Below are 47,692 nucleotides of genomic sequence, written 5' to 3'. Positions count from 1 at the left end.
AGATAAGAATCAATTTTCATCATCAATTCGTTTTAAGATTCTGTACAGCTGTTGTCGACTTAAGCCATTATCGCGGGCTAATTGGGCCTTACTTTTGTAATTATTGCTCTGATAAGCGCGCTTGACATTCAAGTATACCAGTCTTCCTTCACGGTCCTTTGAATCAGGCATGAATTTAAACGGTCGGCCCTTATACACACCGCGTTTCTTGGCTTCAGCAATCCCTTGCCGTTGTCGTTCCCTAATTTTGCTTCTCTCATTTTCGGCAACGAAACTCATCAGATTAATCATCATATCCAACATAAATTTATCGACTAAATCGTTACCGCTGTTGGTCTGCGGTAGATCATCGCTAATCATTTTCACGCCTTTTCGCTTAAGTCGTTCCACAATGTCTCGAATGTCGTCATAATTTCGGCTCAAGCGATCTAGTGTCACCACTTCTACTACATCACCATCACGTACATAATCTAATAGCGCCTGTAGTCCCGGCCTTTCCATGTTCTTCCCACTAATTTTATCGGTAAAAATTTTATCAGCGGACACATCGATAGCCCTTTGCTTTTGTCTAGCTAAATTTTGGTCTTTGCTTGATACCCGTGCGTAAAATATTAATGCCACTTTTTATCACCCAATTTCCAATTAATTAAGTTACACTTAAATGTTACATTTACAACATAATTATATCACATAATTATGTTTGTCCGTTAGGGTACACTCATATGTTACATCATGACAATGCATTGATTGAAAATTTTCATTCGATGCTCAAACGAGAATGGGGATTTCACCAAAAATTTAGTTCATTAGCGCATGTGAAATTATCAATTAGCAAATATATTGAATGGTTCAATCATGAACGAATAAGCTATCGTGAGATAACACAGATGCAATTTAGTTAAAATTTTTTGTCCGGATTCTTGACATAGGAGCATTAAGTTTACTCACTATCTTATCCGATAATGTGTTTGTCGATTATTTTCCATCTTAATTAGCTTGATTTATCTTAATAATGATATTTCAATTTTCTGATGATGGAAAATGGTAAACTGATAAAAGCATTACATGTACTATGTCTCTTTAACATGATAAATATAGTTATAGCATCTTAAACAAATACATTTTACAAGATATTGTTTATGATTATATTTGATTAAAATATTGATTTTTATTTAACTCTAGTTTACCATAATATTGTTACATGAGAGGAAGTGAGTTGCTCCTATGTCAATAACTTGGACTAATTTTATGTAGTTTTGACCAAGCTAATTCTTTCATTGTTATACCATCTTACGTACCAATCAATACCTTCAATTGCCTCTTCTATGCTTTCAAACTTTGTTTGAAATACTAATTCACGTTTTAGCATTGAATGAAAGTTTTCAATGTAAGTATTGTCGTATGGATGACCTTTCAATGAATATGAATGCTTGATATTAAGTTTGTTTAATAACTTTTCAAATAAATCACTGGTATATTGACTTCCCATATCACTGTGTAAAAACATAGGTTTGCTAGTCTTTTTCACCGCTTTAAGCATAGTATTAGTTACTAACTCTGCAGTCATTTCATTACAAACCTGATGGGCAATAACCTTATGGTTATTAGGATTATAGACACTGGCTAAATAAACCCACTTGTGATTCGTTAGTGGAACATAGGTAATGTCAGCGCACCAAGCAGAACGCCAGTCCTGACGGACTAAGTTAGCACGCTGTTCATAATCATTATGGGTGGTTGGTTTGCGATATTTTTTGTTCATTACTGAATGAATTTTCATGGAATGCATTAGCTTCCAGACGGTTCTAGAGCTGACCTGTAATCCTTTATTTAAGAGGACTTGATGAATTCTGGGATACCCATAAACATAACGGCTTTGTTGCCAGGCAACTAAAATTTCTCGTTTTAAAATTAGATTATGATGATCACGTTTTGTTGGTTGATGATTAGTCCAATAATAATAGGTACTCTTAGGCATTTTAAAAGCTCTTAAAATGGTTGCTAAGCGGTGTCCATGTTCCAAACTATCTTTAATGAAGCCTAAGGCTTCATTAATTGTTAGCGCTTGCCAAGTAACACCGCGGCTCGTTTTAAAATTTCAAGTTCCTCTTGAGTCTCAGCTAACTTCTTTTCCATTTGAATATATTTTTCATATGAAATACTTTTACCATCAACATTAATCGTCTTGGCTTGCTTGATCCAACGATTGATTGTATTAGTAGAAATATTATAATCCTTAGCAAGTGAACTGATACTACGTCCTTGTTTTGCTAGTGCAATAATTGAATCTCTTAATTCTTTAGAATATGATTTTGGCATAATAAAAACTCCTTTAATAATAATTAAACCCGAAAGGGTACGACATAAAAATGGTCTATATTATTATCATAGGAGCATGCCAATATGGTGGGTTTATTTTTATTGCCTATGTATCTTCGGTTTGCTACTTTGAAAAATCGATTTTCTTGTATCACTTTCTGTATCGTTCGATGTATCGAGTATCGTAAGTTTTTACATGCGATACTACTTATTGGAACGCTTTAACCATGCGAATAAACCACTTTTTTTGATACCACCTCTTGTATCGACTGTATCACTTTTTGTATCGTTCGATGTATCGTGTGTATCGGATTCTGTATCGGGGTGATACTCAGAATCAATCATTATATTTTTCTTGAAAGTCCTAATACTTTCTAGTTCAAGTTGTTGTTGTTGATCGAACTGTTTATTTTGTTGGTCAATCGTACGCTGAAGACTTTCAACCTGTTTGTATAGCTGCTTAATTTCTCTATCTTGTCGACTTATTATGTTGTCTTTTAATTCAATTAGAGCAGTTTCAGTAGTATCAGATTTTGTATCGCTTTCTGTATCTTGCGATACACGATTTCCGGCAACATCTCGAAAATGGCTTAAAATTGCATTAGAAGACTTGTCATCAAAATATTGCACATTCTTATCAGTTCGCACGGGCTTGATATTATTCTTTTTTATGTATCTGTAGATTCTTAACTTGTTAATATCTAATTCTTCAGCAAGCTCAGGAACTGTCTTATCCATTGATTTAACCGCCTTTCTTATGAAACCCTACACAAGAACTATATTATAAATATATAAAAGTAACAATGCAGGATACCGCCCATTTAACAAAAAACTTTTTGATAATTCATTGTAGTATGTTATTCTTAACTTATAAATTGAATACGAAAACACGTAAAAAAGGCAATAAAAAAAGCCCTCAGCAATCTGCTAGGACTTGAGTTGCTTGTTAGTACTGCAAATACTAACTTACGTGATATCACGTTACTCTAACTAACTGATATCTTTGATGAAAAGAATTGGCGTTCTTTTCATTCAAAATTACAAGTTTATTCTATCATGGATACATAGTAATTACAAAAAAAGATATATACAATATATCACCCGATACATATGGGAGATAATTAATAACAATTAGTTAAGAGCCGTGAGATCACGTAAGATAAGTGATTCCATGGCTCTTTTTTAGTGTTAAAAGAATGACAATCTTTGTTATTGTATGTTGTATCACTCGATGTACTACTGATGTAAAATACGATAATTAAAATGAGGACGGTTACCTTTCTATTCGTCATAAAATGAACCCGTTGGCAGTGCGATACATTGTCCGCAGTTACAGACCATAGGCACGCCAAGCCTTGATCGTATGAAACGCCGATCTAAAAGAGTGGCAAAAGCTGACAAAGTCGGCTGGGAAGTCTAGGAAATGCTACATCATATCCATTATGCACGGTGGGTTTTAGGATTTTACCACGTTAAACTTTAAAATTCCGGCTTAGCAGGAATAAAATACGCGCTAAGGCATAATTGGAACAAGGGCTGGATGAGTTTAAACATGATGCTGTGAAGCTTTACTGAGCTATCAAATTTTGCGTTTATTGATAGTTGAGCAAAGCGATGTACAGACTTTTAAAGAGACATACTCTCTCGATAGTTATGGCCACCAACTAGGCTAACTATCGAGAGAGCTTCGCCGAGCTTGCGAGGCAAGCTCTTTCTTTATGGTCTTATTTTATTTAATTATTAGATTCTTTAATTTCCATGTTGCAAAATGCAATGTCTGGTGTTGCAAAATGCAATGCTAGTTATACTAATATATTTATATACATAATAATACAGTTAATACAGAGAACTAGGAAAGCGTATCAATACCAGTTCTATCTAAATCTAAATCACTATGCAATCTAGAAACAGTGTCGTTATTTTGATCCATTTTATTCAATTGGTCTGATAAACGATTATATTCGTTATTTAGGTTATTTTTAACGTTTTCAGATACTTTACCATTATTTACATACAAATAACTTTTAATTCGCTTAGAAAGCGATTTTTGAGCTTCTACTACATCTTTTAGATGTTTATCGGTATAAACTTTCGATTCCCTTACAGTAATTTCATGAGTTTTATTATATTTAACAATGCTAAGACTTACTAATAACACTAGAGTAAGCACGATTACTAAGATGATTGGAATAGGGTGAGTGTAATCTTCTTTATCGAGCCTATTTTGATCAGCAAATTTAATTTCAAAATCTTTTGGTAGTTTAGATTCTTTGTAGGCGTGAAAACCCATTAAAACACCTCCTAATGATTAAAAAGCCATACCAACGTAAATACGATTAAAACAGCTACTGCAATGGTTGGTAATGCTAATGCGATAAAAGTACTGATAATGGATTTAAAACGTGTGTAATAGGTCATTTTTTCCAATTTTTCAATCTTTTCGTCTATTTGATCTAATTTATCGAATAATTGTTTAGAACGTTGATTAAATAAGCGATATTCTTCGTTTGTATCTAGCAATAGCTTTTTGCGGATTTCAGAGTATTCAGTATCAGAACTTAATTGCTTGGCGTATTTTTCATAATAGCCATTAATATTTCTTTGATTCTCTGAATCAATCTCTTCTAATCTTTGCTTGATAAGGTCGTCCATTAGTTTTGTATCACTATAAATTTTGCTTTCCAGTTTATTTTTATAGCCACGGGTTACGTTTTCAATTTCTTTGCGAGCCTGTTGCTTTAATTCCATGATTTGCATGTCAACTGTGGGGACGTTTTTAACGTCTAAAACATTGCCATTAATTGCGTTTAAAAGTTCAGTTAAAATTTTTTTGTTATTAATGTCTTCCATTTCTAGGATTCCCCCCTAATTTTCTTGAAAATAATGTAATTGAGTGTTTAATGGATAAATATAATAAGCGATTAATTTTTAAAGGTGGTTAAGTATTTTTGAAAAGATGCGATTTGTATTGTGCATGGATAGAGTTTTGCGAAATCATAGCTGAAAATGAATTAGGAGTAACTAATCCAAATTTTTTGCACTACATGGAGTATAAGAAAAAATGTCTGGAATTTCCTGTAAACGTGAAAGTATCACCAGAAGTATATAAAAGAAAAGAATATATAACTGTAATAAAAAACATTGAAAGTTCTTTAAAAAGAGGAAAAGGTATATCAATGTATTTATCCAAAAGAGCTAAAAAATTAAAAAAAGATGGAATGTTTAATGACTTTGGAATAATTCATTTACATCTAAATAAAAAAATTGGGAATAAAGTAGTTGATATAGCTAAGGATAGCGGAACAACTTTACAAGTTTATTATAGTCAAGGAACAGTATATATTTTTAATTTTGGTAGGCATGGAAAGGGTGCATATACCAATCCAAAAGATCTTCAGAAATTATATGATAGATTTCCAGATGCACTAAGGAATAGACTACTTGAATCGAGTAAGATTGATGATGTTCAGAATATGAGTAGTGGGGATATATTTCATATAAGAAAACTAAATGGATTGGAAATGACTTATCTTAGGGGAAAGGATGGATCAACCTTAACAATAAGGCCCTACCTAATCACTTCTTTTACGAATGATAATGGACCTCTCGATTTAAGATTAAATACTTTTTTTAATAATTTAAAGCAAGATTGGGCAATGAAAGGTTATAAATCTGTTGATGTAGAAATAGATATTGAAAAAAAAGAATTTAGAATTATTGATAAAAAGAGCAATAAATTAATATTTAAACTCCATAATGATGTTTTTATAAACTATATGATTTATTAATTATCCTAAGCACTATGAGACTTATCTTCCTCCACGTTCTTGCTGTCTTCTGTATTCTTCCATTTCTCGTTCTTGTTCTCGTTTCTTTAGTTGATTAGCGTATCTTTCCGCACTTTCACGGCTACGCTGTTGCTCGTTATATATTTCGGTAAGTGGTCCTAATTTATCTTTAGCAAGCTTGGAAAGGCTACTCATGCTAGTGTTGTTAGTCTTTTTAGCTTGTTCGAAGTTCCCGATTTCAACGGCTTTACCAACTAATTTTTCTTTGTATTGATCGATACCTTTCTCATATTCGTTTAGCCTAGTTTGACGCTCATTTAAAGACTTTTCGACTTGTTTTAGGTTCTTTTCCCTTTGGGATATTTCTTGTTCACGCTTATCTAGTTGCTTTTGTCGGTCTTGCAATGATTTTTCCCATTTTTTAATTTTCTCAACGGTCATTTTTGCGTATTTTTGGACGATTTCCATTGCTGATTGGAATAAGTAGCTGGCAGATGTCATTTTATGCTCTTTAAATCCTTGCGCAGTCTGCACTTCATGGGGTTCTTGAACCTTTGCGGAAATAGGAACTTTGTGGGTTGGTTGGTGTCGTGCAATGAACTCGATAGCTCTATCCTTAGATTTAGACATTTCGGTTTCATGAAACTTTAGGATTTTGGCTTGGCGCTTATTTTCTTCGGTTTTATCGTCTAAACGCTCTTTGATTTTTTTGTAAGCGTCAAAGTCTTGGACATGCTCGTTGGTACGGGTTAGGGAGTAGTCTTTGCCTAACTTTTTGCTGACAGACGAAACTAATGCGTTATCTTCTTGTTCTCGAAACCAACTTAAAGCCTTTCGGGTGTCGGTAATACTTGATCCAGTTTGATATTGATATTCAGCTTTTAATGCTGCATTCAAACTCATACTAGGTTTGCCCTTAGCGGTTTTTCCAAGTGGTATCATTTGCATGTGAATGTGTGGCGTGGATTCATCAACATTGGTTGTATATCTTGCTACTTTGATGAATTGATGACGCTCATTAAAATGATCGGCATATTCTGCCATACCTTTACTTTCAGCTATTAATATATTTTTTACTTCATCGGGACTTTTTCCGTCCAAAAGCTCATCTTGATTTTGTTTATTTCCAAATGTAGCCACACCAGTTTTATCAAAACTGTTTGTTTTTTCTTTGGATTTTACAAACTCATTTACATTTTTAAACATCTTGCTAATGTGTCTACTTTTTTTCTGACTAGCATTATATTTTTCAAATTGATCCTGATAACGTTCTTTTTTAATTTGATTCAAATCATCAGAATTTAAAATTTCTTTTGTCTGATTAAATTGAGTTTTTTCATAGTCGATACTTTTGTTTGAATGGTTAATTTTTTTGTCATGTTCGACATGTTTTTTTACACCCGAAAATGATTGATTGGCGATATTCAAAGTAGCGGTTATTTTCATTTTTGCAGACCTCCCATACTAAACATAAATAAAATAATGCTTACTTGTTACGTAGGATTATAGCAGAATGTTGCGGTAAAATGATAGCCACTTATCAAATTCACCGCAAGCGGTGGAATTTACGTGGCTCTTGCAGAGAGCTAGTGGCACATAATTTATCCTCTGGGCTAAATTACGTGCCAGTAAAAATTTCAGTCTTTGGACTGAATTTTTACCAGTGCATTTTTTATTCTTATGAATAAAAAATCATATTCGCAATTTGAGAATTTCATTTCAAATTAGCTCATATTTTTTTATCTTCAGATAAAAAAATAGAACGAAATTCCTCAAGAAATTTCGTTCTAAGTTCAAAATCACATCTATCATTTTACTTTCCACTATCTTTAAAAATTGAATTTACATAGAAAACCGTTCTAACCGATATTCCAAATGCTTTTGCGGTCTCCTCAGCCGTGTGAGACTGCTTATATTCATAAATAGCTGGGTACTTGTCCTTATTCTTTCCTGTGAGACGCGTCCTACGTCCCTCTCGGTAATTAGGATTATGCTTTTTAGCATATTTTTTACCCTCTTGGGTTCGATTTACAATCATATCTCTTTCCATTTCAGCAACAGCTAATAAAACGGTTGTCGTAAACTTCCCAATTGATGAATTATCAATAAGCCCAAGATTTAAAATGTTGATCTTAATATTTTTATCTTGTAGTTCGTTAAGTACATTAAGTGCTTCTCTAGTATTTCTAGCTAATCTATCTAGTTTAGTAACTACTAAAGTATCGCCCGATTTTAAAGCGTCCAATAGTTTTTGAAATCCTACTCGGTCTGTACTAGTACCAGTGTATTTATCAGTGTAGATATTCTTTTTTAATACACCATTATCCCTAAGGCCTTGGACTTGATTATCTAGTGATTGACCTAAGGTGCTAACTCTTGCATATCCATATTGCATTAGGAAGTCTCCCTTTTTTGCATAAAATAGTTGCATAACATCAATACCACTATATCAATGTTATCTATATATGCAAGAAACTAATAAGTTATTTGCACATCATGTTTTTCTGGATCAATAATGGCATCTTTCATCGCGCACCAAACGCAGAATGATTTGATATTTAGGGCTATATTCATCAGAAAGGTCGCGAGCGTTAGCTCCGTCCTTAATCATAGGAGCAATATTCCAAAAATAATTTTAACTAGTATATTAAATTTTATTTTATAAAAACGAACCTTTTGTATTATAATCAAATGCAAAATGGCATTTATTAACAATTGTAATAAAAAAATAAACATATAGTCATCGATAATGATTGTTTAACATTTGTATAAATCTTTTAATATAGTAAAGTGTACTATGTAGTATTAAGTTATTTATGATCGTAATAAAGCATAAATGCACTGCACCCCAAAGTTTGTACAAAACTTTGGGGTGTTTTTTTGTGTCTAAATATAAAGTAGAAGATAAATTAAATGTAATTAACGCATACCTAAACGGTATGGGATCGCAAATGGTGGCTAGAAACTTTGGAGTTAAAAGTAGAAATACTGTTTTATGTTGGGTTAAGAGTTACAAAAAACATGGACTAAATGGTCTTAAAAAAAGAAAGAATATAATCGAATACTCTACCAAAGAGAAACAATATATATTAAACTGGATGAAAACGACTAAATCATCTTATCCAGAGGCAGCTTATCATTTTAATATTCCTTCTCCATCAACTATCTGGACTTGGGAAAAACGACTAGAGCAAAAAGGTATTGATGGTTTATTGTCCCGAAGGGAAAGAAAAGCCATGACAAAAAGGAAAACTAACAAAGCCGAATCAAACAATACTAATACCGATAAAGAAAAATTGAAGAAGATTGAAGAAGAAAATTTAATGTTGAGAATAGAGAATGACTTCTTAAAAAAATTGAGGGCCTTAGACGACGAAGAAGACCAGAAGTAATTATTAAAATAATCGACGAACTAAGGCTGAAATACCATACCACTAAAACATTAATACTAAAGGCATTAAGGATATCTAGAAGTACTTATTATTATATTAGATCAATCCAAAATAAGCCTGATAAGCACGCTGAAATCGCTAAAATTATCAAGGATATTAAAGATAAAAATAAATCCTACGGATATAGAAGAGTGTGTTTAGAATTAACTAATCGTGGATACCGTGTTAACCACAAACTAGTATTAAAGATAATGAAAAAGAATAATTTACTATCTTCATCATATTCAAGAAAAACACGTAAGTATAATTCCTATCGTGGTCAGGTTGGAAAACTTAAATCAAATCAATTAAATCGAAGATTTAATACTGACAGACCATATCAAAAGCTCTGTACTGATATCAGTGAATTCAGATATGGAAATTGTGATATTAATCATCGTATTTATCTTTCACCTATTATGGATTTATTTTCTGGTGAAATAATATCCTATAACATTAGCAGCCATCCAAATATGAACTGTGTTATGAAACCGTTGAAAGAAGTTATTCAATTAGTTAAGGATTTACCATACAGAACGACAATTCATAGTGATCAGGGAGCTCAGTATCAAAGTCATATCTGGCAAAAAGAGCTTAAGAAGAATAAGATATTTCAAAGTATGTCCCGTAAGGGGAATTGTATAGATAACTCACCTATGGAATCATTTTTCCATATTATGAAAGCTGAAATCATGGACTGTAATTATGACTTTAAAGAAGATTTAATGTCGTCAATGAAAATATGGATTGATTATTACAATAATCATCGTATTAAAACAAAACTAGGCGGAAAGTCACCGGTTCAATACCGGAAACTTTCCGCCTAGGAAAAACAATATAATAATGTACAACTTTTGGGGTGCACATCAAAATGACACTGAGTATAATTGAAATTGTTTATCATGTATTAATATAGGTGATAATCAATTAAAAAGGATATATTATTTTTATTTAGGAGGACTAATTAATGAAATATAATAAATTTCAGTTTCAAAAAACAAAAGATAGAAAAAAAATGAAAAAAGTAAAAAAAAGATGGGTAGTTATTTCATTATCTACTTTTGCTTTAATAGGTTTTTCCTCATTATCAATTTATAATAGCGAATATGTAAAAGCTGATAGTACTGCTGTTCAGAATGCTGAACCTAAGACAGATTTCAACAGTTCTACTAGTTCTAGCGCTTCTTCTAGTGCAGATAGTTCCAGTTCTACTAGTTCTAGCGCTTCTTCTAGTGCAGATAGTTCCAGTTCTACTAGTTCTAGCGCTTCTTCTAGTGCAGATAGTTCCAGTTCTACTAGTTCTAGCGCTTCCTCTAGTGCAGATAGTTCCAGTTCTACTAGTTCTAGCGCTTCCTCTAGTGCAGATAGTTCCAGTTCTACTAGTTCTAATTCTAGTAGTTCTGATAATTCAAGTTCAGACCTCTTATTATCTTTAGAAGATAGAATGGCGGCTGATAATCAAGAGTATAGTTATAAATCGTTGGTATCTCAGGGTGTTATTAAAACAAACAATATTTCATGGTCTAATAATGACGGATCACAGTTACCTACTGGATATATTGATCTATTACAGGGAAATAGTGACAAAGTGACTACACTATCCTTTACCATAAATTCTAATGACATATTAAAAGAGGGGGACACCATAAGGATTCCAGTTTCTACTAACTTAAATAATCAACCTGGGCCTTATAATTTTAATATCAATAATTTAAATCCAGTTATTTACGATAGCGAAACAAAGAGCGGAATTTCTAAGGGTGTTTATTATGACAGTGGTTCTCAATCAATAGTTGTCCCATTAAATGATAGTACTTACGACGCATCTAAAGGACATAATATTACACTAAGATTCCAAACGTCTGGTGGGCAAGTATTTCCAAAATCTGCTGGGAATGGTAGTGATTTGTCATTCAGTGAAACAGTCGGGGATCAAACTCATAACTATTCATGGGCTGCTAAACCAACTCAACCAAATTTCGTAGAGAATAATACCTTGGGAGTTATGAAGGATTATGTAACTAATATAAATGCTAATGGTGTCTCTGTTAGAACTAATTTATCTAACTCTGATGGAAATCCATTTACACTCGCGGTACCACTAAATAATGGTAACGACTATATTCAAACCATTGATGTAAAAGCATCTACTACTGAGAATGGCAACATTGTACCAGTTTACATTGAAGATGGTGGTGGATTTTGGAACTATGTTGCTGTTCCAAGTGGTTTTGGTCCTGCTACTGAATCACCTGGCTGGACTAGTGGTGCAGCTAATAATTGGGGAGGTATGTCCAACGCTAGTTCTAAAATTGCACAATGGATTAGTAAAGTAGATGGTACTCCACAAGCTAATCAATATTCAGTTACTAGGTTAGCTAATAATGAACTAAAAATAACTATTAATTACGGAAAGAGTCAGTCTGTAAAAATAACTAAATCACAATTTGAAACATTGATGAAATCGCAATATGCAACAGTGTCTGATAGTGTAATTCAAGCAATGGAAAATAAATATTGTGACAGTGATGGGAATATAACACTTCCTTATACTATATCTGCAAATAACAATATTATTAATCCTAATAATAATAAACAACAGGTAAGGTATGATGTTACTTTTTCTGATAATAAGGGGGTTTATGATACTAAAACACCTACTTATACTACAGGAATGTTACAAAATTCTGCCGATGGTCAAACTGCTGTAATTACTAGATATGTAGATGAACAAGGAAATCAAATTGCATCTGATAATTCTCAACTAGGTTATGCTAAAAATAATGATACTTTTTCTGCTGATAGTGTAGATATTGACCATTATACTCTAGATACAACTAAACTTCCTGAAGGAGCAACCGAATCTAGCGACGGTAAGTACAGTGTCAAAGGTGTATTCCCACAATCTGATACTACGTATACTTATGTATACAAAGCTTCTACTGATTCTGTTAATGTAAAATATGTTTTAGATAAGGATGGAAATGTTAATACTAATAATGATTGGACTCCGATAGATAATGGTAATGATGATGTAACCGTTACTGGTCTTTATGGACAAACTTTTTATACATCAGCAAAAGATTATTCTGACAAAAATTACTATCTAGTTCAAGTTATAAATGGTCCTACAGGAACATTCACAGATAATAATCCAGACGTTACCTATGTATATGCTAGTTATAGATCATTTAATGTTAAATATATTGATCAAGATGATAATAATAATGTCATTGAAGATGATAGCATCAATAACGGTAAATATAACCAAAAGTCAACTTATAGTACAAGTTCAGAAATTAAAAATTGGGAAAACAAAGGTTATCAACTTGTTTCAGATGGGTACCCTTCTGATTATACGTTTGGATCCGATAATAATGAAACTTTCAATGTTATTTTAAAACATGAAACTAAAACGGTAACTCCTGATAATCCTGGTAACGTAGATCCAACCACGTTATCTAAAACCGTTACGCGGACTATTCAATATGTTGATGCTGACACTAACAATACGGTTTCACCTACAGTTACTCAGAACGTCAAGTTCACTAGAACTGCTACAGTAGATAGTGTAACTGGTAAAGTCGTTTCTTATGGGGATTGGACTGCAGATAATAATAGTCAATGGGCTGCAGTAACTTCACCTGATCTAAGTAGTAAGGGTTATAAGACACCAAGTTCAGTAGCGGCTAAGGACGTAACGGTTGATACATCTAGTGATAATGAAGTGGTTAAGTATGCTCATGATACAACCACTAATACTGCTACTGATCCTGGGAATGTTGATCCAAGTGAGTTGTCCAAGACAGTTACTCGTACGATCAACTACGTTGATAGTTCAACTAATCAAACGTTGGCTCCTGAAGTAACACAAAATGTTCACTTCACACGAACAGCAACGGTAGATAAGGTGACAGGTAAGGTCATTAGTTATAGTAATTGGATAGCAGATAATAATAGTCAATGGGCAGCTGTAACAGCCCCAGATTTAAGTAGTAAGGGGTATAAGACACCAAGTTCAGTAGCGGCTAAGGACGTAACGGTTGATACATCTAGTGATAATGAAGTGGTTAAGTACTCTAAGACAATAAACAGTGGTGCTTCAAGCAGTGCTAGTTCTAGTGCTTCAAGCAGCGCTAGTTCCAGTGCTTCAAATAGCGCTAGTTCCAGTGCTTCAAGTAGCGCTAGTTCCAGTGCTTCAAGCAGTGCTGGCTCCAGTGCTTCAAGCAGTGCTAACTCCAGTGCTTCAAGTAGCGCTAGTTCCAGTGCTTCAAGCAGTGCTGGCTCCAGTGCTTCAAGTAGCGCTAGTTCCAGTGCTTCAAGCAGTGCTGGCTCCAGTGCTTCAAGCAGTGCTGGCTCCAGTGCTTCAAGTAGCGCTAGTTCCAGTGCTTCAAGCAGCGCTAGTTCCAGTGCTTCAAATAGCGCTAGTTCCAGTGCTTCAAGCAGTGCTAGTTCCAGTGCTTCAAGCAGTGCTAACTCCAGTGCTTCAAGTAGCGCTAGTTCCAGTGCTTCAAGCAGCGCTAGTTCCAGTGCTTCAAATAGCGCTAGTTCCAGTGCTTCAAGCAGTGCTAGTTCCAGTGCTTCAAGCAGTGCTAACTCCAGTGCTTCAAGTAGCGCTAGTTCCAGTGCTTCAAGCAGTGCTGGCTCCAGTGCTTCAAGTAGCGCTAGTTCCAGTGCTTCAAGCAAGCAGCTACCACAAACTGGAGAATCAAATGAAAGTATGTACACACTATTAGGTATGTTAATGATTATGATTAGTGGACTACTTTCATTATTAGAATTTAAGCATCATAAAAAGTAATGAATTTATTAATATAAACTCACTAATATAGAAGGTGGAGATAAATCCCGACGGGTCTTGTCCTCACCTTTTTAGTTTGTCCTAAAATGGTAATGAATCATAGTTTTGAAGTGCAATGAGAAAGTTAGACATTGCATTAAATTTTAATATTGAATACAGACCTAAGGTATTATGTCTGTATTCAATATGAGTCAAGCCTTTAATTTTACTTTAAATGGTTAAACCAATTAACATATTAGAGATAATCTGTCTTAAATCATTGATATTATTGATATTTTGTCGGTTTATACATTCTTTTTTGAGAAAATTAAACCAACTCTCAATTGGAGCATTGTCATGACAGTCTCACTTACGATAGAAGACATCGACTGAGTTAAATTAAGAATTTTTAACATGTATTGATAACTTTTATTTTAATAATGTCAACCTTGATTATAGTGAATAATACATCTAATCCCATTAGGAACAATACTACTAAATGAAGTCAGTCATAGTAATTAGATTTAGATACTTTAAGTTCTTTTAAAACTTCATAGCTGCAACAACCATTAATGAGCTGCGGTTTAATCGATTCAAATATTTATTTCCGTTGTTTGCTTTCTAATGCTGGGCAAAAATTATCTCGGCTGATTTTAAAATATCATTTTCCCGCTTTAAAGCTAGTAACTGTTTTTAAGATATTTGCATATATAGATAAACAAAAAAAATAAGACCCACAATGAGCCTTATACTTTTTAATGCTATAATTAACTAGATGAGATAAACTCATCCATCTATATTTAAAGGTTGTGATGCTTTTGTCCAAGTTTTTGGATCAACACCTTGTTGGTAGCTATTGCAGTAGCTAATTGTTCGGGTGCCAGTAACGACACCACCAACAAAGAACAATTCTGTTGTTACTAGTTATTACAAAGTTATTGTATCTCAATTTAAAATTAGATGCAATAAACCTGCTGCTCCTATGTCAATAACTTGGACTAATTTTATGTAGTTTTGACCAAGCTAATTCTTTCATTGTTATACCATCTTACGTACCAATCAATACCTTCAATTGCCTCTTCTATGCTTTCAAACTTTGTTTGAAATACTAATTCACGTTTTAGCATTGAATGAAAGTTTTCAATGTAAGTATTGTCGTATGGATGACCTTTCAATGAATATGAATGCTTGATATTAAGTTTGTTTAATAACTTTTCAAATAAATCACTGGTATATTGACTTCCCATATCACTGTGTAAAAACATAGGTTTGCTAGTCTTTTTCACCGCTTTAAGCATAGTATTAGTTACTAACTCTGCAGTCATTTCATTACAAACCTGATGGGCAATAACCTTATGGTTATTAGGATTATAGACACTGGCTAAATAAACCCACTTGTGATTCGTTAGTGGAACATAGGTAATGTCAGCGCACCAAGCAGAACGCCAGTCCTGACGGACTAAGTTAGCACGCTGTTCATAATCATTATGGGTGGTTGGTTTGCGATATTTTTTGTTCATTACTGAATGAATTTTCATGGAATGCATTAGCTTCCAGACGGTTCTAGAGCTGACCTGTAATCCTTTATTTAAGAGGACTTGATGAATTCTGGGATACCCATAAACATAACGGCTTTGTTGCCAGGCAACTAAAATTTCTCGTTTTAAAATTAGATTATGATGATCACGTTTTGTTGGTTGATGATTAGTCCAATAATAATAGGTACTCTTAGGCATTTTAAAAGCTCTTAAAATGGTTGCTAAGCGGTGTCCATGTTCCAAACTATCTTTAATGAAGCCTAAGGCTTCATTAATTGTTAGCGCTTGCCAAGTAACACCGCGGCTCGTTTTAAAATTTCAAGTTCCTCTTGAGTCTCAGCTAACTTCTTTTCCATTTGAATATATTTTTCATATGAAATACTTTTACCATCAACATTAATCGTCTTGGCTTGCTTGATCCAACGATTGATTGTATTAGTAGAAATATTATAATCCTTAGCAAGTGAACTGATACTACGTCCTTGTTTTGCTAGTGCAATAATTGAATCTCTTAATTCTTTAGAATATGATTTTGGCATAATAAAAACTCCTTTAATAATAATTAAACCCGAAAGGGTACGACATAAAAATGGTCTATATTATTATCATAGGAGCACTTTTTGATGTCCAGTTCATTAGGATTGATAACTCTTTCAGCTTCGCGATACCAGCGAAGAATAGTTTGATAGTTAGGTCCGTCCCTCATCATTTTGATAATTGATTCTTTAAATTCATTTGTATATTTTCTCGACATAAAAAAAGCTCCTATAATTAAATTATACCGGATTTAAAAATCTTGTTCGGAATTTAATCATAGGAGCATTACTTTTTAATAATTATCACTGATGCAACATTAGAAAGGTTTAAAATCGACATTCACTTTTTTATTATGTGGAATCATAAAGAAATGTAATCCACCAAATTTATCAAAAGAAGTTCCAAAATAATTTGGTTGATATTTTTTATGAATGTCCAAATTCATCAATGCTGTAGCATGTCCCCAGTAGGATGGTCCATCTTCGAATAATTGTAAAGCTACAGAATTATAAATAGCATGTTTTAAAGCCGCCATTGATACATCTCTATTCTTTAATTTTATTTCTGTTAAACCTAGTGCAGGATTATCTGTATAGTTTTCTTCTGCAACATCTTTAATATTAAATTTACTACCAACTACTCTTCGAAAACGAGAATCATGACCAACTTTGCTACCGGTATTATTCCAATTATCTTGGCTATAGACATCTGCAACATTTTGAGCAGCTTTAACAGCATTATAAGAGCTCAAGTATTGGATCCCACCTAATTTTTTAATAATTGGATTGATAAGCGATAATGTAAAATTATTTAGTTCTACATTTTGAGCTTGAGTCACATGATTTAAATTAACTATTCTACTTAAATCACGCTTGCTAGGAGTAAATGAGTTCATTGCTAATCCTTGTAGACCAATTCTTCCAATCTTAATTTGTAATTTTGTGTTTTTCCAACTGTTCTTTTGCGCAGCTTTCTTTAGTAAGGCTATACTATATCCTTTTGGTAAATTAATTCTATTTTGAGGATTATTGCGAGCACTATAATTAACTTTTGTTACAAAGTTAGCATCAGAACCAGGATCTTGAATTGAATTACCTTTAATTTTTCGAGCTTGAGTTGGGATAAAATAATTTAAACTATTATTGCCTAATTTACTAATTGATTTTTTAGTTGCTATTGTTGCATCATCTGTGGTTTGTTGCTTAAATTTTTTAATTTGACTATTGATACTTTTGTTTGAATCTGCAGAAACATAACTATTAATAGTTGTTCCGCTTATCATTAAACTAATTATAGAAATCAATGTCATTTTAGATATAGAATGCTTCATAATAAGTTATTCCTCCAATAAAATCCATACAATATTTTTATTCATAATTCATACTTACTAAGTATAGCATTAAATTTAATTACGTAAAAAGTATTTGTCTGATAAAACTTAGTTTTATCTTCTTGTTTTCTCCTATGTCAAGTAATGGCATAAATTTTCTTAAACATTCATTCTAATTTGATTTCAATTATGCTCCTATGATTAAATTCCGGACAAAATTTTTAAATCCGGTATAATTTAATCAAAGGAGCTTTTTTTATGTCGAGAAAATATACAAATGAATTTAAAGAATCAATTATCAAAATGATGAGGGACGGTGCTAACGCTCAAGCTCTTTTGGATGAATATGGACCTAACTATCAAACTATTCTTCGCTGGTATCGCGAAGTTGAAATACTAATCAATTCTTAACGAATGGGACATCAAAAATGTACAAAAACAATTAATGGTTTTAAAGCGGGAGAATGATATTTTAAAATCAGCTACGATAATTTTTGCTAAGCATTAGATCATCAACAACGGTCATCAATGCTAGAGGTTATTAATTTTCACCTTCGTAAAGGTTATCGCATTTCTGAAATCCTAAGGAGTTTAAAAATATCCAGCTCTACTTACTATGACTGGTTAAAATGGCAACCTAGTAAACAAGCTCAGCACCATGAGGTGCTGAGGAAGCAAGCAATTCAGGAAATAATTCACACAATCACAAGCGCAATATGTTGTTTCTCATTTATCAAATTAATAATTATAAGCACATCATCAGCGTGTTTTAGTTGGGTTAAACCGATGATGGTGAAAGGTTTAGTAGTGTTCTTCAATGCTGCTTGAGCATTACGGTTCCATTCATCAGTAGTCGAAACGATAATTCCTGAAGCATAGTAACTCTTACTTGTTTCAGCAACAAATGTGTTAATCGCATTTTTACCGACTTTACCTTTGTAAAATTTAGCTTACACCGCTGTTAATTTACCTTCAAAATCACAGGCCACAATATCAACACCCGTGTTTACTTTTGAAATACCTAATTCATCAGGTACTTAATTTAGCATCCATACATCTTTATATTTTCACTTATAAATCTCATTCTTTAAGTAAGTCACCACCATTTTTTCAGAAGCAGTGCCTCGATCACGTTGATTATTGATATTATCATTAATTTGGGTGATCAATTCGTTAAACGTATCCATTAGTAATACTCCTTAAATTAATAGTAACTTTATTATACATGTTAAATAATGAACCTGAACACAATGCTTTTATAATAGACATAAAAAAAGACCTGAATAAAATCAAGACTTCTTAATATAGATGAAGGAATAACCAAAAGAAACTAAATCAATTAAATTAATTTGACTCTATACAAACCTATGAACAGTTTCTACAGCCCATATTTATTTTTAACTCTGTCACGATTAGCAATATTAAACTCAAATTAGTAACTAATTTGAATTTCTTCGATTATAGCCCCTATCATAGGCGTCTTTAATATCTTTATCAGATAAATAATGATTTATAACTAATTCCTTAATAACATCGCTTACGGATTCATCATCTTCAATTGCTTTAGATTTTAATTTACTTTGAATTTCAGGTGGTAAGTAAATCGTATATTGTTTGTAATCCTTAGTTTTAAGATAATAATCTTTGATTGATGAAAATGATCTAAGTTTATGTTCTTTAGGTTCTTTGGACTCTTTTGGGTCTTTATTTTTGAATAACTGATCTAAATCTGAATCCATGCTCAAATTTTCATTGCCAAATGATTTACGTTTATTAGTCATATTTAGCCTCTTTTCATAGTTCGTTTATTTTTTTAGATAATTCATAATATGCCTTACCAGCTTTATTGTTCTTTCTATATTCATAAGTTGACATATTAGCAACAGAAGCATCAGCCACATCAACTGACCGGGGTATTTCAGCTAGAATATCTAAATTATCGTGTTCAATATTTTCAATTGCATCTTTAGCATGATTAGTAGGTGTAATCATTGTAACGGCATATCCGAGCGTCTTTAAATCAGGTTTAATTTGTGATTTAACATCTCTAATTGTTTTCTTAAGCAATTGCATTCCTAATAAAGATTGATACTCTGCTTGAACAGGAATCAGTACATAATCACTTGCAGATAAGGCATTAACCGTTAGCAACCCACGTGATGGTGGGCAGTCAATTAGGATAAAATCATAATCGTCTTTAATGGTACTAATATTCTTAGATAACACTAACTCCCGTAATGTTGTGTTAACTAAATTTAATTCAGCGTCAGATAATTGTAAAGTCGTTGGTGCAATATCCATATTTTCCTTTAAATTAATAATAATATCTTGAATGCTCTCTTTACCAATCATTACATCAGTCATATTATCCATATGTTCCGAAATTAACTTTCTCATATCATATTTTATGCTGGTTAAACTTGCTTGAGGATCTAAATCAATAATCAGAACTCGTTTATCAAATTGCTGAGATAAATTTTCCGCTACTTCAAAAGTTGTCGTTGTCTTACCAACGCCACCTTTTTGGTTTGCAAAAGAAATAATTTTAGCTGTCATACAGACACCTCCTATTTTTTATATTATTTGATATTACAATGCATTTAGACATTAAAATATTATAATATTTTAATATTACTATATTAACCCCATTTGAAAGGTATTAATAGATAGTGAAGCTTTAAGTACTTTAATATTATAATATCAAAGTACTTAAATATCAAAGCATTAAGATATTAAAATATTATAGTATCATTAGCTAATGCCTAATTTATCACGATTTTAAAAAATATAATATTTACAAACAGTGATTAATGATATATTATGTAAAAAGAAAGCCCAACGCAATTAAGCATCGGGCTTTCAGATAAAAAATATTCGAATTAGGAATGGTAACAGTTGATGAGATTGGCGTCCTGAAACTGCTACCAAATCGTTTTGTGTACCTTAATTATATAATTATATAGTACATAAATCAAGACACCCCTAATTCGAATAGAAAAGAATAGGGGTTTTTTATATGCAATTCATTATGACAGACGTAGAACTAATCAATAACAAGGAACTAACTAACGATGACGTGGTAGCGTACGCACTACTATGTGACCGGATGAAATCATCACGTACCAACAGACAATTCTTTGACGCCAAACTCGATGATTACTACGTGATTTATACCCTAGCTGAACTAGCTGAAAAATTAAAGGTATCTATACGCAAAACAGGGGCTATTTTACGCAAATTAGTTAAACTTGGCTACATTATCAAGAAAAAGCAATTTAGCCGTGCAGATAAGCTATTTTTGCCCAAATTTGAGCGTCCAGAAGCGCAAAATGTGCAGCACGTAGATGCAGAATCTGCAGGTCCTAAAGTGCAGAATTTGCCACCTAATCATAGTCACTTAAACCAGAGTGATAAATCAAAGATTTATACAAGTGACACAGAAGACGCCAGAGAAACGCCAATTGAAAAATGGAGAAATGCTGTAATTGGTTCGACAAAGTTACCGGGATTAGCAATCGATGCCATTCTTAAATATACCGATGGTGATTTAAAGCAAGCCTATAAGCTAGTTGGACTAATCCACAAGGCTAAGCATTTTGTTGTTAACAACAACGGAATTAAGAATAAATCATTTACTAAGTATGAACGCAATGAAAATATTCAAGTTAATTTAGGTGCTAGACTGATGCATGTGTTTTCATACGCGCGCAATAAGCGTAATGAACTGGCTTATATCATGTCTTGCTTGAAGACTTTCTTCTTAGAAGCCTTTGGCCTAGTTAAAGACGAACTTGAGAAACCAGAAGCAGAATCTAAACAACCGCACAAAGATTTACGCCCCCAATGGATGAAAGATCGCGAGAAATACGGTCACGATATTGTAGAGGAAGTGGATCCGGAAGAGAAAAAGCGTATCATTACTAAGATTGAAAAGCTAAGAGCGGAAGTACGTCAAGATCAAGCAGAATATCAGCGTAGGAATTGCTAATAGTGCATTATTAGCCTGTCATACGGAGGTTTGTAAAGAACATCACGATATGACTATAGCTAACATGCTGGTGATAAAAACAAAGCAAAATAAATAAAAAAAAGGCCCTGCATAGCAGGGCGTATTAAAAATTAGCTTAATCACTTATCTGGTTTAAAAATGTTAGAAAGTCTTTCTTAACAGCTCCAGATCCATTAGAGTCTAATAGATCCATATCGACCACATCAGCATTGGTGTCATGGGTTAAGAAACATACTACGTCAAGGGGCTCCCTAATGTGAAAGATGGGCAGTTTTTTACCTGTGTGTTTCTGCCAGTCCATCAGACCGGCATACAGCAAGCTGTCGGGGTCAATGATGCCGAGCAGTGGATCAGAGGCTAACTCGTCGTCAATGCGTGCTTGATAGAACCCATCGTCTTCGTCCGTTTCTTTAGGATTAAGTTTACGGATGAGGGTTTCAATGACTTCATCAATGCGTTCATCGCCTGGAATGATGGGATAGTGGGTACCAGATGGGTAATAGTACTCAAGTTCGTTAAAAATGCGGTTATCAATTAAGATATGAATCACTCTCCTTTTATATTAGTCAAAAACTAAATCCCACCCCACTTGGGTGGGATTTAGATGTGATTCATAACCGATGCATCACGGGGCACCTACCCCATATAGGGCTATTCTGTAACGGGGGCCTAACCCCTTGATGTTATGGGTTTAAGGGGCCCCATTGGTTATAGTTCATCCCTATACGTGTTGAAAAAAAGGCCCGCAACCATCATTGGTTACGGGCTCCTCTTTTAAAATCCTGCATGTATCATATCCAATACGCCTAACAGATCACGATTAGTCCATACACCTAAATCGGGGCAATCATTGGCGTAATATACTTCATGCTCATATCGGCGCCGATCTAAGATTACACTTTGGATGCTGTTATGGCAGTCAGTGAACGCATCTTGGTCGGCCTCTGGCATAGGCTGCGTCTAAGGCTTCATATAACGCGTCTAAGCGCTGTCCGCTGTCGTGTAGATCAAGCCGCTCACACAGGGCCCGCCACGTTTGATCGTGTCCGAAGTTTTGATCCAATAATTTAATATCACATCCATCTGATGCGCATGTTTTTAGATACTCTTCTAGTTTCATGCTTCCACCGCCCTTGCTACGTTGTCTTCAAGGGCGTTGCTGATGAAAGAGTTGCTAAGATACGAATAGTAGATGTTTAGTTCAGTCCCATTGTTTAGCACCTCATCGATGAGCCAATCTTTGACGTAATAGATATGACCGTGATAGTCACTACTTGCTTTGGCTAAAATTGGCGCTATCTGTGTTAAAATCAGTTGTTCTAGCGGGGTGGTGGCATCCGATCTAAGTTCACTGATTAGTTCATCGGGGGTTTGACCGGTGCAGACCACGTCACGAACCTTGAACTGCTCATTCAAAGATTCATCTAAGCACTCGTTAAGTTCAGGGTAGGCGCTTAAATCAAATGGATCGCTGGGTAGTTTATCGGCGTCTTTCTTGAGTTTCTTGATAAATACTTTTAAATTTTTTGAATAATTCATAATATCACGTCTCCTTTTATTTTTATCATTACAATCAAAAAAGCCCATGCCTTTTGGCATGGGGGAGAAGTTATTAGCATGTGTCTTTTGTCTACATCCCCACTTATGGTGGTGATGGCGATTAAGGTTTTGTTATCAGTTTTATATTCACTTGTTTTAACAGCATTTTTACTAAGAGGTAAATTATAAGTGCGCATTAGCTCTCATCATTATGTATGATATAATTTAAAATGGTTAGTAAGAAGTTTTGAGGGCGGTGGCTCGCAATTTTCTTAGGAGGTGGTGCTGTGCATCATAAAAAATCTTCGAAAGGATTGCGTACCAGTTACGATGAGTGTTTATCAAGCACTTATGTTGATGTTTACGTTCGGCATGTTTTTACTTGCATTGCTGGAATACATCAATAAAAAAAAGTAACAAAAAACCGCCCCGAACTTTTGACATGGTTTGAGTGGGCGGATTAATTTCTGTTAAATTCCAATGAGTCACTGCCTTTGAAGCAGCTTGCTGATCAAGACGTCCTGACGGCTATCAGGGCGTCTTTTTTATTTATGACTTTATTATAGCTGTAAACCAGATAAGAATCAATTTTCATCATCAATTCGTTTTAAGATTCTGTACAGCTGTTGTCGACTTAAGCCATTATCGCGGGCTAATTGGGCCTTACTTTTGTAATTATTGCTCTGATAAGCGCGCTTGACATTCAAGTATACCAGTCTTCCTTCACGGTCCTTTGAATCAGGCATGAATTTAAACGGTCGGCCCTTATACACACCGCGTTTCTTGGCTTCAGCAATCCCTTGCCGTTGTCGTTCCCTAATTTTGCTTCTCTCATTTTCGGCAACGAAACTCATCAGATTAATCATCATATCCAACATAAATTTATCGACTAAATCGTTACCGCTGTTGGTCTGCGGTAGATCATCGCTAATCATTTTCACGCCTTTTCGCTTAAGTCGTTCCACAATGTCTCGAATGTCGTCATAATTTCGGCTCAAGCGATCTAGTGTCACCACTTCTACTACATCACCATCACGTACATAATCTAATAGCGCCTGTAGTCCCGGCCTTTCCATGTTCTTCCCACTAATTTTATCGGTAAAAATTTTATCAGCGGACACATCGATAGCCCTTTGCTTTTGTCTAGCTAAATTTTGGTCTTTGCTTGATACCCGTGCGTAAAATATTAATGCCACTTTTTATCACCCAATTTCCAATTAATTAAGTTACACTTAAATGTTACATTTACAACATAATTATATCACATAATTATGTTTGTCCGTTAGGGTACACTCATATGTTACATCATGACAATGCATTGATTGAAAATTTTCATTCGATGCTCAAACGAGAATGGGGATTTCACCAAAAATTTAGTTCATTAGCGCATGTGAAATTATCAATTAGCAAATATATTGAATGGTTCAATCATGAACGAATAAGCTATCGTGAGATAACACAGATGCAATTTAGTTAAAATTTTTTGTCCGGATTCTTGACATAGGAGCATTAAGTTTACTCACTATCTTATCCGATAATGTGTTTGTCGATTATTTTCCATCTTAATTAGCTTGATTTATCTTAATAATGATATTTCAATTTTCTGATGATGGAAAATGGTAAACTGATAAAAGCATTACATGTACTATGTCTCTTTAACATGATAAATATAGTTATAGCATCTTAAACAAATACATTTTACAAGATATTGTTTATGATTATATTTGATTAAAATATTGATTTTTATTTAACTCTAGTTTACCATAATATTGTTACATGAGAGGAAGTGAGTTGCTCCTATGTCAATAACTTGGACTAATTTTATGTAGTTTTGACCAAGCTAATTCTTTCATTGTTATACCATCTTACGTACCAATCAATACCTTCAATTGCCTCTTCTATGCTTTCAAACTTTGTTTGAAATACTAATTCACGTTTTAGCATTGAATGAAAGTTTTCAATGTAAGTATTGTCGTATGGATGACCTTTCAATGAATATGAATGCTTGATATTAAGTTTGTTTAATAACTTTTCAAATAAATCACTGGTATATTGACTTCCCATATCACTGTGTAAAAACATAGGTTTGCTAGTCTTTTTCACCGCTTTAAGCATAGTATTAGTTACTAACTCTGCAGTCATTTCATTACAAACCTGATGGGCAATAACCTTATGGTTATTAGGATTATAGACACTGGCTAAATAAACCCACTTGTGATTCGTTAGTGGAACATAGGTAATGTCAGCGCACCAAGCAGAACGCCAGTCCTGACGGACTAAGTTAGCACGCTGTTCATAATCATTATGGGTGGTTGGTTTGCGATATTTTTTGTTCATTACTGAATGAATTTTCATGGAATGCATTAGCTTCCAGACGGTTCTAGAGCTGACCTGTAATCCTTTATTTAAGAGGACTTGATGAATTCTGGGATACCCATAAACATAACGGCTTTGTTGCCAGGCAACTAAAATTTCTCGTTTTAAAATTAGATTATGATGATCACGTTTTGTTGGTTGATGATTAGTCCAATAATAATAGGTACTCTTAGGCATTTTAAAAGCTCTTAAAATGGTTGCTAAGCGGTGTCCATGTTCCAAACTATCTTTAATGAAGCCTAAGGCTTCATTAATTGTTAGCGCTTGCCAAGTAACACCGCGGCTCGTTTTAAAATTTCAAGTTCCTCTTGAGTCTCAGCTAACTTCTTTTCCATTTGAATATATTTTTCATATGAAATACTTTTACCATCAACATTAATCGTCTTGGCTTGCTTGATCCAACGATTGATTGTATTAGTAGAAATATTATAATCCTTAGCAAGTGAACTGATACTACGTCCTTGTTTTGCTAGTGCAATAATTGAATCTCTTAATTCTTTAGAATATGATTTTGGCATAATAAAAACTCCTTTAATAATAATTAAACCCGAAAGGGTACGACATAAAAATGGTCTATATTATTATCATAGGAGCATGCCAATATGGTGGGTTTATTTTTATTGCCTATGTATCTTCGGTTTGCTACTTTGAAAAATCGATTTTCTTGTATCACTTTCTGTATCGTTCGATGTATCGAGTATCGTAAGTTTTTACATGCGATACTACTTATTGGAACGCTTTAACCATGCGAATAAACCACTTTTTTTGATACCACCTCTTGTATCGACTGTATCACTTTTTGTATCGTTCGATGTATCGTGTGTATCGGATTCTGTATCGGGGTGATACTCAGAATCAATCATTATATTTTTCTTGAAAGTCCTAATACTTTCTAGTTCAAGTTGTTGTTGTTGATCGAACTGTTTATTTTGTTGGTCAATCGTACGCTGAAGACTTTCAACCTGTTTGTATAGCTGCTTAATTTCTCTATCTTGTCGACTTATTATGTTGTCTTTTAATTCAATTAGAGCAGTTTCAGTAGTATCAGATTTTGTATCGCTTTCTGTATCTTGCGATACACGATTTCCGGCAACATCTCGAAAATGGCTTAAAATTGCATTAGAAGACTTGTCATCAAAATATTGCACATTCTTATCAGTTCGCACGGGCTTGATATTATTCTTTTTTATGTATCTGTAGATTCTTAACTTGTTAATATCTAATTCTTCAGCAAGCTCAGGAACTGTCTTATCCATTGATTTAACCGCCTTTCTTATGAAACCCTACACAAGAACTATATTATAAATATATAAAAGTAACAATGCAGGATACCGCCCATTTAACAAAAAACTTTTTGATAATTCATTGTAGTATGTTATTCTTAACTTATAAATTGAATACGAAAACACGTAAAAAAGGCAATAAAAAAAGCCCTCAGCAATCTGCTAGGACTTGAGTTGCTTGTTAGTACTGCAAATACTAACTTACGTGATATCACGTTACTCTAACTAACTGATATCTTTGATGAAAAGAATTGGCGTTCTTTTCATTCAAAATTACAAGTTTATTCTATCATGGATACATAGTAATTACAAAAAAAGATATATACAATATATCACCCGATACATATGGGAGATAATTAATAACAATTAGTTAAGAGCCGTGAGATCACGTAAGATAAGTGATTCCATGGCTCTTTTTTAGTGTTAAAAGAATGACAATCTTTGTTATTGTATGTTGTATCACTCGATGTACTACTGATGTAAAATACGATAATTAAAATGAGGACGGTTACCTTTCTATTCGTCATAAAATGAACCCGTTGGCAGTGCGATACATTGTCCGCAGTTACAGACCATAGGCACGCCAAGCCTTGATCGTATGAAACGCCGATCTAAAAGAGTGGCAAAAGCTGACAAAGTCGGCTGGGAAGTCTAGGAAATGCTACATCATATCCATTATGCACGGTGGGTTTTAGGATTTTACCACGTTAAACTTTAAAATTCCGGCTTAGCAGGAATAAAATACGCGCTAAGGCATAATTGGAACAAGGGCTGGATGAGTTTAAACATGATGCTGTGAAGCTTTACTGAGCTATCAAATTTTGCGTTTATTGATAGTTGAGCAAAGCGATGTACAGACTTTTAAAGAGACATACTCTCTCGATAGTTATGGCCACCAACTAGGCTAACTATCGAGAGAGCTTCGCCGAGCTTGCGAGGCAAGCTCTTTCTTTATGGTCTTATTTTATTTAATTATTAGATTCTTTAATTTCCATGTTGCAAAATGCAATGTCTGGTGTTGCAAAATGCAATGCTAGTTATACTAATATATTTATATACATAATAATACAGTTAATACAGAGAACTAGGAAAGCGTATCAATACCAGTTCTATCTAAATCTAAATCACTATGCAATCTAGAAACAGTGTCGTTATTTTGATCCATTTTATTCAATTGGTCTGATAAACGATTATATTCGTTATTTAGGTTATTTTTAACGTTTTCAGATACTTTACCATTATTTACATACAAATAACTTTTAATTCGCTTAGAAAGCGATTTTTGAGCTTCTACTACATCTTTTAGATGTTTATCGGTATAAACTTTCGATTCCCTTACAGTAATTTCATGAGTTTTATTATATTTAACAATGCTAAGACTTACTAATAACACTAGAGTAAGCACGATTACTAAGATGATTGGAATAGGGTGAGTGTAATCTTCTTTATCGAGCCTATTTTGATCAGCAAATTTAATTTCAAAATCTTTTGGTAGTTTAGATTCTTTGTAGGCGTGAAAACCCATTAAAACACCTCCTAATGATTAAAAAGCCATACCAACGTAAATACGATTAAAACAGCTACTGCAATGGTTGGTAATGCTAATGCGATAAAAGTACTGATAATGGATTTAAAACGTGTGTAATAGGTCATTTTTTCCAATTTTTCAATCTTTTCGTCTATTTGATCTAATTTATCGAATAATTGTTTAGAACGTTGATTAAATAAGCGATATTCTTCGTTTGTATCTAGCAATAGCTTTTTGCGGATTTCAGAGTATTCAGTATCAGAACTTAATTGCTTGGCGTATTTTTCATAATAGCCATTAATATTTCTTTGATTCTCTGAATCAATCTCTTCTAATCTTTGCTTGATAAGGTCGTCCATTAGTTTTGTATCACTATAAATTTTGCTTTCCAGTTTATTTTTATAGCCACGGGTTACGTTTTCAATTTCTTTGCGAGCCTGTTGCTTTAATTCCATGATTTGCATGTCAACTGTGGGGACGTTTTTAACGTCTAAAACATTGCCATTAATTGCGTTTAAAAGTTCAGTTAAAATTTTTTTGTTATTAATGTCTTCCATTTCTAGGATTCCCCCCTAATTTTCTTGAAAATAATGTAATTGAGTGTTTAATGGATAAATATAATAAGCGATTAATTTTTAAAGGTGGTTAAGTATTTTTGAAAAGATGCGATTTGTATTGTGCATGGATAGAGTTTTGCGAAATCATAGCTGAAAATGAATTAGGAGTAACTAATCCAAATTTTTTGCACTACATGGAGTATAAGAAAAAATGTCTGGAATTTCCTGTAAACGTGAAAGTATCACCAGAAGTATATAAAAGAAAAGAATATATAACTGTAATAAAAAACATTGAAAGTTCTTTAAAAAGAGGAAAAGGTATATCAATGTATTTATCCAAAAGAGCTAAAAAATTAAAAAAAGATGGAATGTTTAATGACTTTGGAATAATTCATTTACATCTAAATAAAAAAATTGGGAATAAAGTAGTTGATATAGCTAAGGATAGCGGAACAACTTTACAAGTTTATTATAGTCAAGGAACAGTATATATTTTTAATTTTGGTAGGCATGGAAAGGGTGCATATACCAATCCAAAAGATCTTCAGAAATTATATGATAGATTTCCAGATGCACTAAGGAATAGACTACTTGAATCGAGTAAGATTGATGATGTTCAGAATATGAGTAGTGGGGATATATTTCATATAAGAAAACTAAATGGATTGGAAATGACTTATCTTAGGGGAAAGGATGGATCAACCTTAACAATAAGGCCCTACCTAATCACTTCTTTTACGAATGATAATGGACCTCTCGATTTAAGATTAAATACTTTTTTTAATAATTTAAAGCAAGATTGGGCAATGAAAGGTTATAAATCTGTTGATGTAGAAATAGATATTGAAAAAAAAGAATTTAGAATTATTGATAAAAAGAGCAATAAATTAATATTTAAACTCCATAATGATGTTTTTATAAACTATATGATTTATTAATTATCCTAAGCACTATGAGACTTATCTTCCTCCACGTTCTTGCTGTCTTCTGTATTCTTCCATTTCTCGTTCTTGTTCTCGTTTCTTTAGTTGATTAGCGTATCTTTCCGCACTTTCACGGCTACGCTGTTGCTCGTTATATATTTCGGTAAGTGGTCCTAATTTATCTTTAGCAAGCTTGGAAAGGCTACTCATGCTAGTGTTGTTAGTCTTTTTAGCTTGTTCGAAGTTCCCGATTTCAACGGCTTTACCAACTAATTTTTCTTTGTATTGATCGATACCTTTCTCATATTCGTTTAGCCTAGTTTGACGCTCATTTAAAGACTTTTCGACTTGTTTTAGGTTCTTTTCCCTTTGGGATATTTCTTGTTCACGCTTATCTAGTTGCTTTTGTCGGTCTTGCAATGATTTTTCCCATTTTTTAATTTTCTCAACGGTCATTTTTGCGTATTTTTGGACGATTTCCATTGCTGATTGGAATAAGTAGCTGGCAGATGTCATTTTATGCTCTTTAAATCCTTGCGCAGTCTGCACTTCATGGGGTTCTTGAACCTTTGCGGAAATAGGAACTTTGTGGGTTGGTTGGTGTCGTGCAATGAACTCGATAGCTCTATCCTTAGATTTAGACATTTCGGTTTCATGAAACTTTAGGATTTTGGCTTGGCGCTTATTTTCTTCGGTTTTATCGTCTAAACGCTCTTTGATTTTTTTGTAAGCGTCAAAGTCTTGGACATGCTCGTTGGTACGGGTTAGGGAGTAGTCTTTGCCTAACTTTTTGCTGACAGACGAAACTAATGCGTTATCTTCTTGTTCTCGAAACCAACTTAAAGCCTTTCGGGTGTCGGTAATACTTGATCCAGTTTGATATTGATATTCAGCTTTTAATGCTGCATTCAAACTCATACTAGGTTTGCCCTTAGCGGTTTTTCCAAGTGGTATCATTTGCATGTGAATGTGTGGCGTGGATTCATCAACATTGGTTGTATATCTTGCTACTTTGATGAATTGATGACGCTCATTAAAATGATCGGCATATTCTGCCATACCTTTACTTTCAGCTATTAATATATTTTTTACTTCATCGGGACTTTTTCCGTCCAAAAGCTCATCTTGATTTTGTTTATTTCCAAATGTAGCCACACCAGTTTTATCAAAACTGTTTGTTTTTTCTTTGGATTTTACAAACTCATTTACATTTTTAAACATCTTGCTAATGTGTCTACTTTTTTTCTGACTAGCATTATATTTTTCAAATTGATCCTGATAACGTTCTTTTTTAATTTGATTCAAATCATCAGAATTTAAAATTTCTTTTGTCTGATTAAATTGAGTTTTTTCATAGTCGATACTTTTGTTTGAATGGTTAATTTTTTTGTCATGTTCGACATGTTTTTTTACACCCGAAAATGATTGATTGGCGATATTCAAAGTAGCGGTTATTTTCATTTTTGCAGACCTCCCATACTAAACATAAATAAAATAATGCTTACTTGTTACGTAGGATTATAGCAGAATGTTGCGGTAAAATGATAGCCACTTATCAAATTCACCGCAAGCGGTGGAATTTACGTGGCTCTTGCAGAGAGCTAGTGGCACATAATTTATCCTCTGGGCTAAATTACGTGCCAGTAAAAATTTCAGTCTTTGGACTGAATTTTTACCAGTGCATTTTTTATTCTTATGAATAAAAAATCATATTCGCAATTTGAGAATTTCATTTCAAATTAGCTCATATTTTTTTATCTTCAGATAAAAAAATAGAACGAAATTCCTCAAGAAATTTCGTTCTAAGTTCAAAATCACATCTATCATTTTACTTTCCACTATCTTTAAAAATTGAATTTACATAGAAAACCGTTCTAACCGATATTCCAAATGCTTTTGCGGTCTCCTCAGCCGTGTGAGACTGCTTATATTCATAAATAGCTGGGTACTTGTCCTTATTCTTTCCTGTGAGACGCGTCCTACGTCCCTCTCGGTAATTAGGATTATGCTTTTTAGCATATTTTTTACCCTCTTGGGTTCGATTTACAATCATATCTCTTTCCATTTCAGCAACAGCTAATAAAACGGTTGTCGTAAACTTCCCAATTGATGAATTATCAATAAGCCCAAGATTTAAAATGTTGATCTTAATATTTTTATCTTGTAGTTCGTTAAGTACATTAAGTGCTTCTCTAGTATTTCTAGCTAATCTATCTAGTTTAGTAACTACTAAAGTATCGCCCGATTTTAAAGCGTCCAATAGTTTTTGAAATCCTACTCGGTCTGTACTAGTACCAGTGTATTTATCAGTGTAGATATTCTTTTTTAATACACCATTATCCCTAAGGCCTTGGACTTGATTATCTAGTGATTGACCTAAGGTGCTAACTCTTGCATATCCATATTGCATTAGGAAGTCTCCCTTTTTTGCATAAAATAGTTGCATAACATCAATACCACTATATCAATGTTATCTATATATGCAAGAAACTAATAAGTTATTTGCACATCATGTTTTTCTGGATCAATAATGGCATCTTTCATCGCGCACCAAACGCAGAATGATTTGATATTTAGGGCTATATTCATCAGAAAGGTCGCGAGCGTTAGCTCCGTCCTTAATCATAGGAGCAATATTCCAAAAATAATTTTAACTAGTATATTAAATTTTATTTTATAAAAACGAACCTTTTGTATTATAATCAAATGCAAAATGGCATTTATTAACAATTGTAATAAAAAAATAAACATATAGTCATCGATAATGATTGTTTAACATTTGTATAAATCTTTTAATATAGTAAAGTGTACTATGTAGTATTAAGTTATTTATGATCGTAATAAAGCATAAATGCACTGCACCCCAAAGTTTGTACAAAACTTTGGGGTGTTTTTTTGTGTCTAAATATAAAGTAGAAGATAAATTAAATGTAATTAACGCATACCTAAACGGTATGGGATCGCAAATGGTGGCTAGAAACTTTGGAGTTAAAAGTAGAAATACTGTTTTATGTTGGGTTAAGAGTTACAAAAAACATGGACTAAATGGTCTTAAAAAAAGAAAGAATATAATCGAATACTCTACCAAAGAGAAACAATATATATTAAACTGGATGAAAACGACTAAATCATCTTATCCAGAGGCAGCTTATCATTTTAATATTCCTTCTCCATCAACTATCTGGACTTGGGAAAAACGACTAGAGCAAAAAGGTATTGATGGTTTATTGTCCCGAAGGGAAAGAAAAGCCATGACAAAAAGGAAAACTAACAAAGCCGAATCAAACAATACTAATACCGATAAAGAAAAATTGAAGAAGATTGAAGAAGAAAATTTAATGTTGAGAATAGAGAATGACTTCTTAAAAAAATTGAGGGCCTTAGACGACGAAGAAGACCAGAAGTAATTATTAAAATAATCGACGAACTAAGGCTGAAATACCATACCACTAAAACATTAATACTAAAGGCATTAAGGATATCTAGAAGTACTTATTATTATATTAGATCAATCCAAAATAAGCCTGATAAGCACGCTGAAATCGCTAAAATTATCAAGGATATTAAAGATAAAAATAAATCCTACGGATATAGAAGAGTGTGTTTAGAATTAACTAATCGTGGATACCGTGTTAACCACAAACTAGTATTAAAGATAATGAAAAAGAATAATTTACTATCTTCATCATATTCAAGAAAAACACGTAAGTATAATTCCTATCGTGGTCAGGTTGGAAAACTTAAATCAAATCAATTAAATCGAAGATTTAATACTGACAGACCATATCAAAAGCTCTGTACTGATATCAGTGAATTCAGATATGGAAATTGTGATATTAATCATCGTATTTATCTTTCACCTATTATGGATTTATTTTCTGGTGAAATAATATCCTATAACATTAGCAGCCATCCAAATATGAACTGTGTTATGAAACCGTTGAAAGAAGTTATTCAATTAGTTAAGGATTTACCATACAGAACGACAATTCATAGTGATCAGGGAGCTCAGTATCAAAGTCATATCTGGCAAAAAGAGCTTAAGAAGAATAAGATATTTCAAAGTATGTCCCGTAAGGGGAATTGTATAGATAACTCACCTATGGAATCATTTTTCCATATTATGAAAGCTGAAATCATGGACTGTAATTATGACTTTAAAGAAGATTTAATGTCGTCAATGAAAATATGGATTGATTATTACAATAATCATCGTATTAAAACAAAACTAGGCGGAAAGTCACCGGTTCAATACCGGAAACTTTCCGCCTAGGAAAAACAATATAATAATGTACAACTTTTGGGGTGCACATCAAAATGACACTGAGTATAATTGAAATTGTTTATCATGTATTAATATAGGTGATAATCAATTAAAAAGGATATATTATTTTTATTTAGGAGGACTAATTAATGAAATATAATAAATTTCAGTTTCAAAAAACAAAAGATAGAAAAAAAATGAAAAAAGTAAAAAAAAGATGGGTAGTTATTTCATTATCTACTTTTGCTTTAATAGGTTTTTCCTCATTATCAATTTATAATAGCGAATATGTAAAAGCTGATAGTACTGCTGTTCAGAATGCTGAACCTAAGACAGATTTCAACAGTTCTACTAGTTCTAGCGCTTCTTCTAGTGCAGATAGTTCCAGTTCTACTAGTTCTAGCGCTTCTTCTAGTGCAGATAGTTCCAGTTCTACTAGTTCTAGCGCTTCTTCTAGTGCAGATAGTTCCAGTTCTACTAGTTCTAGCGCTTCCTCTAGTGCAGATAGTTCCAGTTCTACTAGTTCTAGCGCTTCCTCTAGTGCAGATAGTTCCAGTTCTACTAGTTCTAATTCTAGTAGTTCTGATAATTCAAGTTCAGACCTCTTATTATCTTTAGAAGATAGAATGGCGGCTGATAATCAAGAGTATAGTTATAAATCGTTGGTATCTCAGGGTGTTATTAAAACAAACAATATTTCATGGTCTAATAATGACGGATCACAGTTACCTACTGGATATATTGATCTATTACAGGGAAATAGTGACAAAGTGACTACACTATCCTTTACCATAAATTCTAATGACATATTAAAAGAGGGGGACACCATAAGGATTCCAGTTTCTACTAACTTAAATAATCAACCTGGGCCTTATAATTTTAATATCAATAATTTAAATCCAGTTATTTACGATAGCGAAACAAAGAGCGGAATTTCTAAGGGTGTTTATTATGACAGTGGTTCTCAATCAATAGTTGTCCCATTAAATGATAGTACTTACGACGCATCTAAAGGACATAATATTACACTAAGATTCCAAACGTCTGGTGGGCAAGTATTTCCAAAATCTGCTGGGAATGGTAGTGATTTGTCATTCAGTGAAACAGTCGGGGATCAAACTCATAACTATTCATGGGCTGCTAAACCAACTCAACCAAATTTCGTAGAGAATAATACCTTGGGAGTTATGAAGGATTATGTAACTAATATAAATGCTAATGGTGTCTCTGTTAGAACTAATTTATCTAACTCTGATGGAAATCCATTTACACTCGCGGTACCACTAAATAATGGTAACGACTATATTCAAACCATTGATGTAAAAGCATCTACTACTGAGAATGGCAACATTGTACCAGTTTACATTGAAGATGGTGGTGGATTTTGGAACTATGTTGCTGTTCCAAGTGGTTTTGGTCCTGCTACTGAATCACCTGGCTGGACTAGTGGTGCAGCTAATAATTGGGGAGGTATGTCCAACGCTAGTTCTAAAATTGCACAATGGATTAGTAAAGTAGATGGTACTCCACAAGCTAATCAATATTCAGTTACTAGGTTAGCTAATAATGAACTAAAAATAACTATTAATTACGGAAAGAGTCAGTCTGTAAAAATAACTAAATCACAATTTGAAACATTGATGAAATCGCAATATGCAACAGTGTCTGATAGTGTAATTCAAGCAATGGAAAATAAATATTGTGACAGTGATGGGAATATAACACTTCCTTATACTATATCTGCAAATAACAATATTATTAATCCTAATAATAATAAACAACAGGTAAGGTATGATGTTACTTTTTCTGATAATAAGGGGGTTTATGATACTAAAACACCTACTTATACTACAGGAATGTTACAAAATTCTGCCGATGGTCAAACTGCTGTAATTACTAGATATGTAGATGAACAAGGAAATCAAATTGCATCTGATAATTCTCAACTAGGTTATGCTAAAAATAATGATACTTTTTCTGCTGATAGTGTAGATATTGACCATTATACTCTAGATACAACTAAACTTCCTGAAGGAGCAACCGAATCTAGCGACGGTAAGTACAGTGTCAAAGGTGTATTCCCACAATCTGATACTACGTATACTTATGTATACAAAGCTTCTACTGATTCTGTTAATGTAAAATATGTTTTAGATAAGGATGGAAATGTTAATACTAATAATGATTGGACTCCGATAGATAATGGTAATGATGATGTAACCGTTACTGGTCTTTATGGACAAACTTTTTATACATCAGCAAAAGATTATTCTGACAAAAATTACTATCTAGTTCAAGTTATAAATGGTCCTACAGGAACATTCACAGATAATAATCCAGACGTTACCTATGTATATGCTAGTTATAGATCATTTAATGTTAAATATATTGATCAAGATGATAATAATAATGTCATTGAAGATGATAGCATCAATAACGGTAAATATAACCAAAAGTCAACTTATAGTACAAGTTCAGAAATTAAAAATTGGGAAAACAAAGGTTATCAACTTGTTTCAGATGGGTACCCTTCTGATTATACGTTTGGATCCGATAATAATGAAACTTTCAATGTTATTTTAAAACATGAAACTAAAACGGTAACTCCTGATAATCCTGGTAACGTAGATCCAACCACGTTATCTAAAACCGTTACGCGGACTATTCAATATGTTGATGCTGACACTAACAATACGGTTTCACCTACAGTTACTCAGAACGTCAAGTTCACTAGAACTGCTACAGTAGATAGTGTAACTGGTAAAGTCGTTTCTTATGGGGATTGGACTGCAGATAATAATAGTCAATGGGCTGCAGTAACTTCACCTGATCTAAGTAGTAAGGGTTATAAGACACCAAGTTCAGTAGCGGCTAAGGACGTAACGGTTGATACATCTAGTGATAATGAAGTGGTTAAGTATGCTCATGATACAACCACTAATACTGCTACTGATCCTGGGAATGTTGATCCAAGTGAGTTGTCCAAGACAGTTACTCGTACGATCAACTACGTTGATAGTTCAACTAATCAAACGTTGGCTCCTGAAGTAACACAAAATGTTCACTTCACACGAACAGCAACGGTAGATAAGGTGACAGGTAAGGTCATTAGTTATAGTAATTGGATAGCAGATAATAATAGTCAATGGGCAGCTGTAACAGCCCCAGATTTAAGTAGTAAGGGGTATAAGACACCAAGTTCAGTAGCGGCTAAGGACGTAACGGTTGATACATCTAGTGATAATGAAGTGGTTAAGTACTCTAAGACAATAAACAGTGGTGCTTCAAGCAGTGCTAGTTCTAGTGCTTCAAGCAGCGCTAGTTCCAGTGCTTCAAATAGCGCTAGTTCCAGTGCTTCAAGTAGCGCTAGTTCCAGTGCTTCAAGCAGTGCTGGCTCCAGTGCTTCAAGCAGTGCTAACTCCAGTGCTTCAAGTAGCGCTAGTTCCAGTGCTTCAAGCAGTGCTGGCTCCAGTGCTTCAAGTAGCGCTAGTTCCAGTGCTTCAAGCAGTGCTGGCTCCAGTGCTTCAAGCAGTGCTGGCTCCAGTGCTTCAAGTAGCGCTAGTTCCAGTGCTTCAAGCAGCGCTAGTTCCAGTGCTTCAAATAGCGCTAGTTCCAGTGCTTCAAGCAGTGCTAGTTCCAGTGCTTCAAGCAGTGCTAACTCCAGTGCTTCAAGTAGCGCTAGTTCCAGTGCTTCAAGCAGCGCTAGTTCCAGTGCTTCAAATAGCGCTAGTTCCAGTGCTTCAAGCAGTGCTAGTTCCAGTGCTTCAAGCAGTGCTAACTCCAGTGCTTCAAGTAGCGCTAGTTCCAGTGCTTCAAGCAGTGCTGGCTCCAGTGCTTCAAGTAGCGCTAGTTCCAGTGCTTCAAGCAAGCAGCTACCACAAACTGGAGAATCAAATGAAAGTATGTACACACTATTAGGTATGTTAATGATTATGATTAGTGGACTACTTTCATTATTAGAATTTAAGCATCATAAAAAGTAATGAATTTATTAATATAAACTCACTAATATAGAAGGTGGAGATAAATCCCGACGGGTCTTGTCCTCACCTTTTTAGTTTGTCCTAAAATGGTAATGAATCATAGTTTTGAAGTGCAATGAGAAAGTTAGACATTGCATTAAATTTTAATATTGAATACAGACCTAAGGTATTATGTCTGTATTCAATATGAGTCAAGCCTTTAATTTTACTTTAAATGGTTAAACCAATTAACATATTAGAGATAATCTGTCTTAAATCATTGATATTATTGATATTTTGTCGGTTTATACATTCTTTTTTGAGAAAATTAAACCAACTCTCAATTGGAGCATTGTCATGACAGTCTCACTTACGATAGAAGACATCGACTGAGTTAAATTAAGAATTTTTAACATGTATTGATAACTTTTATTTTAATAATGTCAACCTTGATTATAGTGAATAATACATCTAATCCCATTAGGAACAATACTACTAAATGAAGTCAGTCATAGTAATTAGATTTAGATACTTTAAGTTCTTTTAAAACTTCATAGCTGCAACAACCATTAATGAGCTGCGGTTTAATCGATTCAAATATTTATTTCCGTTGTTTGCTTTCTAATGCTGGGCAAAAATTATCTCGGCTGATTTTAAAATATCATTTTCCCGCTTTAAAGCTAGTAACTGTTTTTAAGATATTTGCATATATAGATAAACAAAAAAAATAAGACCCACAATGAGCCTTATACTTTTTAATGCTATAATTAACTAGATGAGATAAACTCATCCATCTATATTTAAAGGTTGTGATGCTTTTGTCCAAGTTTTTGGATCAACACCTTGTTGGTAGCTATTGCAGTAGCTAATTGTTCGGGTGCCAGTAACGACACCACCAACAAAGAACAATTCTGTTGTTACTAGTTATTACAAAGTTATTGTATCTCAATTTAAAATTAGATGCAATAAACCTGCTGCTCCTATGTCAATAACTTGGACTAATTTTATGTAGTTTTGACCAAGCTAATTCTTTCATTGTTATACCATCTTACGTACCAATCAATACCTTCAATTGCCTCTTCTATGCTTTCAAACTTTGTTTGAAATACTAATTCACGTTTTAGCATTGAATGAAAGTTTTCAATGTAAGTATTGTCGTATGGATGACCTTTCAATGAATATGAATGCTTGATATTAAGTTTGTTTAATAACTTTTCAAATAAATCACTGGTATATTGACTTCCCATATCACTGTGTAAAAACATAGGTTTGCTAGTCTTTTTCACCGCTTTAAGCATAGTATTAGTTACTAACTCTGCAGTCATTTCATTACAAACCTGATGGGCAATAACCTTATGGTTATTAGGATTATAGACACTGGCTAAATAAACCCACTTGTGATTCGTTAGTGGAACATAGGTAATGTCAGCGCACCAAGCAGAACGCCAGTCCTGACGGACTAAGTTAGCACGCTGTTCATAATCATTATGGGTGGTTGGTTTGCGATATTTTTTGTTCATTACTGAATGAATTTTCATGGAATGCATTAGCTTCCAGACGGTTCTAGAGCTGACCTGTAATCCTTTATTTAAGAGGACTTGATGAATTCTGGGATACCCATAAACATAACGGCTTTGTTGCCAGGCAACTAAAATTTCTCGTTTTAAAATTAGATTATGATGATCACGTTTTGTTGGTTGATGATTAGTCCAATAATAATAGGTACTCTTAGGCATTTTAAAAGCTCTTAAAATGGTTGCTAAGCGGTGTCCATGTTCCAAACTATCTTTAATGAAGCCTAAGGCTTCATTAATTGTTAGCGCTTGCCAAGTAACACCGCGGCTCGTTTTAAAATTTCAAGTTCCTCTTGAGTCTCAGCTAACTTCTTTTCCATTTGAATATATTTTTCATATGAAATACTTTTACCATCAACATTAATCGTCTTGGCTTGCTTGATCCAACGATTGATTGTATTAGTAGAAATATTATAATCCTTAGCAAGTGAACTGATACTACGTCCTTGTTTTGCTAGTGCAATAATTGAATCTCTTAATTCTTTAGAATATGATTTTGGCATAATAAAAACTCCTTTAATAATAATTAAACCCGAAAGGGTACGACATAAAAATGGTCTATATTATTATCATAGGAGCACTTTTTGATGTCCAGTTCATTAGGATTGATAACTCTTTCAGCTTCGCGATACCAGCGAAGAATAGTTTGATAGTTAGGTCCGTCCCTCATCATTTTGATAATTGATTCTTTAAATTCATTTGTATATTTTCTCGACATAAAAAAAGCTCCTATAATTAAATTATACCGGATTTAAAAATCTTGTTCGGAATTTAATCATAGGAGCATTACTTTTTAATAATTATCACTGATGCAACATTAGAAAGGTTTAAAATCGACATTCACTTTTTTATTATGTGGAATCATAAAGAAATGTAATCCACCAAATTTATCAAAAGAAGTTCCAAAATAATTTGGTTGATATTTTTTATGAATGTCCAAATTCATCAATGCTGTAGCATGTCCCCAGTAGGATGGTCCATCTTCGAATAATTGTAAAGCTACAGAATTATAAATAGCATGTTTTAAAGCCGCCATTGATACATCTCTATTCTTTAATTTTATTTCTGTTAAACCTAGTGCAGGATTATCTGTATAGTTTTCTTCTGCAACATCTTTAATATTAAATTTACTACCAACTACTCTTCGAAAACGAGAATCATGACCAACTTTGCTACCGGTATTATTCCAATTATCTTGGCTATAGACATCTGCAACATTTTGAGCAGCTTTAACAGCATTATAAGAGCTCAAGTATTGGATCCCACCTAATTTTTTAATAATTGGATTGATAAGCGATAATGTAAAATTATTTAGTTCTACATTTTGAGCTTGAGTCACATGATTTAAATTAACTATTCTACTTAAATCACGCTTGCTAGGAGTAAATGAGTTCATTGCTAATCCTTGTAGACCAATTCTTCCAATCTTAATTTGTAATTTTGTGTTTTTCCAACTGTTCTTTTGCGCAGCTTTCTTTAGTAAGGCTATACTATATCCTTTTGGTAAATTAATTCTATTTTGAGGATTATTGCGAGCACTATAATTAACTTTTGTTACAAAGTTAGCATCAGAACCAGGATCTTGAATTGAATTACCTTTAATTTTTCGAGCTTGAGTTGGGATAAAATAATTTAAACTATTATTGCCTAATTTACTAATTGATTTTTTAGTTGCTATTGTTGCATCATCTGTGGTTTGTTGCTTAAATTTTTTAATTTGACTATTGATACTTTTGTTTGAATCTGCAGAAACATAACTATTAATAGTTGTTCCGCTTATCATTAAACTAATTATAGAAATCAATGTCATTTTAGATATAGAATGCTTCATAATAAGTTATTCCTCCAATAAAATCCATACAATATTTTTATTCATAATTCATACTTACTAAGTATAGCATTAAATTTAATTACGTAAAAAGTATTTGTCTGATAAAACTTAGTTTTATCTTCTTGTTTTCTCCTATGTCAAGTAATGGCATAAATTTTCTTAAACATTCATTCTAATTTGATTTCAATTATGCTCCTATGATTAAATTCCGGACAAAATTTTTAAATCCGGTATAATTTAATCAAAGGAGCTTTTTTTATGTCGAGAAAATATACAAATGAATTTAAAGAATCAATTATCAAAATGATGAGGGACGGTGCTAACGCTCAAGCTCTTTTGGATGAATATGGACCTAACTATCAAACTATTCTTCGCTGGTATCGCGAAGTTGAAATACTAATCAATTCTTAACGAATGGGACATCAAAAATGTACAAAAACAATTAATGGTTTTAAAGCGGGAGAATGATATTTTAAAATCAGCTACGATAATTTTTGCTAAGCATTAGATCATCAACAACGGTCATCAATGCTAGAGGTTATTAATTTTCACCTTCGTAAAGGTTATCGCATTTCTGAAATCCTAAGGAGTTTAAAAATATCCAGCTCTACTTACTATGACTGGTTAAAATGGCAACCTAGTAAACAAGCTCAGCACCATGAGGTGCTGAGGAAGCAAGCAATTCAGGAAATAATTCACACAATCACAAGCGCAATATGTTGTTTCTCATTTATCAAATTAATAATTATAAGCACATCATCAGCGTGTTTTAGTTGGGTTAAACCGATGATGGTGAAAGGTTTAGTAGTGTTCTTCAATGCTGCTTGAGCATTACGGTTCCATTCATCAGTAGTCGAAACGATAATTCCTGAAGCATAGTAACTCTTACTTGTTTCAGCAACAAATGTGTTAATCGCATTTTTACCGACTTTACCTTTGTAAAATTTAGCTTACACCGCTGTTAATTTACCTTCAAAATCACAGGCCACAATATCAACACCCGTGTTTACTTTTGAAATACCTAATTCATCAGGTACTTAATTTAGCATCCATACATCTTTATATTTTCACTTATAAATCTCATTCTTTAAGTAAGTCACCACCATTTTTTCAGAAGCAGTGCCTCGATCACGTTGATTATTGATATTATCATTAATTTGGGTGATCAATTCGTTAAACGTATCCATTAGTAATACTCCTTAAATTAATAGTAACTTTATTATACATGTTAAATAATGAACCTGAACACAATGCTTTTATAATAGACATAAAAAAAGACCTGAATAAAATCAAGACTTCTTAATATAGATGAAGGAATAACCAAAAGAAACTAAATCAATTAAATTAATTTGACTCTATACAAACCTATGAACAGTTTCTACAGCCCATATTTATTTTTAACTCTGTCACGATTAGCAATATTAAACTCAAATTAGTAACTAATTTGAATTTCTTCGATTATAGCCCCTATCATAGGCGTCTTTAATATCTTTATCAGATAAATAATGATTTATAACTAATTCCTTAATAACATCGCTTACGGATTCATCATCTTCAATTGCTTTAGATTTTAATTTACTTTGAATTTCAGGTGGTAAGTAAATCGTATATTGTTTGTAATCCTTAGTTTTAAGATAATAATCTTTGATTGATGAAAATGATCTAAGTTTATGTTCTTTAGGTTCTTTGGACTCTTTTGGGTCTTTATTTTTGAATAACTGATCTAAATCTGAATCCATGCTCAAATTTTCATTGCCAAATGATTTACGTTTATTAGTCATATTTAGCCTCTTTTCATAGTTCGTTTATTTTTTTAGATAATTCATAATATGCCTTACCAGCTTTATTGTTCTTTCTATATTCATAAGTTGACATATTAGCAACAGAAGCATCAGCCACATCAACTGACCGGGGTATTTCAGCTAGAATATCTAAATTATCGTGTTCAATATTTTCAATTGCATCTTTAGCATGATTAGTAGGTGTAATCATTGTAACGGCATATCCGAGCGTCTTTAAATCAGGTTTAATTTGTGATTTAACATCTCTAATTGTTTTCTTAAGCAATTGCATTCCTAATAAAGATTGATACTCTGCTTGAACAGGAATCAGTACATAATCACTTGCAGATAAGGCATTAACCGTTAGCAACCCACGTGATGGTGGGCAGTCAATTAGGATAAAATCATAATCGTCTTTAATGGTACTAATATTCTTAGATAACACTAACTCCCGTAATGTTGTGTTAACTAAATTTAATTCAGCGTCAGATAATTGTAAAGTCGTTGGTGCAATATCCATATTTTCCTTTAAATTAATAATAATATCTTGAATGCTCTCTTTACCAATCATTACATCAGTCATATTATCCATATGTTCCGAAATTAACTTTCTCATATCATATTTTATGCTGGTTAAACTTGCTTGAGGATCTAAATCAATAATCAGAACTCGTTTATCAAATTGCTGAGATAAATTTTCCGCTACTTCAAAAGTTGTCGTTGTCTTACCAACGCCACCTTTTTGGTTTGCAAAAGAAATAATTTTAGCTGTCATACAGACACCTCCTATTTTTTATATTATTTGATATTACAATGCATTTAGACATTAAAATATTATAATATTTTAATATTACTATATTAACCCCATTTGAAAGGTATTAATAGATAGTGAAGCTTTAAGTACTTTAATATTATAATATCAAAGTACTTAAATATCAAAGCATTAAGATATTAAAATATTATAGTATCATTAGCTAATGCCTAATTTATCACGATTTTAAAAAATATAATATTTACAAACAGTGATTAATGATATATTATGTAAAAAGAAAGCCCAACGCAATTAAGCATCGGGCTTTCAGATAAAAAATATTCGAATTAGGAATGGTAACAGTTGATGAGATTGGCGTCCTGAAACTGCTACCAAATCGTTTTGTGTACCTTAATTATATAATTATATAGTACATAAATCAAGACACCCCTAATTCGAATAGAAAAGAATAGGGGTTTTTTATATGCAATTCATTATGACAGACGTAGAACTAATCAATAACAAGGAACTAACTAACGATGACGTGGTAGCGTACGCACTACTATGTGACCGGATGAAATCATCACGTACCAACAGACAATTCTTTGACGCCAAACTCGATGATTACTACGTGATTTATACCCTAGCTGAACTAGCTGAAAAATTAAAGGTATCTATACGCAAAACAGGGGCTATTTTACGCAAATTAGTTAAACTTGGCTACATTATCAAGAAAAAGCAATTTAGCCGTGCAGATAAGCTATTTTTGCCCAAATTTGAGCGTCCAGAAGCGCAAAATGTGCAGCACGTAGATGCAGAATCTGCAGGTCCTAAAGTGCAGAATTTGCCACCTAATCATAGTCACTTAAACCAGAGTGATAAATCAAAGATTTATACAAGTGACACAGAAGACGCCAGAGAAACGCCAATTGAAAAATGGAGAAATGCTGTAATTGGTTCGACAAAGTTACCGGGATTAGCAATCGATGCCATTCTTAAATATACCGATGGTGATTTAAAGCAAGCCTATAAGCTAGTTGGACTAATCCACAAGGCTAAGCATTTTGTTGTTAACAACAACGGAATTAAGAATAAATCATTTACTAAGTATGAACGCAATGAAAATATTCAAGTTAATTTAGGTGCTAGACTGATGCATGTGTTTTCATACGCGCGCAATAAGCGTAATGAACTGGCTTATATCATGTCTTGCTTGAAGACTTTCTTCTTAGAAGCCTTTGGCCTAGTTAAAGACGAACTTGAGAAACCAGAAGCAGAATCTAAACAACCGCACAAAGATTTACGCCCCCAATGGATGAAAGATCGCGAGAAATACGGTCACGATATTGTAGAGGAAGTGGATCCGGAAGAGAAAAAGCGTATCATTACTAAGATTGAAAAGCTAAGAGCGGAAGTACGTCAAGATCAAGCAGAATATCAGCGTAGGAATTGCTAATAGTGCATTATTAGCCTGTCATACGGAGGTTTGTAAAGAACATCACGATATGACTATAGCTAACATGCTGGTGATAAAAACAAAGCAAAATAAATAAAAAAAAGGCCCTGCATAGCAGGGCGTATTAAAAATTAGCTTAATCACTTATCTGGTTTAAAAATGTTAGAAAGTCTTTCTTAACAGCTCCAGATCCATTAGAGTCTAATAGATCCATATCGACCACATCAGCATTGGTGTCATGGGTTAAGAAACATACTACGTCAAGGGGCTCCCTAATGTGAAAGATGGGCAGTTTTTTACCTGTGTGTTTCTGCCAGTCCATCAGACCGGCATACAGCAAGCTGTCGGGGTCAATGATGCCGAGCAGTGGATCAGAGGCTAACTCGTCGTCAATGCGTGCTTGATAGAACCCATCGTCTTCGTCCGTTTCTTTAGGATTAAGTTTACGGATGAGGGTTTCAATGACTTCATCAATGCGTTCATCGCCTGGAATGATGGGATAGTGGGTACCAGATGGGTAATAGTACTCAAGTTCGTTAAAAATGCGGTTATCAATTAAGATATGAATCACTCTCCTTTTATATTAGTCAAAAACTAAATCCCACCCCACTTGGGTGGGATTTAGATGTGATTCATAACCGATGCATCACGGGGCACCTACCCCATATAGGGCTATTCTGTAACGGGGGCCTAACCCCTTGATGTTATGGGTTTAAGGGGCCCCATTGGTTATAGTTCATCCCTATACGTGTTGAAAAAAAGGCCCGCAACCATCATTGGTTACGGGCTCCTCTTTTAAAATCCTGCATGTATCATATCCAATACGCCTAACAGATCACGATTAGTCCATACACCTAAATCGGGGCAATCATTGGCGTAATATACTTCATGCTCATATCGGCGCCGATCTAAGATTACACTTTGGATGCTGTTATGGCAGTCAGTGAACGCATCTTGGTCGGCCTCTGGCATAGGCTGCGTCTAAGGCTTCATATAACGCGTCTAAGCGCTGTCCGCTGTCGTGTAGATCAAGCCGCTCACACAGGGCCCGCCACGTTTGATCGTGTCCGAAGTTTTGATCCAATAATTTAATATCACATCCATCTGATGCGCATGTTTTTAGATACTCTTCTAGTTTCATGCTTCCACCGCCCTTGCTACGTTGTCTTCAAGGGCGTTGCTGATGAAAGAGTTGCTAAGATACGAATAGTAGATGTTTAGTTCAGTCCCATTGTTTAGCACCTCATCGATGAGCCAATCTTTGACGTAATAGATATGACCGTGATAGTCACTACTTGCTTTGGCTAAAATTGGCGCTATCTGTGTTAAAATCAGTTGTTCTAGCGGGGTGGTGGCATCCGATCTAAGTTCACTGATTAGTTCATCGGGGGTTTGACCGGTGCAGACCACGTCACGAACCTTGAACTGCTCATTCAAAGATTCATCTAAGCACTCGTTAAGTTCAGGGTAGGCGCTTAAATCAAATGGATCGCTGGGTAGTTTATCGGCGTCTTTCTTGAGTTTCTTGATAAATACTTTTAAATTTTTTGAATAATTCATAATATCACGTCTCCTTTTATTTTTATCATTACAATCAAAAAAGCCCATGCCTTTTGGCATGGGGGAGAAGTTATTAGCATGTGTCTTTTGTCTACATCCCCACTTATGGTGGTGATGGCGATTAAGGTTTTGTTATCAGTTTTATATTCACTTGTTTTAACAGCATTTTTACTAAGAGGTAAATTATAAGTGCGCATTAGCTCTCATCATTATGTATGATATAATTTAAAATGGTTAGTAAGAAGTTTTGAGGGCGGTGGCTCGCAATTTTCTTAGGAGGTGGTGCTGTGCATCATAAAAAATCTTCGAAAGGATTGCGTACCAGTTACGATGAGTGTTTATCAAGCACTTATGTTGATGTTTACGTTCGGCATGTTTTTACTTGCATTGCTGGAATACATCAATAAAAAAAAGTAACAAAAAACCGCCCCGAACTTTTGACATGGTTTGAGTGGGCGGATTAATTTCTGTTAAATTCCAATGAGTCACTGCCTTTGAAGCAGCTTGCTGATCAAGACGTCCTGACGGCTATCAGGGCGTCTTTTTTATTTATGACTTTATTATAGCTGTAAACC

At 33.7% G+C, this 47,692-nt stretch carries 46 protein-coding genes and 2 pseudogenes; 16 read left to right on the top strand and 32 right to left on the bottom strand.

All coding sequences use genetic code 11. The annotated features are described in order from the left end of the window. Positions 1–9: 9 nt before the first annotated feature. Positions 10–621 (bottom strand): recombinase family protein, encoded by a 612-nt coding sequence (locus R4146_RS08890; protein WP_339961074.1) that lies wholly within the window; start codon positions 619–621, stop codon positions 10–12. 101 nt (positions 622–722) lie between these two features. Here R4146_RS08890 and R4146_RS08925 point away from each other — a divergent pair, with 101 nt between their 5' ends. Further along, a complete protein-coding gene (locus R4146_RS08925; protein ID WP_373695363.1) occupies positions 723–902 on the top strand; it encodes an IS3 family transposase in 180 nt (59 codons plus the stop codon). Positions 903–1,246: 344 nt separating this feature from the next. On the opposite strand, the gene R4146_RS08885 is transcribed toward R4146_RS08925, so the two are convergent. From R4146_RS08885 to R4146_RS08865, 5 genes are all read right to left on the bottom strand, one after another. After that, positions 1,247–2,056: an IS3 family transposase gene (locus tag R4146_RS08885; RefSeq protein WP_339961076.1), complete on the bottom strand. Its 810-nt coding sequence runs from the start codon at positions 2,054–2,056 to the stop codon at positions 1,247–1,249. 2 nt (positions 2,057–2,058) lie between these two features. Continuing rightward, positions 2,059–2,319, bottom strand: a complete 261-nt coding sequence (locus R4146_RS08880) for a transposase (protein ID WP_339961066.1) — start codon at positions 2,317–2,319, stop codon at positions 2,059–2,061. Between the two features lie 204 nt (positions 2,320–2,523). Beyond that, entirely contained in the window at positions 2,524–3,057 is a 534-nt protein-coding gene (locus R4146_RS08875) for a hypothetical protein (protein WP_339961073.1), read from the bottom strand. A gap of 1,111 nt (positions 3,058–4,168) precedes the next feature. Next, on the bottom strand, positions 4,169–4,609 hold the full coding sequence (locus tag R4146_RS08870) for a hypothetical protein (protein ID WP_339961072.1): 441 nt from the start codon (positions 4,607–4,609) through the stop codon (positions 4,169–4,171). 11 nt (positions 4,610–4,620) lie between these two features. Further along, positions 4,621–5,169, bottom strand: a complete 549-nt coding sequence (locus R4146_RS08865; RefSeq protein ID WP_339961071.1) for a hypothetical protein — start codon at positions 5,167–5,169, stop codon at positions 4,621–4,623. A gap of 98 nt (positions 5,170–5,267) precedes the next feature. Between R4146_RS08865 and R4146_RS08860 the strand changes: the two genes are divergently transcribed. After that, positions 5,268–6,107 carry a hypothetical protein gene (locus tag R4146_RS08860; protein WP_339961070.1) on the top strand — a complete coding sequence of 280 codons (840 nt, stop codon included), beginning with the start codon at positions 5,268–5,270 and terminating at the stop codon, positions 6,105–6,107. 21 nt (positions 6,108–6,128) lie between these two features. Here R4146_RS08860 and R4146_RS08855 read toward each other — a convergent pair whose 3' ends face one another. Continuing rightward, positions 6,129–7,553 (bottom strand): plasmid recombination protein, encoded by a 1,425-nt coding sequence (locus R4146_RS08855; protein ID WP_339961069.1) that lies wholly within the window; start codon positions 7,551–7,553, stop codon positions 6,129–6,131. Between the two features lie 367 nt (positions 7,554–7,920). Continuing rightward, positions 7,921–8,502: a recombinase family protein gene (locus R4146_RS08850; protein WP_339961068.1), complete on the bottom strand. Its 582-nt coding sequence runs from the start codon at positions 8,500–8,502 to the stop codon at positions 7,921–7,923. A 487-nt stretch (positions 8,503–8,989) separates the two neighbouring features. Here R4146_RS08850 and R4146_RS08845 point away from each other — a divergent pair, with 487 nt between their 5' ends. The 3 genes from R4146_RS08845 (at position 8,990) to R4146_RS08835 (ending at position 14,339) form a co-directional block, all read left to right on the top strand. Then, the gene (locus R4146_RS08845) at positions 8,990–9,499 is read left to right on the top strand and encodes a helix-turn-helix domain-containing protein (RefSeq protein ID WP_339959675.1); all 510 of its coding nucleotides are present in this window, start codon (positions 8,990–8,992) and stop codon (positions 9,497–9,499) included. Next, a complete protein-coding gene (locus R4146_RS08840; protein ID WP_339960653.1) occupies positions 9,463–10,365 on the top strand; it encodes an IS3 family transposase in 903 nt (300 codons plus the stop codon). Before R4146_RS08845 ends, R4146_RS08840 begins: the two co-directional genes overlap by 37 nt. Before the next feature lie 188 nt (positions 10,366–10,553). After that, entirely contained in the window at positions 10,554–14,339 is a 3,786-nt protein-coding gene (locus R4146_RS08835; RefSeq protein WP_339961067.1) for a mucin-binding protein, read from the top strand. 983 nt (positions 14,340–15,322) lie between these two features. Here the strand turns inward: R4146_RS08835 and R4146_RS08830 are convergent. The 3 genes from R4146_RS08830 to R4146_RS08820 form a co-directional block, all read right to left on the bottom strand. Then, on the bottom strand, positions 15,323–16,132 hold the full coding sequence (locus R4146_RS08830) for an IS3 family transposase (RefSeq protein WP_339961076.1): 810 nt from the start codon (positions 16,130–16,132) through the stop codon (positions 15,323–15,325). A 2-nt stretch (positions 16,133–16,134) separates the two neighbouring features. Beyond that, positions 16,135–16,395, bottom strand: coding sequence for a transposase (locus R4146_RS08825; RefSeq protein WP_339961066.1), 261 nt, complete (start codon positions 16,393–16,395; stop codon positions 16,135–16,137). Between the two features lie 314 nt (positions 16,396–16,709). Further along, entirely contained in the window at positions 16,710–17,675 is a 966-nt protein-coding gene (locus R4146_RS08820) for an SEC10/PgrA surface exclusion domain-containing protein (RefSeq protein WP_339961065.1), read from the bottom strand. A 306-nt stretch (positions 17,676–17,981) separates the two neighbouring features. Here R4146_RS08820 and R4146_RS08815 point away from each other — a divergent pair, with 306 nt between their 5' ends. Further along, positions 17,982–18,134 carry a hypothetical protein gene (locus R4146_RS08815; RefSeq protein WP_339961064.1) on the top strand — a complete coding sequence of 51 codons (153 nt, stop codon included), beginning with the start codon at positions 17,982–17,984 and terminating at the stop codon, positions 18,132–18,134. Between the two features lie 284 nt (positions 18,135–18,418). Here the strand turns inward: R4146_RS08815 and R4146_RS08810 are convergent. The 3 genes and pseudogenes from R4146_RS08810 to R4146_RS08800 form a co-directional block, all read right to left on the bottom strand. Continuing rightward, positions 18,419–18,661 (bottom strand): annotated as a pseudogene (locus R4146_RS08810) (restriction endonuclease); the annotation flags it as partial. Between the two features lie 501 nt (positions 18,662–19,162). Continuing rightward, entirely contained in the window at positions 19,163–19,504 is a 342-nt protein-coding gene (locus R4146_RS08805; RefSeq protein ID WP_339961063.1) for a hypothetical protein, read from the bottom strand. Positions 19,505–19,517: 13 nt separating this feature from the next. Then, on the bottom strand, positions 19,518–20,279 hold the full coding sequence (locus tag R4146_RS08800) for a ParA family protein (RefSeq protein ID WP_339961062.1): 762 nt from the start codon (positions 20,277–20,279) through the stop codon (positions 19,518–19,520). 472 nt (positions 20,280–20,751) lie between these two features. On the opposite strand from R4146_RS08800, the gene R4146_RS08795 reads away from it, so the two are divergent. Further along, positions 20,752–21,711, top strand: coding sequence for a replication initiator protein A (locus tag R4146_RS08795; protein WP_339961061.1), 960 nt, complete (start codon positions 20,752–20,754; stop codon positions 21,709–21,711). 136 nt (positions 21,712–21,847) lie between these two features. On the opposite strand, the gene R4146_RS08790 is transcribed toward R4146_RS08795, so the two are convergent. Both R4146_RS08790 and R4146_RS08785 read right to left on the bottom strand, forming a co-directional pair. Continuing rightward, the gene (locus tag R4146_RS08790; protein ID WP_339961060.1) at positions 21,848–22,282 is read right to left on the bottom strand and encodes a hypothetical protein; all 435 of its coding nucleotides are present in this window, start codon (positions 22,280–22,282) and stop codon (positions 21,848–21,850) included. 566 nt (positions 22,283–22,848) lie between these two features. Further along, the gene (locus R4146_RS08785; RefSeq protein ID WP_339961059.1) at positions 22,849–23,271 is read right to left on the bottom strand and encodes a hypothetical protein; all 423 of its coding nucleotides are present in this window, start codon (positions 23,269–23,271) and stop codon (positions 22,849–22,851) included. A 330-nt stretch (positions 23,272–23,601) separates the two neighbouring features. Between R4146_RS08785 and R4146_RS08780 the strand changes: the two genes are divergently transcribed. Beyond that, complete coding sequence (locus R4146_RS08780) at positions 23,602–23,688, top strand: putative holin-like toxin (RefSeq protein WP_339961075.1); 87 nt, start codon at positions 23,602–23,604, stop codon at positions 23,686–23,688. 167 nt (positions 23,689–23,855) lie between these two features. On the opposite strand, the gene R4146_RS08775 is transcribed toward R4146_RS08780, so the two are convergent. Beyond that, complete coding sequence (locus R4146_RS08775) at positions 23,856–24,467, bottom strand: recombinase family protein (RefSeq protein WP_339961074.1); 612 nt, start codon at positions 24,465–24,467, stop codon at positions 23,856–23,858. Between the two features lie 101 nt (positions 24,468–24,568). On the opposite strand from R4146_RS08775, the gene R4146_RS08920 reads away from it, so the two are divergent. Then, a complete protein-coding gene (locus R4146_RS08920) occupies positions 24,569–24,748 on the top strand; it encodes an IS3 family transposase (protein WP_373695363.1) in 180 nt (59 codons plus the stop codon). A gap of 344 nt (positions 24,749–25,092) precedes the next feature. Here the strand turns inward: R4146_RS08920 and R4146_RS08770 are convergent, their stop codons facing one another. From R4146_RS08770 to R4146_RS08750, 5 genes are all read right to left on the bottom strand, one after another. Beyond that, entirely contained in the window at positions 25,093–25,902 is an 810-nt protein-coding gene (locus R4146_RS08770) for an IS3 family transposase (RefSeq protein ID WP_339961076.1), read from the bottom strand. A gap of 2 nt (positions 25,903–25,904) precedes the next feature. Then, the gene (locus tag R4146_RS08765; RefSeq protein ID WP_339961066.1) at positions 25,905–26,165 is read right to left on the bottom strand and encodes a transposase; all 261 of its coding nucleotides are present in this window, start codon (positions 26,163–26,165) and stop codon (positions 25,905–25,907) included. A 204-nt stretch (positions 26,166–26,369) separates the two neighbouring features. Continuing rightward, the gene (locus tag R4146_RS08760) at positions 26,370–26,903 is read right to left on the bottom strand and encodes a hypothetical protein (protein ID WP_339961073.1); all 534 of its coding nucleotides are present in this window, start codon (positions 26,901–26,903) and stop codon (positions 26,370–26,372) included. A gap of 1,111 nt (positions 26,904–28,014) precedes the next feature. After that, the gene (locus R4146_RS08755; protein ID WP_339961072.1) at positions 28,015–28,455 is read right to left on the bottom strand and encodes a hypothetical protein; all 441 of its coding nucleotides are present in this window, start codon (positions 28,453–28,455) and stop codon (positions 28,015–28,017) included. 11 nt (positions 28,456–28,466) lie between these two features. Beyond that, the gene (locus R4146_RS08750; protein WP_339961071.1) at positions 28,467–29,015 is read right to left on the bottom strand and encodes a hypothetical protein; all 549 of its coding nucleotides are present in this window, start codon (positions 29,013–29,015) and stop codon (positions 28,467–28,469) included. Positions 29,016–29,113: 98 nt separating this feature from the next. On the opposite strand from R4146_RS08750, the gene R4146_RS08745 reads away from it, so the two are divergent. Continuing rightward, positions 29,114–29,953, top strand: a complete 840-nt coding sequence (locus R4146_RS08745) for a hypothetical protein (RefSeq protein ID WP_339961070.1) — start codon at positions 29,114–29,116, stop codon at positions 29,951–29,953. 21 nt (positions 29,954–29,974) lie between these two features. On the opposite strand, the gene R4146_RS08740 is transcribed toward R4146_RS08745, so the two are convergent. Both R4146_RS08740 and R4146_RS08735 read right to left on the bottom strand, forming a co-directional pair. Then, positions 29,975–31,399, bottom strand: coding sequence for a plasmid recombination protein (locus R4146_RS08740; protein WP_339961069.1), 1,425 nt, complete (start codon positions 31,397–31,399; stop codon positions 29,975–29,977). 367 nt (positions 31,400–31,766) lie between these two features. Continuing rightward, positions 31,767–32,348, bottom strand: a complete 582-nt coding sequence (locus R4146_RS08735) for a recombinase family protein (protein ID WP_339961068.1) — start codon at positions 32,346–32,348, stop codon at positions 31,767–31,769. A 487-nt stretch (positions 32,349–32,835) separates the two neighbouring features. On the opposite strand from R4146_RS08735, the gene R4146_RS08730 reads away from it, so the two are divergent. The 3 genes from R4146_RS08730 to R4146_RS08720 all read left to right on the top strand — a co-directional run bounded on the left by R4146_RS08730 (position 32,836) and on the right by R4146_RS08720 (position 38,185). Then, the gene (locus tag R4146_RS08730) at positions 32,836–33,345 is read left to right on the top strand and encodes a helix-turn-helix domain-containing protein (RefSeq protein ID WP_339959675.1); all 510 of its coding nucleotides are present in this window, start codon (positions 32,836–32,838) and stop codon (positions 33,343–33,345) included. Then, complete coding sequence (locus R4146_RS08725) at positions 33,309–34,211, top strand: IS3 family transposase (RefSeq protein ID WP_339960653.1); 903 nt, start codon at positions 33,309–33,311, stop codon at positions 34,209–34,211. Before R4146_RS08730 ends, R4146_RS08725 begins: the two co-directional genes overlap by 37 nt. Positions 34,212–34,399: 188 nt before the next feature. Further along, entirely contained in the window at positions 34,400–38,185 is a 3,786-nt protein-coding gene (locus R4146_RS08720; RefSeq protein WP_339961067.1) for a mucin-binding protein, read from the top strand. Between the two features lie 983 nt (positions 38,186–39,168). Here R4146_RS08720 and R4146_RS08715 read toward each other — a convergent pair. From R4146_RS08715 to R4146_RS08705, 3 genes are all read right to left on the bottom strand, one after another. After that, positions 39,169–39,978 (bottom strand): IS3 family transposase, encoded by an 810-nt coding sequence (locus R4146_RS08715; RefSeq protein ID WP_339961076.1) that lies wholly within the window; start codon positions 39,976–39,978, stop codon positions 39,169–39,171. A gap of 2 nt (positions 39,979–39,980) precedes the next feature. Further along, positions 39,981–40,241 (bottom strand): transposase, encoded by a 261-nt coding sequence (locus R4146_RS08710; protein WP_339961066.1) that lies wholly within the window; start codon positions 40,239–40,241, stop codon positions 39,981–39,983. Between the two features lie 314 nt (positions 40,242–40,555). After that, on the bottom strand, positions 40,556–41,521 hold the full coding sequence (locus tag R4146_RS08705; protein ID WP_339961065.1) for an SEC10/PgrA surface exclusion domain-containing protein: 966 nt from the start codon (positions 41,519–41,521) through the stop codon (positions 40,556–40,558). Between the two features lie 306 nt (positions 41,522–41,827). Here R4146_RS08705 and R4146_RS08700 point away from each other — a divergent pair, with 306 nt between their 5' ends. Beyond that, the gene (locus R4146_RS08700; protein WP_339961064.1) at positions 41,828–41,980 is read left to right on the top strand and encodes a hypothetical protein; all 153 of its coding nucleotides are present in this window, start codon (positions 41,828–41,830) and stop codon (positions 41,978–41,980) included. Between the two features lie 284 nt (positions 41,981–42,264). On the opposite strand, the pseudogene R4146_RS08695 reads toward R4146_RS08700, so the two are convergent. The 3 genes and pseudogenes from R4146_RS08695 to R4146_RS08685 all read right to left on the bottom strand — a co-directional run. Then, positions 42,265–42,507, bottom strand: a pseudogene (locus R4146_RS08695) (restriction endonuclease); the annotation flags it as partial. 501 nt (positions 42,508–43,008) lie between these two features. Beyond that, on the bottom strand, positions 43,009–43,350 hold the full coding sequence (locus R4146_RS08690) for a hypothetical protein (RefSeq protein WP_339961063.1): 342 nt from the start codon (positions 43,348–43,350) through the stop codon (positions 43,009–43,011). Between the two features lie 13 nt (positions 43,351–43,363). Next, entirely contained in the window at positions 43,364–44,125 is a 762-nt protein-coding gene (locus R4146_RS08685; RefSeq protein ID WP_339961062.1) for a ParA family protein, read from the bottom strand. A gap of 472 nt (positions 44,126–44,597) precedes the next feature. Here R4146_RS08685 and R4146_RS08680 point away from each other — a divergent pair, with 472 nt between their 5' ends. Continuing rightward, entirely contained in the window at positions 44,598–45,557 is a 960-nt protein-coding gene (locus tag R4146_RS08680) for a replication initiator protein A (protein WP_339961061.1), read from the top strand. 136 nt (positions 45,558–45,693) lie between these two features. On the opposite strand, the gene R4146_RS08675 is transcribed toward R4146_RS08680, so the two are convergent. Together R4146_RS08675 and R4146_RS08670 are read right to left on the bottom strand one after the other, a co-directional pair. After that, complete coding sequence (locus R4146_RS08675) at positions 45,694–46,128, bottom strand: hypothetical protein (protein WP_339961060.1); 435 nt, start codon at positions 46,126–46,128, stop codon at positions 45,694–45,696. A 566-nt stretch (positions 46,129–46,694) separates the two neighbouring features. Then, positions 46,695–47,117: a hypothetical protein gene (locus R4146_RS08670; protein ID WP_339961059.1), complete on the bottom strand. Its 423-nt coding sequence runs from the start codon at positions 47,115–47,117 to the stop codon at positions 46,695–46,697. Between the two features lie 330 nt (positions 47,118–47,447). Here R4146_RS08670 and R4146_RS08665 point away from each other — a divergent pair, with 330 nt between their 5' ends. Further along, on the top strand, positions 47,448–47,534 hold the full coding sequence (locus R4146_RS08665; protein ID WP_339961075.1) for a putative holin-like toxin: 87 nt from the start codon (positions 47,448–47,450) through the stop codon (positions 47,532–47,534). Positions 47,535–47,692 lie beyond the last annotated feature (158 nt).

Origin of the sequence: Nicoliella lavandulae, assembly GCF_037546185.1 — a bacterium.
GTDB lineage: Bacteria > Bacillota > Bacilli > Lactobacillales > Lactobacillaceae > Nicoliella > Nicoliella lavandulae.
The sequence above is the reverse complement of the archived record's forward strand: the minus strand, read 5'-3'. Positions and strand labels throughout refer to the sequence as shown.

Bases quoted from the DNA above. Each gene is read 5' to 3' on its own strand.
- R4146_RS08680 (WP_339961061.1), top strand. From the start codon at position 44,598: ATGACAGACGTAGAACTAATCAATAACAAGGAACTAACTAACGATGAC.
- R4146_RS08665 (WP_339961075.1), top strand. From the start codon at position 47,448: ATGAGTGTTTATCAAGCACTTATGTTGATGTTTACGTTCGGCATGTTT.
- R4146_RS08825 (WP_339961066.1), bottom strand. From the start codon at position 16,395: ATGCCAAAATCATATTCTAAAGAATTAAGAGATTCAATTATTGCACTA.
- R4146_RS08785 (WP_339961059.1), bottom strand. From the start codon at position 23,271: ATGAATTATTCAAAAAATTTAAAAGTATTTATCAAGAAACTCAAGAAA.
- R4146_RS08765 (WP_339961066.1), bottom strand. From the start codon at position 26,165: ATGCCAAAATCATATTCTAAAGAATTAAGAGATTCAATTATTGCACTA.
- R4146_RS08880 (WP_339961066.1), bottom strand. From the start codon at position 2,319: ATGCCAAAATCATATTCTAAAGAATTAAGAGATTCAATTATTGCACTA.
- R4146_RS08690 (WP_339961063.1), bottom strand. From the start codon at position 43,350: ATGACTAATAAACGTAAATCATTTGGCAATGAAAATTTGAGCATGGAT.
- R4146_RS08705 (WP_339961065.1), bottom strand. From the start codon at position 41,521: ATGATAAGCGGAACAACTATTAATAGTTATGTTTCTGCAGATTCAAAC.
- R4146_RS08795 (WP_339961061.1), top strand. From the start codon at position 20,752: ATGACAGACGTAGAACTAATCAATAACAAGGAACTAACTAACGATGAC.
- R4146_RS08815 (WP_339961064.1), top strand. From the start codon at position 17,982: ATGTCGAGAAAATATACAAATGAATTTAAAGAATCAATTATCAAAATG.
- R4146_RS08805 (WP_339961063.1), bottom strand. From the start codon at position 19,504: ATGACTAATAAACGTAAATCATTTGGCAATGAAAATTTGAGCATGGAT.
- R4146_RS08710 (WP_339961066.1), bottom strand. From the start codon at position 40,241: ATGCCAAAATCATATTCTAAAGAATTAAGAGATTCAATTATTGCACTA.
- R4146_RS08925 (WP_373695363.1), top strand. From the start codon at position 723: ATGTTACATCATGACAATGCATTGATTGAAAATTTTCATTCGATGCTC.
- R4146_RS08735 (WP_339961068.1), bottom strand. From the start codon at position 32,348: ATGCAATATGGATATGCAAGAGTTAGCACCTTAGGTCAATCACTAGAT.
- R4146_RS08835 (WP_339961067.1), top strand. From the start codon at position 10,554: ATGAAAAAAGTAAAAAAAAGATGGGTAGTTATTTCATTATCTACTTTT.
- R4146_RS08800 (WP_339961062.1), bottom strand. From the start codon at position 20,279: ATGACAGCTAAAATTATTTCTTTTGCAAACCAAAAAGGTGGCGTTGGT.
- R4146_RS08670 (WP_339961059.1), bottom strand. From the start codon at position 47,117: ATGAATTATTCAAAAAATTTAAAAGTATTTATCAAGAAACTCAAGAAA.
- R4146_RS08700 (WP_339961064.1), top strand. From the start codon at position 41,828: ATGTCGAGAAAATATACAAATGAATTTAAAGAATCAATTATCAAAATG.
- R4146_RS08740 (WP_339961069.1), bottom strand. From the start codon at position 31,399: ATGAAAATAACCGCTACTTTGAATATCGCCAATCAATCATTTTCGGGT.
- R4146_RS08780 (WP_339961075.1), top strand. From the start codon at position 23,602: ATGAGTGTTTATCAAGCACTTATGTTGATGTTTACGTTCGGCATGTTT.
- R4146_RS08685 (WP_339961062.1), bottom strand. From the start codon at position 44,125: ATGACAGCTAAAATTATTTCTTTTGCAAACCAAAAAGGTGGCGTTGGT.
- R4146_RS08720 (WP_339961067.1), top strand. From the start codon at position 34,400: ATGAAAAAAGTAAAAAAAAGATGGGTAGTTATTTCATTATCTACTTTT.
- R4146_RS08760 (WP_339961073.1), bottom strand. From the start codon at position 26,903: ATGGATAAGACAGTTCCTGAGCTTGCTGAAGAATTAGATATTAACAAG.
- R4146_RS08855 (WP_339961069.1), bottom strand. From the start codon at position 7,553: ATGAAAATAACCGCTACTTTGAATATCGCCAATCAATCATTTTCGGGT.
- R4146_RS08875 (WP_339961073.1), bottom strand. From the start codon at position 3,057: ATGGATAAGACAGTTCCTGAGCTTGCTGAAGAATTAGATATTAACAAG.
- R4146_RS08755 (WP_339961072.1), bottom strand. From the start codon at position 28,455: ATGGGTTTTCACGCCTACAAAGAATCTAAACTACCAAAAGATTTTGAA.
- R4146_RS08870 (WP_339961072.1), bottom strand. From the start codon at position 4,609: ATGGGTTTTCACGCCTACAAAGAATCTAAACTACCAAAAGATTTTGAA.
- R4146_RS08820 (WP_339961065.1), bottom strand. From the start codon at position 17,675: ATGATAAGCGGAACAACTATTAATAGTTATGTTTCTGCAGATTCAAAC.
- R4146_RS08865 (WP_339961071.1), bottom strand. From the start codon at position 5,169: ATGGAAGACATTAATAACAAAAAAATTTTAACTGAACTTTTAAACGCA.
- R4146_RS08920 (WP_373695363.1), top strand. From the start codon at position 24,569: ATGTTACATCATGACAATGCATTGATTGAAAATTTTCATTCGATGCTC.
- R4146_RS08850 (WP_339961068.1), bottom strand. From the start codon at position 8,502: ATGCAATATGGATATGCAAGAGTTAGCACCTTAGGTCAATCACTAGAT.
- R4146_RS08750 (WP_339961071.1), bottom strand. From the start codon at position 29,015: ATGGAAGACATTAATAACAAAAAAATTTTAACTGAACTTTTAAACGCA.